The following is a 57,671-nucleotide window of genomic DNA, read 5'->3' on the forward strand; positions in this document are numbered from 1 at the left end:
CCTACTTGACCCGAAACCCGCCGACCGACAGGAATTCGACCCCCCGTTTCCGGGGCAACCCCTCTAACTTACCCGAACCCCCAGCCCGGCGCAAAACCACCAGACCCAGAAGATCGAAAAGCACGAGGAGCCGCCGGCAACCAGCCCGCACACACAAGACAACCACCGAAGTGATCGAAGAGGAGTGCGCCGAACCGCGCCGACACCACAAGATTACCAGGGTCCGGCACCGCCATGACCCGGTTCGAGAACAACGCCCCCACGACGCGGGCTATTCCCCGCCGGGACCGGCCCGGCCTCCACGCGTCCGGTTGTCCAGCACACCAGCCGCGGCGGCTGTTCCCGCAGGTCGTGGCCGGGAGCGTGTCCCTCCTCCCGGACGCGGCAAAACGGGCGAGCAAGCGGGGACAACCAGATCCGGTTCTCAGGCATCTACTTAGCGCCGCGGCGGACAGCCGGCATGGCACGGATGATCGGGGAGGCACGACGTGAGGGACGAGCGCCGCAAGTGGCCGTCGTCCCCGCGCTCCGCGACGGCTCCACGTGGCCGTCGTCTTCCCACGCAACCGAACGTCAAGCCGCTCGCAACCGCCCCGCGCTACGAAGACGATGCGGAAGTCCCCTGTACGGCGCCAACCCGGCCGCCCGGACTTCCGTCGCTGGAGGTGGCCATCATCATGCGGTCGGAGTTCGACGACATCCGTGCCCACATCACCGCCGAGCCGCCGCGCCCGAGCGAGTTGCTCGAGCTCGCGCACTCCCTGCTTGACGACCTGGAGCAGTTGCGAACGCGCGAGGCGATCCTGCGCTCGCACTATCTCGCCCTGCTGACGGCGGCTCGTGCCACCGTGGCCGCGGACGCCGCCGGCCACCCGGAGGCGCTCACCTTCCTCCAGCACGAGCTGGCCGAGCACGGGCAGCTTCCCGACGGAGAGCAGGCACAGCGGATCTTGTCGGACGCCGTGGCGGCGCAGTCCATGCTCGCCCACCTCGACGAGCCCGTGGTTCCCCGGCGGTCCCGCACTCCCCGCAGCCCCCGCTGCGGCGGAGTCAGCCGCAGCCTGCGGGGCTGAGTGGTCAGCCGCCGGGGATGAGGTCGTGCACGAAGACGACGTTGGGGTAGGCCGGGTTGTCGGTGTACCCCTGAACGTTGCCCAGGTAGGCCCGCTGGTAGTTGGACACCCAGGGCACCGCCACCACGGCCTGCTCCTCGATGAGGTTCCTCTGGAGTTCGGCGTACGCCCTCTCCGCGGCGGGACGGTCGTTCGTCACCAGTGACGGCAGACGGTCGATCTTCGCGTCGACGTCCCTGTCCTTGAGGTAGGTGAGGTTGAAGGACACCGGCTCGGCGCTGTGGAAGACGTTGAGGAACCACGAGTACGCGTCGGCGTAGTCGGGCCACCAGTACATGACGAGGATGTCCTGGCGCTTGGCCGGGTCGGCCGACTTGCTCTGGTTCCATTGGTCGTTCCACTGCATCGCCTTCGCGTCGAGCTGGACGTTCAGCTCGGCGAGCGCGCTCTTGAGCCTGCGTACGAGCAGTTCCTCGTCGTCGTCCCCCTCCGCGTAGGTCAGCGTCAGGCGCAGGGGGTTGCCGTCCGGGCCGTACCCCGCCTCGTTCAGCAGCGCGGTGGCCCCGGTCAGGTCCTGCTTCTGGGTGAGGCCGGGCGTGTGCCCGAGCAGGCCCTCGGGCACCAGACCGGAGGCGGGCGCCCCAGCCCCCTTGAGCCCGGTGATCAGGCCGTCGTAGTCGATCGCCTTCTGCACCGCCTTGCGCAGCCGTACGTCCGCCAGCGGGCCGGAGGCGGTGTTGAACAGCACGAGCATGTTCTGGAACGACGGCACCTGGAGGGTGCGCACGCCCGCGGTCGCGCGGGCCCGCCGGAACAGTTCGGGGTTCAGCCGCTGCACGTAGCTCGCCTCGCCGCGCAGCAGCAGCCGGTACGCCCGGTCCGGGTTGGGGGTGACGCGGAACTCGATGTTCCGGTAGTGCGGGCCCTCCCAGCCGCCCCAGTAGCGGTCGAAGGCCCGCAGCACCAGCTCCTTCTCGCGGCCCTTCTTCCAGCTCGCCACGGTGTACGGCCCGGAGCCGGCGTCCCGGCCGGCCTGGAACCACTTCTTGAGGTCGCCCGATCCGGCCGCCTGCGTGTCGTAGATGTACGCCGCGTAGTCGGCGGAGGCGACCAAGTCGAGCGGGGCGGCGTACTTGAGCCGGAACTCCACCGTCAGCGAGTCCTTGACCGTGATCTGCTGGACGGGGTCCCAGATGTAGGCCGCGCCGGCGCCCATCCGCTTGGTGCGCTCGATGGACGCCTTCACCGCGGCGGCGTCCAGCGGTCGTCCGGTGTGGAAGACCACGCCGGACCGCAGCGTGAACGTCCAGACCTTGCCGTCGGAGGTCGTCTGCCAGCGCTCGGCCAGGCGCGGCGCCGCCCGCCGCGTCCTGGGGTTGTACATCGTCAGCGAGTCGTAGATGTTCTCCATCGCGACGACCTCGTTGGAGTACGAGCTCGCCGGGTCCCAGTCGGTGACGATGTCGAGATGATGCAGGTAGACGAAGGTCGAGTCCTTCGTCGAGGGAAGGTTCGCGGCGGAGATCCCCTGGACCTCACCCCCGCCGCATCCCGCGAGGGCCAGCACGGCCATCACTCCCAGCACGAGTAAACGGCGCATGCGTGCGGGTCCTTTCCGTGTCTACCATGATCGACGCTACTGCAAGATCACGATTGGACATGATATTTCCCGCTAATCGATCACAGGTCCCCTCATCCCACCCGCCTCACTGCTAGTCTCTATCCCTGTCGCAAAAAGGTTTATGTGAGGCTTGTCCCTCACTGGGCGAGGTGCCATGAGTCCGCGCAGGCGTGACCGGCCGATCAGGTCCCGGCTCATCGGCCTGCTGCTCGTACCGCTCTTCTCGCTGGTCGCCCTGTGGGCGGTCACCGCCGGTGTCACGATCGGCGAGAGCCTGAGCCTTCGTACGTACAACACGCTGTGGTCCACGCTGCGGCGGCCCGCCGACTCCCTGATCGTCGACTTGCAGAGCGAGCGCCTGACCACGGCCCGATACCTCGGTTCGCACCGGAAGGCCGACCGCGACGCCATGGTCCTGCAGCGCCAGCACACCGACAAGACCAGGGAGAAGGTCCGCACGCTGGCCCTGTCCAGCGCCTCCCGCTCGGCCACCACTCCGGCCATGCGCACCCAGGTCGACGAGATGCTGGCGGGGCTCAGCCGGATCGACGAGATCCGGGCGGAGATCGACGAGGGGCTGTCGGAGCGGCTGTACGCCATCGAGACCTACAACCTGGTCAGCGACTCGATCTACCGCATGCACTACAGCCTTGCACTGATCGACGACATCCCGATCTACCAGCAGTCGCGCGTGGTGATCTCGCTCGGGTACGCCAAGGAGCTGCTCACCCGGGAGCAGGCGCTGGAGGCGGCCGCCGGGGCGTCCGGCGGCCTCACCGACGAGGAACGCAAGCTGTTCACCCAGCTCGTGGGCAACCGCCGGTTCCTCATCGACCAGGCGCTGCCCGAGCTGGACGCCGGCCTGCGGCAGCTGCACGTCAACCTGATCACCACCCCGCTCTACCAGCGGCTGCGGCTGCAGGAAGAGCAGATCATCGCCGCGCCCAAGCTCTCGGCGCGTACGCAGCGGGTGTGGCAGTCGACCTCCGACGACCTGGCCGAGTCGTTCCAGAAGGCGCAGACCGAGGCGGCTGCCCTGCTCGCCGAACGCGCCGCGCCGATCGCCGACTCGATCCTGCGGCGGGCCGTGCTGGCCGGGGGCTTCGGTCTCCTCGCGGTCATCGCCTCGATCCTGATCTCGCTGCGGGTCGGCGGACGCCTCGCCCGCGAGCTGGCCGACCTGCGGCAGGCCGCGCTCGACCTCGCGAACAAGCGGCTGCCGGGCGTGCTGGTCAAGCTCAAGCGAGGCGACGACGTCGACGTGGCCACCGAGGCGCCTCCGCTCCAGACCTCGGGCGGGACCGCCGAGATCCAGGACGTGGGGCGGGCCTTCTCCACCGTCCAGGAGACCGCGGTGGAGGCCGCCATCGGGCAGGCCCGCCTGCAGCGGGGTGTCAGCCAGGTCTTCCTCAACCTGGCGCGGCGCAGCCAGACGCTGCTGCACCGGCAGCGGACCCAGTTGCACGGCATGCAGCGCCACACGACCGATCCGGACATGCTGGAGGAGCTGTTCCGGCTCGACCACCTGACGACCCGCATGCGCCGCCACGCCGAGGGCCTGATCATCCTGTCGGGCAACGCCCCCGGCCGTGCCTGGCGCAAGCCCGTCCCGATGTACGACGTCGTACGCGGGGCCGCGGCCGAGGTGGAGGACTACGCCCGGGTGAACGTGCTGCCGATGGAGGACCACGGGCTCGACGGCGCCGCGGTGGCCGACGTCATCCACCTCATCGCCGAACTGGTCGAGAACGCCACGATCTTCTCGCCGCCGCACACCTCCGTGTCGGTGCGCGGCGAACTCGTCGGCATGGGCTTCGCGGTCGAGATCGAGGACCGCGGGCTCGGCATGACCAAGGAGCGGCTCGCCGAGCTGAACGAGCGTCTGGCCAACCCGCCGGAGTTCGACATCGCGGACACCGACCGCATGGGGCTGTTCGTCGTCGCGCGCCTGGCCGCGCGGCGGGACATCCGCGTGACCCTACGGCCCTCGCCCTACGGAGGAACGACCGCCATCGTGCTGATCCCATCCGCGCTCATGGTTGGCCCCAAGGATCCCGATCTCGCCCGTCTCGCCGCGGGAGAGGTCACCCCGGAGGACATCATCCTCGCCTCGCTGCAACGGGGGCCGCAGGAGAACGAGAACACCGGCGAGGAGGACCGAAAGTGACGGAACGCATGCAGGACCAGTGGCTGGACGAGGAGGCCGGGCCGATCGTCCCGGCCTACGCCCTGACCCGCGGACGCGTGCGGCCCTCCAGCCAGGAGATCGACCTCGTCGCCATCGTCACCGCCACCGGCGGGCCCACGCCGGTGAGCCTCGGTCCCGAGCAGTGGATGATCCTCAGCCTGTGCGCCCGCCCGGCGTCGCTGGCGGACATCGCCGCGGCGATCGACCTGCCGCTCGGCGTCGTACGGGTGCTGGTGGGCGACCTCCACGAGCAGGGTCTCGTGCAGGTGCGCCCACCCGCCAACGTCGCGCGCTTCCCCACTCCCGGCATCCTGACCGAGGTGATCAGCGGCCTGCGCGCGCTGTGACCTTCTCGGTCAGAGCGCGTGCGGGTAGTGCCGTGCGGCGTGCTCGGAGGTGATGTACCCCTCCCGCAGGTCGGCGCGCACGGCCTCGGGGTCGCGCTCTTCGGGCGGGCCGTACCCGCCTCCCGAGCCGGTGCGCAGGTGCACGACCGCGCCCTTGGGCAGGAAGACCCGCGTCTTCAGCGAGAAGTCCTCGGCGTGCCCGTCGGGATACTCCACCGTGAGCCGGTTGGGCCGGCCCGGCAGGCCGCCTTCCAGGCCCCAGGGCTCCAGCGCGGTCCTGGCCAGGCCCGCGGTGAGGTACTGGTCCTCCAGGATGCGGAAGGACAGGTCGAGTCCCAGGCCGCCGCGGTGACGGCCGGGTCCGCCGGAGTCCTCGGCCAGGGCGAGCCGCTCGATCCGCCAGGGGTTGCGCGCCTCCCACACCTCGGCCGGGGTGAAGCGGGTGGCCGACTCCGAGATGTACATGAGCGCGCTCGCGCCGTCCGCCGACGGTGAGGCGCCCTGGCCCACGGGGTGCGGCGCGCCGTCGGCCCACGGCTCGCCGGTCGCCTCGCGGTTGCCCCACCACACCAGGGCGTTGATGTCCCCGCCGCTGGCGGCCGGCACCGATTCCGGCACGGCCTCGGCCAGCGCCCTGATGATCAGCTCGATGGCGTGGTCGGAGGGAATGCCGTACATGAAGCAGGGCGCCGGACGTACGGGGTGGAACAGCGAGCCGAGCCGGGTGACCAGCTCCAGCGGGCGGAAGTGGCCCTCGTTGGGCTGCTCGCCCGCACCCGCGAGGAAGGCCACCGCGATCCGGACGGCCGCCACGGTGGACGGCAGCGGGCAGTTGACCGGCCCGCCGACCTGGTCGGGGCAGTCGGTCAGGTCGACGGTCACCGACGAGCCGTCCACGGCCACCCGGACGCCGAACGGGATCGGCCTGCCGTTCACGCCGTCGGAGTCGATGACGCTGGACGCCTGGTAGACGCCGTCGGGCAGGCGCTCGAACCAGCCGCGCACCAGCGCCTCGCCGTGGGCGTACATCCGGGCGACGCAGCGGCGGAAGGTGTCCAGGCCGTGCCGCCGCACCAGCGCGCCGAGGGCCTCCGCCCCGGTCCGTGCCCCGGCCACCATCGCGTTGATGTCCCCGATGACCATCTCCGGCATGCGGCTGTTGGCCAGGATCATCCGGTAGACGTCGCTGACCAGCCGCCCGGCGTCGTACAGCTTGACGCCGGGGAAGATCGTGCCCTCCTGGTGGACGTCGACCGTGTCCGTGCAGTACGGATCCTTGCCGCCGATGTCGAGCCAGTGGGCCTTGATGGCGGAGTACGCGACCAGCGTGTCCTCGTGGAAGATCGGCACCACCATCGCCGCGTCCTGCGGGTGGGAGCCGGTGCCGTACGGGTCGTTGTAGAGGATCACGTCGCCGGGGCTGAGCGCGGCGGGACCGCCGACGCCCTCGACGGCCTCCCTGACGCAGAAGCCGAGGGTGCCCATGAACGCCGGCAGCGTCGGGGCCTGCGCCAGCATGCACGCGTCGGCGTCGTAGAAGGCGACGGCGAAGTCCAGCGCCTCGTAGATGATCGGCGAGAACGCGGTGCGGATCAGCGACTGCTTCATCTGGTCGGCGGCCGCGTTGAGGCCCTGCCGGATGATCTCGGTGGTGATCGGGTCGGCTCCGTCGCCCAGCCCCGGGTGCACCTCCGCGTATCGGGTGCGGACGATGGTCATGGGCGGTCCTTCCGTGTGATCATGAGGCAGCCGCTCTCGTGCGCCTCCACCGCGAAGCCGGCGTCCACGTAGGTGGTCGCGGTCGGCTCCACCACCAGCAGCGGGCCCTCGGCCACGCCCTCCAGGTCCTCCCGCCGTACGATCGGGGCCTCGGTCCAGGCACCCCGGCGGAACGACCACAGCCGCGTCGTCCCCCGCCCGCCCTCGCCCGACGGCGGGGCCGGCACCATCGGGCGGTCCGCGTCGAGGACCACCCTGCCGGTCGCCCGTACGGTGACGATCTCCAGCGGGTCGGGCAGCGTGTGGCCGAAGGCCCGGTGGTATGCCTCGGAGAAGCGGGCGGACACGGCCTCAAGGTCGTCCTCGCCGAGCCGCACCGGGATCGTCAGCGTGTGCTCCTGGCCCCGGTGGCGCAGGTCGAGGTCCACCTCGCGTACGGCTCCGGGCTGCGCGAGCCGTTCGAACAGCGTCTCCGCCACCCGTTCGACCAGCGGCAGCGCCTCGTCGTCCAGGGGACGCACCATCGTGCGGGCGGCCGACCGCACGATGTCGGCCTGCACCAGGCCGACGGCGGAGAAGTTGCCCGCGTTGGGCGGCACGACCACGGTGTCCACGTCGAGCTCGTCGGCGAGCAGGCAGCCGAACACCGGCCCGGCGCCGCCGAAGGCGACGACGGCCGCGCCGCGCGGGTCCACGCCCCGCTCCACCGTCACGCCGCGCACGGCCTGCGCCATGTGCGCGGCGGCGATCCTGACCACGCCCACCGCGACCGCGTCCACGCCGTCGATGCCGGTAGGGCCCGCCAGCGGCGCCAGCGCACCGGCCGCCGCGTCCTCGGACAGTTCGATGCCGCCCGAGATGTGCCCACGGGGGATCATGCCGAGGTGCAGGGCGGCGTCGGTCACCGTGGGCTCGGTCCCGCCGCGCTGGTAGCAGGCGGGCCCGGGGTCGGCGCCCGCGCTGCGCGGGCCGACCCGCAGCAGGCCGCCCGCGTCCGCGTACGCCACCGAGCCGCCGCCGGCGCCCACCGACCGCACGTCCACCCAGGGGCTCTGCAGCGGCAGGCCGACGACCTCGCCCTGGTAGAGCAGCGGGAGCCGTCCGTCCTCGATGAGCGCGGTGTCGAAGCTGGTGCCGCCCACGTCGGCGGCGACGGCCGTGCCGAAACCGAGCGAGGCGGCCAGGCGGGCGGTGGCGGCGGCCCCGGCCACCGGGCCGGACAGGATCGTCTCGAACGGCCGGGCCGCGGCCTCGGCCAGCGCCAGCGCGCCGCCGCCGGACCGGGTCACGAGCAGCTCGCCCGCGAAACCCCTCGCCCGCAGCTCGCGGTCGAGGTTGTGCAGGTAGGGCCCCATGCGGTGGCGGACGAAGGCGTCCACGACCGTGGTGCACGTGCGCTCGTACTCCCGGTATTCCCCCGAGACCTCGTGCGACAGCGAGACCGGCCCGGCGAACCCGGCCTGCCTGAGCAGCTCGGCCGCCCGCGCCTCGTGCGCGGGGTTTGCGTAGGAGTTCACCAGCACGATCGCGACGGCGTCCACGCCCTCTGCGGCGAACACCTCGGCGGCCCGCCGCACGTCCTCCGGCTCCAGGTCGCGTACGACCGAGCCGTCGGCGGCCACCCGTTCGGTCACCTCCAGGCGCAGCCGCCGGGGCACGAGCGGCGGCGGCGGGGTCCAGAACAGGTCGTAGGGATCGTCGCGGTCGCCCCGGCGGATCTCCAGCACGTCGCGGAACCCGGCCGTGGTGATCAGGCCGACGGTCGCGCCCCGTCTTTCGAGCAGCGCGTTCAGGCCCACGGTGGTGCCGTGCACGAAGTGGCGGCAGCGGGCGAGCAGATCCTGTGGCACGGCCGCGTCGACCGCGGCGAGGACCCCGCGTTCCGGCGCGGACGGCGTGGTGGGCTGTTTGGCGACCCTGATCTCGCCGGTCGCGGCGTCGTGCAGGACGAGGTCGGTGAAGGTGCCGCCGACGTCCACTCCGATGACCGTTGTCATGCCTGGCAACGTAGATCCGACCGCGCACCGCGTCGATGTGCCCTCACGACGACGAGATCGGCGTTGTTGTCCCCGGGAGACAGTCGTGGTCGAGCACCACGTGGCAGGCGAGCTGGAGCGCGAAGCGGGTCTGCGGGTCGGACAGGTCGGCGTCGAGCGCCTCGGCGATGCGCCTGATCCGGTGGGCCACCGCGTTGGGATGCAGGCTGAGCAGCTCGGCCGCCCTGGTGCGGGAGCCCCAGCTGTCCAGGTAGGCCTTCAGCGTGGGCACCGCGTGGGCGCTGAGCGCTCCGAGGCGTTCCAGTGGGGCGAGCATGTCCCTGGCGGCGACCAGCGCGCTCTCGCTGCCACTCAACTCCGCGAGGAGCGCGTGGACCCCGAGGCGATCGAACCGCACGACCTCCCCGGCCGCGGCACGTGCGGCGGCCGCGCGCGCCTGCGACGCCGTACGGCGCAGCCCGTCCGGCCCCGCCTGGCACGTGCCGACCCCTGCTCCCACGACCCCTGCTCGCACGGCCGGCGGCCACGGTGTCGGAGGCGGGTACGGCAGGCCGGCGCCGAGAGTCATCCGCTCGTCGGCGGTGAGGAGCACGAGCACGCCGTCCTGCCACCGGGTGACCAGCGGCGGCGCCGACAGCTCGGCCGCCCCGCCGCCCGTGTCGCCGAGGCCCGTGTCGCTGATGCCCGCATCGCTGAGACCCAGTGCGCCGGGCAGCGCCGCGGCGGTCCCGCGCGCCTCGCGGAGCACCGGATCCGCCGCCCCGGGGGTCGCGCCGCCGGGGTCCCGCAGGAAGACCGCGACGTGCCAGCCGTCCACGGGCACGCCCTCGTGCCGGGCGCGGCGGGCGGCGATCCGGGTGTCCTTGGCGCCGAGCAGGGCCAGCAGCGCGCGCTCGCGGGCCGCCTCCGCCTCCCGCGCGGCCGCCCGCACCCGGCCGAGCGTGGTCGCGACGACCTGGGCGACGATGGCCGCCGCCGGGTCCTCGCCCTCCCAGCACACGTAGCCGTCCGGCCGGCCGCCGACCCGGATCACGGTCGCGTTGGCCGCCGGGTCGGCCAGGTCGGCGACCACGTACGCGACCCCGACGGAGGCGGACGCCGCGCGCAGGATGTCGTCCTCGCCCGCGCCCTCCATCGCGCCGAGGCCGTCGATCGCCTCGCGCGTACGGCGCAGCAGCAGCCCGGGGTCGGCGCGTACGGCCGCGCTGAGGCCGAGCACGGTGTCCGACAGCGAGTGGTCGGAGGCGCCGGCGAGCAGCGCGACCCCCTCCCGCCTGGCCAGCTCCACCATCTCCGGCGAGGTGCCCGAGGGGCCGGGCAGCACGATCCCGGCCAGGCCGCCGCGCCCGGCCAGACGCAGCGCGTCGAGCACGTCGCACGACCGCATGGCGTGGCGGGACAGGATCGCCAGCGCGCCGGGGGCCGCCGAGGCCAGTTCGCGCATCTCGTCGACGAGGACGACGCTGCCGACCTCCCGGGCGTCCCAGGGCCCGGCGACGAGCGTCAGCCTGCGGCCCGCGGGCGTCCTGAGCAGGTCACTGACGCGGCGCATCGGGGGTCTCACCTCCGTGGGGGACGCGCGGAGCCGAGGAGCCCGGGGTGTGCAGCACCTCCTCCGCACGATGACATGCCACCTTACGCCCCTCGACCTCACGCGGCTCCGGCGTCTCGTCCTGGCAGCGGTCCACCGCGAGGGGGCAGCGCAACCGGAACGGGCACCCCGTCGCCGCCGCGGCCGCCTCGGTCCGTCCGGCCGCGCGCGGCGGCTCGCCGCCCAGGCGCGGCACCGCGTCGCGCAGCGCCCGGGTGTACGGGTGGGCCGGGCGGGTGAGCAGTTCCCCGGTCGGGCCCGACTCGACGACCCGCCCGGCGAACAGCACCGACGACGTACGGCACAGCCGCTCCACGACGCCGAGGTTGTGCGTGATGAGCAGGTAGCCGAGCCCGTGTTCGGCGGCCAGCCTCTCCAGCAGGTCGAGGATTTTGGCCTGCACCGTGACGTCGAGCGCGCTCGTGGGCTCGTCGAGCACCAGCAGGCGCGGCTCCACGGCCAGTGCGCGGGCGATCGCCACCCGCTGCCGCTGGCCGCCGGACATCTCGTGCGGCCTGCGGGCGGCGAGTGCGGGGTCGAGCCCCACGTCGGCGAGGAGCGCGGCGACCCGGTCCCGCCGCTCGGTCCTGGACATGCGGTGGTGAGTGGTCAAGGCCTCGGTGATCGACGCCCCGGCCGTCATGCGGGGGTCGAGCGCCTCGCTGCCGTCCTGGAAGACCGGCTGCACGGCCCGGCGGAACTCGGCCCGGCCCGCCCTGCCGAGCCCGGCCAGGTCGCCGGTGCCGTACCGGACGACGCCGGATCGCGGGCGCATGAGGCCGAGCAGGGCGCGGGCGAGCGTGGTCTTGCCCGAGCCGCTCTCTCCGATCAGGCCCACCCCGCCCTCGTCCACAGTGAGGCTCACGTCGTGGACCACCGCCGTCGTGCCGTAGGCGAGGGTGACCCCTTCGGCGGCGAGCAGAGTCATGACCCCTCCGCGAGTTCTGGCAGTGCGGGACCAGCGTCAGGTAGTGCGGGCACCGCGGCGATCAGCTCACGGGTGTAGGGGTCGCTCGGCCGGGCGAACACCTCGGCGGCGGGCCCGCTCTCCACCACCGCGCCGTCGCGCATGACCACGACCCGGTCGGCGATCGTGGAGACCAGGGCGAGGTCGTGGGAGACCAGCAGCACGGCGAGACCGCGCTCGTCGCGCAGCCGGCGCAGCACCGCGACCACCTCGGCCTGCACGGTCACGTCGAGCGCGCTGGTCGGTTCGTCGGCCAGCACGACCTGTGCGCCGAGCGCCAGGGCGAGCGCGATGGCGAACCGCTGGGCCTGGCCGCCGGACACCTGGTGGGGGTAGCGGCGCAGGATCTCCGGGTCGAGCAGCACCGCGCGGACGCCCTCCTCGGCCCGCTCCCGCGCGTCCGCGCCCTTGACGCCGTGGCGGGCGAGCGCGCGGCGCATGAGCGTGCCCAGGCGCATGGTGGGGTTGAGCGCGGCCTGCGGGCTCTGCATCACCAGGGCGGCCCGCGAGCCGCGGATCTCCCGCAGCCGCGCCGGGCTCGCCGTGAGCACGTCCACGTCGCCGACGGTGATCCGGCCGGAGACGTCCGCGCCGTGGACGAGGCCGAGCGTGCTGAGCAGGGTGGTCGTCTTACCCGACCCGCTCTCGCCGACGATCGCCACGCACTCCCCGGCGGCCACGTCGAGTTCGGGGACCGACGCGATCACCCGGTCGCCGATCCTCACGACGAGGTCCTTCACGCTGATCAAGCTCATCGTGACAACCTCGCCCTCAGCCCCTCGCCCAGCACGTTGAACGAGAACGCGGTGATCAGGATGGCGAGGCCGGGGAAGGTCACCACCCACCAGTCGGTGGTGAACAGCGACTGGCCCTGCTGGACCATCAGCCCCCACTCCGAGGTCGGCTCGTGGGCGCCCAGCCCGAGGTACGACAGCGCGGCGGCGGTGAGGATGACCCCGCCGCCGTCCAGCGACAACTGCACCAGCACCGGCGTGAGCGAGTTCGGCAGCACGTGCCGCAGCACGATGAGCGGGGCGGGCACGCCCAGGCAGCGCGCGGAGTCGACGAAGCCCCGGGTGGCCACGGACGCGGCGACCGACGCCGTGAGCCGGGCGTACCACGGCCACCAGGTGACCGCGATCGCCACGATCACGGTGGTCACGCTCGGCTGGAGCACCACGGCGAGCGCCAGCGACAGCAGCAGCGCGGGGAAGGCGAGGAAGATGTCGGTCACCCGCATGATCACGTCGCGGGCCCAGCCGCCGGCGTACCCGGCGACCACGCCCAGGATGACGCCGGCCACGCCGCTGACGGCCAGCACCGCGACGGCGATCAGCAGCGAGGTGCGGGCGCCGAACAGGACCCGGCTGAGCACGTCGCGGCCGACCTGGTCGGTGCCGAACCAGTGGGCGCCGCTCGGCGGCAGCAGCGCCTCCAGGGGATGCGTGGCCGAGCCGCCGTCGTCCGGGTAGGGGGCGATCCACGGCGCGAGCAGCGCCGCAAGCACGACGATGCCCAGCAGCACGGCCCCCGCCACCGCGAGGCGGTCCACTCCGGCCAGGCGCCGCAGCGGTGTACGGCGGAACGCAGGCAGGGCGGGGGCCGTCACCGGGCCCTCACCCTCGGGTCGACCACGCCCTGGAGGAGGTCCACGGCGAGGTTGGCGACGACGTACAGCACGGCGACCAGCAGCGTGACCCCGGCGATGGCGGGGGTGTCGAGCGAGCGGATCGAGTCGGCGGCGTACCGTCCGAGCCCCGGCCAGTTGAACACGGCCTCCACGAGGAAGCCGTTCACGATCGAGTACGCGAAGACGAGCGCGATCAGCGACAGCACCGGGTTCAGCGCGGGCCGCAGGGCGAACCGGGTGAGCACCGCTGTCTCCCCGAAGCCGAGCGCGCGCTCCAGCCGGGCGTGGTCGCGTGACGACTCCTCGATGAGGGCGGCCCTCGTCATCTGGGCCACCACCCCGGCCGGGTACGCCGCGATCACCAGGGCGGGCAGCACCAGGTGCGACAGCGTGCTCGTGAGGATCGGCCAGTTGCCGGTGATCAGCGCGTCCACGGCCGTGATGTTGGTGTAGAGGTGCAGGGGGCTGGTCCGGTCGAGCGAGGCGTCGTACTCTCCCGCGACGGGGAACCAGCCGAGCCCGCTGGCGAAGACCGTCTGCAGGGCCAGCGCCAGCCAGAACACCGGCACCGACACGGCCAGCATCGACGACAGTCGCACCGACAGGTCGGGCAGGCGGCCCTTGTAGCGGGCGGCGGCGATCCCCAGCGGGATGCCCGCGACCAGCGCGATGATCAGCGCCGCGCCCACGAGTTCCAGGGAGGCGGGAAACGCCTGGAAGAGGTCGTCGCGCACGGGCTGCCGGGTGTGCAGGCTGGTCCCCCAGTCGCCGCCCAGCAGGTCGCGCACGTAGTTCCACAACTGCACCGGCAGCGGGTCGTCCAGGCCGAACCGCCGCCGGGCATCGGCGAGCTCGGCCGCCGTCGCCTTCGGCCCGGCGTACGCCACGGCCGGGTCGCCGGGCACCAGGCGCATGACGGCGAACGTGAGGACGATCACGCCGGCCACGACCAGGACGGCCTGGCCGAGCCGGCGGATCAGGTACCTCGGCATGATCAGGCGCCGGGCTTCAGGTCGTAGACGAACACCACGTTGGGGTAGGCCGGGTTGTCCGTGTACCCCTGGACCGACTTGGCGTAGGCCCGCTGGTAGTTCTGCACGTACGGCACGGCCACCGCCGCCTGCTCATTGATGATCTTGTTCTGGAGGTCGGCGTACGCCTTCTCCGCCGCGGCCTTGTCGGTCGCGGTGAGCGCGGGCAGCTCGTCGATCTCCTTGTCGATCGCCGCGTCCTTCAGGTAGGAGAGGTTGAACTGCACGTTCTTCTCACCGTGGAAGACGTTGACGAACCACGAGTAGGCGTCGGCGTAGTCGGGGAACCAGTACATGATGAAGATGTCCTGGCGCTTCGACGGGTCCTTCGCCTTGCCCTGGTCCCACTGCGTGGTCCACTGCAGCGGCTTGGCCGACAGCTTCACGTTGAGCTTGTCGAGCGCCGAGGAGAGCAGCGTGACCAGCAGTTCCTGGTCGGCGTCGCCCTGGGCGTAGGTCAGCGTCAGGTCGAGCTGCTTGCCGCCGGGGCCGTACCCGGCCTCCTTGAGCAGCGCCTCGGCGCCGACGAGGTCCTGCTTGGGCGTCATGCCGGGGATGTTGCCGAGCAGGCCCTCGGGGACCAGGCCGCTGGCGGCCACGCCCGAGCCCTTCATCGCCGCCACGAGGCCGTCGTAGTCGATCGCCTTCTGCAGGGCCTGGCGCAGCTTCACGTCCTTGAGCGGGCCGCCGGCGGTGTTGAACAGCACGAGCAGGTTCTGGAACGACGGCGTCTGCGAGGTCTGCACCGTGTCCGTGCCCCCCGCCTGGGCGAACAGCTGCGAGTTGAGCCGCTGGATGAACGACACCTCGCCGCGTTGCAGCAGCTGCCAGGCGGTGGTCAGCTCGGGCGTGACCCGGAAGGCGATCTTCTTGTAGTGCTGGCCGTCCCAGCCACCCCAGTAGCCGTCGAACGCCTTGAGCGTGAGCTCGGTCTCCTTGCCCTTCTGCCAGCTCTCGATCGTGTACGGCCCCGAGCCCGCGTCATGGCCCTCGCCGAACCACTTCTTCAGGTCACCGGAGGCGGCCGTGGTGTCGTAGATGTACGACGCGTAGCCGGCCGAGGCGACCAGGTCCAGCGGGGCGGGGTACTTGAGCGTGAACTCCAGCGTCGTGGCGTCCTTGGCCTCGATCTTGTCGACCGCGCCCCAGATGTAGGCCGCCCCCTGCCCCTCCTTGATCGTGCGCTCGATCGCGGCCTTCGCCGCCGCGGCGTCCACCGGCTTGCCCGTGTGGAACGTCGCGCCCTGGCGCAGGGTGAACGTCCACTTCTTGCCGTCCGAGGAGGAGGTCCACGAGGACGCCAGGCGGGGCTCGGCCTTCTTCGTCTGCGGGTTGTAGCGGGTCAGCGACTCGTAGATGTTCTCCATCGCGATGATCTCGTTGGAGTACGAGCTCGCCGGGTCCCAGTCGGTGACGACGTCCAGGTTGGGGACGTACACGAACGTGCTGTCGGCCGTGCCCGCCGAGGAGCCGGGCTGCGGGGTGGAGTCGGCGGCGCCGCGGACCTGCCCGCCCGAGCAGGCCGCGGCGGTGGCGGTCACGGCGGCCACGGCTCCCGCGGCGAGAAGACGCTTGTGCCAGCGCATGTGAGGGAGTTCCTTTCCTATCCGGCCTGCCGGGCGAGGGGGCCGGCGGCCTTGACGTGCAGGCGCACCGCGGGCTCAGGAAGGTAGCTGAGAGGGATCTCGCTGAGCTCGACGATCTGAACGGTTGCGGGGTCGGCCCCGGCGGCGACGGCCCGCGCGGCCGCCTCCTCCTTGGCGTTGTCGATCAATCTAGCCCTGGAGCTCCCGCCTCCAGAAGCGGGCACGATCGTTTCGAGCCTGCCGCTGGCGAGGGCGATGGCCGCGCCCACGGCGTTGGCCACCTCCGCGTGCGCGGGGCGGATCACCTCACGGGCCCCCGGCACCTGATCGGCCAGCAGGAACGCGCCGCCGCCGACCGCCACGAGCGGCCGGTCGGCCCGGCCGAGCGCGACGCGGTCCACCGCGTCCGCGACGGCCTCGTCGGCCGCCCGTACGGCCCCGGCCAGCCTCTCGCGCCACTCCTCGGGGACGGGACGGGTGCCGACCGTGCCCCGCCCGGCCGCCACCGCGGCGTCGGTCATGGTGGGGGTGGAGCCGCCGAAGACCAGCGCCTCCGTGCCGATCCGGTAGCCCACCGAGCGCGGCTCCGCCCCGACAATCGTGCCGCCGCCGAGCGCGATGGACAGGATGTCGGGCATCCGGAAGTTGGTCGCGACCCCGCCGATCTCGACCGCCGCGGCCGACTCCCGGGGGAAGCCGCCTACGAGCACGCCGAGGTCGGTCGAGGTGCCGCCGACGTCGGCCACGATCGCGTCCGTCACGCCCGACAGGTACGCCGCGCCGCGCAACGAGTTGGCCGGCCCCGAGCCGATGGTCAGCACCGGGTAGCGGGCCGCGTAGTCGACGGCCATCAAGGTGCCGTCGTTCTGCGCGAAGTACGTCTCGACTTCCAGGCCCCTCGCCTCAAGGGCCCCGCGCAGCGCGGCGGTGACGTCGCGGGCCACGCCGTACAGGGCGGCGTTGAGCACGGTCGCGTTCTCGCGCTCCAGCAGGCCGAGCGAGCCGATCTCGTGGCTGAGGCTCACCGGCACGTCGCCGATCTCGGCGCGGATGATCTCGGCGACCCGGTTCTCCTGGTCGGCGCTCGCCGGGCTGAACACGCCGGTGACGGCGACCGCGTCGGCGGGCGTGGTCGCCACGAACTTCCTGACCGCGTCCACGTCGAGAGGCGCGATCTCGCGCCCGTCCACGAAGTGCCCGCCCCGCACGATCGCGGTTCCCGCCGCGACGGTGTCGCGCAGGTCGTCCGGCCACTCGCTGAGCGGCGGCACGGACGTGGTCGCCGGGGCGCCGAGACGCAGCACGGCCACCCGGCCGAGCGCGCGCCGCTCCAGGATGGCGTTGGTCGCGTGGGTGGTGCCGAGCATCACCCGCTTCACGCGCTTGTCCAGGCCCGGCTCGGGCAGCTCGGCGAGGACCGCGTCGAGCGCCGCGCGCAGGCCCTCGGTCACGTCGGCGCTGGTGGGCCGCTTGGCGGTGGCGAGGACCCGGTCGTCGTCGTCCAGCACCACCGCGTCGGTGTTGGTGCCGCCCACGTCGATGCCGACCCGCAGCGTACTCATGCGATCTTCTCCACCGGCAGGTAGTCCATGTCGTAGCCGAACGCCCGCGGGCCCGCCGTCTCCAGGCCCTTCCGCGTACGCCACAGGGGGTCGCAGGGCCAGGCCAGCACGGTCACCCGCTGGCCGTATCGCAGCCCCTCGGTCTGGATCGCCGTCGCCGTCTGGCTGTCGACCACCGTGATCAGGTCGGGCACCATGGCCCTGACCCGGCCGTCCTCCACGGCGACGAGGTTCTCGTTCTGAATCTCCAGGGTCAGCGTCCTGCCCCGGTCGTCGCCGGTGCCCTCGATCGTCGCCGTGCCCCGGGCGAACCCGCCGCTGGTCCTGCGCTCCAGGTCGGCCAGCTTGCCGGTGATCAGCCGTACCGCGCCGAGCTCGGCGGTCAGGGCGGCCAGCGGGTCGGCGGCGCCCTCGGTCGCCCGGCCGACCGCGATCGCCCGGCTCACCGTGCCCTCGATCACCGCGCCCGCGCACTCGCGCGCGGTCAGCACGTAGTCGGCCATCAGGGCGCTCGACCCCGCGGCCACGCAGACGGCCCGCGCGATCTGCTCCGACCACAGGCCATCGACCGGCCGGATCGTCACGACGTTGCCGACGACGTCGGACATGACCACGAGGTTGGCCGGGATCCCGGCCACGTACATCGAGACCATCTGGACCTCGGGGAAGGCCCGGCCCATCGCGTCGGCGTCGAGCAGCGGCAACCCGAGCCTGGCCGCCCAGGCCACCGGTGCGACGCCGTTGCCGCCGCCGATCTCCGAGGACATGACCGCGGCGGGCGGCCGGCCGAAGATCCGCTCGATCTCCTCGGCGATCCTGACCGGCTCGTCCGTGCCGTGGACCATCTCGTTGCTGACGGTAGGGGCGCCGATCCCCGACAGCGGCAGCACGAGGGCGTCCTCGGGCAACTCGTCCAGGGTGACCAGCGGCACCTCGCCGCGCTCGCGTATCGCGCGCCGGGCGGCGATGGCGCCGGGACGGACGTCCCCGCCGCCGCCGGTGCCGAGCACGGCGCAGCCGCGGGCCAGCGCGGCGACGTCCTCCAGAGTGATGCGGGCCTGCATGCGGGGAGCCTTCACCACGGGACGGTTCCGCCTCAATGTCGCTATGCGACATCTATCGGGCGATTGTTGTCGCCCCGCGACAAGGCCCGCAAAACGGCGCCCAGCTGAACGGGCCCAGCTGAAGGGCTCAGCGCAGCGGGTCGAACTCGCGCAGGGCGGCGGGCTGCTTGCCGGTGGTGATCTGCTCGGCGAGAAGCCGTCCGGTGGCCGGGCCATGGGCCAGGCCCCACATGCCGTGCCCGCCGGCGACGTAGATCCCCGGGGCGTCGGTCGCGCCGATCAGGGGCCGCCCGTCCGGCGTGACCGGCCGGGGGCCGACCCAGACGTCCGTGCGTTCCTCCCAGCGCACGCCCCGCAGCAGGGGGCGGGCCGAGGCGATGATCGCCCGCAGCCGGGCCTCGACGGCCGGGGCGTCGGGGTCGCGGAACTCCATCGTGCCCGCGACGCGCAGCCCGCCCTGGTAGGGCGTGCACGCCACCCGCACATCGGGCAGGTAGATCGGGCCGGGGACGGGGTGATCGACCGGCACGGTGAACGAGTAGCCGCGCCCGGCCTGCACGGGGACGCGTACGCCCCAGCGGCCGGCCAGCCGGGACAGCCAGGCGCCGGTGGCCAGCACCGCGGCGTCGGCGGACAGGACGGCGCCGTCCCTGGTCACCACGACGACCTTCTTGGCGTCGGTGCGCACGTCGGCGACCTCGTGCTTCTCGACCGTGGCGCCCCGGGCGACGACGGCCTCGCCCAGGGCGTGGACGAAGCGGCCGGGGTCGATGTAGCGCTGCCCGTCGATCCGCACGCCCGCGGTCAGAGCCTCCGAGGCGAGCGGCACGGCCTCGGCCAGCCGCCGCGCGTCCAGCGCGGTGTGGTCGACCGGCTGCCCGGCCTCGGCCATCCGGCGCAGTTCGTGGAGGAGCCCTTCGGCCTGGCGCGGCGTCCGGAACCCCGCGGTGATCGGCGCGTCCTCGACGGGGGCGGCCACGCCGTTGCCGGCGAGCACCTCGTACGCCTCGATGCACTCGTCGTTGAGCGGCAGGTTGGCCCGCACGGCCCGGGTCCACGACGACCACCGGCAGTTGGCGGCGAAGCGGGTCAGGAACGCCCACAGTCGCGGATCGACGGTCGCCGGGATGTGCAGCGGCGCGGCGGGATTCACCAGCGAGCGCAGGCCGTAACGCAGCACGGAGGGCTCGTTCAGCGGGATGGCCAGGCCGGGCGCGATCCAGCCCGCGTTGCCCCAGGACGCGCCGGCCGCCACGCCCCGGCGGTCGACCACGGTGACCTCCACACCGCGTTCCTGCAGGAACCACGCGGTGGACAGGCCCACAATCCCCGCGCCCACCACGATGACCGACCGCGGCCAGTCGTCAACGCGCTCGGACATGCCCCACCTCCACACCAGGCGACTGCTTACCCGGTCAGCATCACCCGCTCGGCGCCCCGCACCGTTGTAGCGGTCACACAATCGCGGAGTCCGTGTTGTGGGTTTCGGACAACCGCCTATTCGTCCTCTGCTGCCAGAGTGATGACCATGGCGAGGCGCTTGCGCGGGTCGTCCAGGTTCAGTGAGGTCACCTCGCTCATCCTGCGCAGGCGGTTGCGGACGGTATTGGCGTGCACGCCGAGCCGTTCGGCGGCGACCGCGAGATCGCCCTGGGCCTCCAGCCACGCCCGTAACGTCGCCACGTAGTGGGTGTCGTGGAGCGCGTCGTGCCGGCGGAGCGCGCTCACCGGTCCGCGTGCGGGAACGCGGCCCGCGCGCGCCGCGGCGCGCAACCGGTGCAGCAGGATGTCGTCCCAGGACTCGTCGTACGCGGGCGGCCCGTCGGCGGGCGCGGCGTGGGAGGTGTCGCTCTCGTGCAGCGCCAGGCACTCCTCCGCCTCCCGGCGGCTCGCCGGCAGCTCCGCCGCCTGGGCCGCCGCGCCGATCCCGGCCGTGACGCGCACCCGCGGCGGCAGCCCCGCCCCCAGCGCGGCCACCCATTCCCGCGCCGCCGCCGCCCCCGCGTCCGGCAGGATCGTGTAGAGCGTGTCGCCGAGCAGCGTGCTCCTCCCGGGCCTGGACCAGCCGAAACCGGTGGTGGCCCGCTCGAAGGCCAGCAGGAGCATGGCGTGCGGCTCCTCGGAGGTGTGCGTGCGCACCGCGACGACCCGCATCTCCCGCGCGGCCAGTCCCAGACGGCTGACCACGGTCGCGGCGTCGGCGGTGCCCTCCAGCAGCCGGACGACCAGGTCGGACTCCACCTGCCGTTCCAGGTCGGCGCTCGCCCGGGAGCGCAGCAGGTGCAACGCCACGGTGCGCGCGCCGTTCGCCAGCGCGGTGTGCCGCGTCCCGGTCAGGGGGCTGCCGCACGTCACCCATACCGACCCGAGCAGTTCCCGCCCGGCACGCACCGCCACTACCATCCGGCCGGTCATGCCGTGCGACGGGTCCGGCTCGACGAAGATCGGTTCGTCCGTCGCGGCCAGGCGGGCGAGCACCCCCCGCGCCCGGAACATCTCCCGCAGCCGCTCCGGCACCTGCCGCACCAGGATCGTCTCCAGCCGGGCCGGGTCGCCCGCCTGCTGCGAACGGGAGTACGCGAGCACCCGCGAGAGCGGGTCCTCGATGGTCACGGCGCCGCCGACGGCGTCCGCCAGGCTGTCGGCCAGCGCGAACAGGTCCGTGGGCCCCCGCCCCGACTCGGTCTCCCGCCCTTCCAGCACCAGTCCGTAGACCACGCCGACGAGCTGGCTCCACGAGACCGCGGGGTCGACGAGCATCACCGCCACGTCGTTGCTCTCGCCGGCCACGGTCGCCTCGCGCGCCGTCTCGGCGCCCGCCCGCACCAGGACCACCGTGGCCTGGGCCGCGACCGCCCACCGCACCGCCTCGGTCACCGACCCGGCTCCCACGGCCACGAGCACGTCACCGGTGACCCGGCCGTCGGTGGCGTCCGGCATCGCCACGCTGCGCAGCCGCGCCGAGCGTCTCTCGGGCCGCCCGCACAGCCGCACGCCGTACGCGCCCAGCACGTTGACCAGGCGATCCAACGTGATCATGCGTTACTCCCGTCCGAGGCCGACGGCTGTGCCGGACCGGACTGCACTGGACTCAACTGGACTGGATTGGGCCCGTGGAAGACCGAAGGCCCGGTCTCCGTTTCCGGAGGCCGGGCCTTCGACTCTTGGTAGCGGGGACAGGATTTGAACCTGCGACCTCTGGGTTATGAGCCCAGCGAGCTACCGAACTGCTCCACCCCGCGTCGTTGTGTTTGAAGCTTACCCGGCGCCGGGGACGAGTGCCAAATCGTTTCCCAGGGTCCCGCCAGGCAACCGAAGCGACCAGCAAGTTCTGACGTGGCGACGAGGAGCGGGCACCCGTTGCCACACTCGTCGGCTTCCGCCGCCGGCCCGGCCGAGCCGGCCGCCCTGGAGGCGCCCGTGGCGGGCGAGTCCGCAGGGTGACCACCGCCTGGGTTCGATCGCGGAGGCCGAGCTTGTTCAGGACGCGGCTGACGTGGGTCTTCACGGTCTCCTCGGTGACAGTGAGGCGGGCCGCGATCTCGGGGTTGGACAGGCCCTCTGCGACCAGGCGCAGGACCTCGGTCTCACGGGGCGTCAGGTCGGCGAGCACGGCGGTCTCCCTCTGAGGGCGCTGCTGGGCGAACTCGCTGATCAACCGGCGCGGGTGACCGTCGGTGCCAGCAGGGCCTCCCCTGCGGCGATCACACGTACGGCGTCGAACAGGCGCTCGGCCGTGACGTCCTTCAGTAGGAACCCGCTGGCCCCGGCGCGCAGGGCGTCGTAGACGTACTCGTCGAGGTCGAAGGTCGTGAGGATCAGAACCCGGGGGCCGCCCTCCAGCCGCCGGATGGCCTCGATGCCGTCCATGACCGGCATGGGCGGATGTCCATCAGCACGACGTCCGGCTTGAGCTCGGCGCACATCCGGACCGCCTCGGCTCCGTCCTGGGCCGCCCCCGCGACCTCGAAGTCGGGTTGGGTACCGAGTAGCTCGGCGAAGCCCGTACGGACGACGAGGTGGTCGTCGGCCACGACGATGCGGATCATTCGGACATCTTTCCAGGAAGCCGGGCCTGGATGCGGAAGCCCCCGCCGGGCGTACGGCACGCGGTGAGCCCGCCGCCGACAGCCAGGGCGCGCTCGCGCATACCGGTCAGGCCGTGGCCCTCCGCGCCGGATGGGCCGGGCCCGTTGTCGCTGATCATCAGCTCGAGCGCCTCGGGGGTATAGCGCAGCTCGACGTCCACGGCCGCGCCCGGCGCGCTCTTGCCTCAGTCTTGTGGAGCGTGGCGGCGAGGCGCCTGTCGACGGGTGAACGTCGCCGCCGCCCACAGGGCCAGCGCGGCATAGGCGCACAGCACCCCGAAGCCGGCCCAAGGCGACAGCGGGAAGTAGCCCGTGATCGGGAGGTAGAAACCCTGCACGTGCGGGTACTCTCGCATGCTCTGCTGAACCGCGAAACCCGCTGCGGGCGTGAACACCAGCAACCACTCCGCCACCCCCGTCAACGCACCGTCTCGATCGGGATGATGCTTACCCGCCGGTGCGTCGCGATCGTGAAGGCCGCCCGGGACGCGGCCTTCCAGGCGGCCGTGCGCGGTTTGCCTGCAAACGACCAGAGGCCCGGTCTCCGTTTCCGGAGACCGGGCCTCTGACTCTTGGTAGCGGGGACAGGATTTGAACCTGCGACCTCTGGGTTATGAGCCCAGCGAGCTACCGAGCTGCTCCACCCCGCGTCGGCTCTTCGAGGTTATCCCGGCATCGGCCTGGAGGCAAACCGGAGCCCCGCGCCCGTGGGGACGCGGGGCTCCGGAAGGGCTCAGCCGCTCGGTGTGGGGCTGGGAGTCGCGCCCGCCGGTGGACTCCCGCTCGCACTCGGACTTGCGCTCGCACCCGGACTTGCGCCGGCGCTCGGGGCGGGCGACGCCGTCGAGGCGGGCGTCCCGCCCTTGAGCTTGGCCAGGTCGTCCAGCGCCTTCTTCAGCGAGGTCTGGGCGTCGCCGTACGCCTTCCAGTCGGGCGGGTTCGCCGACAGCGCCTTCTGCGAGTCGTCGTACGCCCGCTGAGCCCGGTTGAGCGCCGACGTCAGCGCCGAGGAGTTCTCCGGCGGGGTGACCTGCCCGGGTGGCTGGTTCGGCGTCTGCTCGGGCGGTGTGGCCACGGTGCCGCCGAACACCTGCTCCAGCGCGTTGCTGAGCGTGGGGCCGAAGCCGACCTTCTCGCCGTACAGGACGAGCACCCGGCGGAGGGTCGGATACTTGCCCGAGGTCTCGGCGCGCGGCTGGATGTAGACCGGCTCGACGTACAGCAGGCCGCCGCCGAAGGGCAGCGTGAGCAGGTTGCCGTACAGCACGTCGGTGCCGCCGCCACGCAGCAGGTTGAGCTCGGTCGACACCGTGGTGTTCGACTCGAACAGGTTCTGCGCCTGTGGCGGACCCTGGATCGCGGTCGTGCTCGGCAACTGGAGGATCTCCAGTGGCGGGTTCGGCGTGGCGGCCGTCGCGTCGACCGCCATGAACGCCGCCATGTTCTGCCGCTGGTTGGGCACGAACGTGGACGTCAGCGAGAAGCGCTCGGTCTCGCTGCCCGGCATCTTCATCGTCACGTAGTACGGCGGCTGCTTGCTCTTGCCGGTCGCCGGGTCCTCGGGGACCTTCCAGAAGTCCTGGCCGCTGAAGAACGCGTTGGCGTCGGTGACGTGGTAGGAGGTGAGGATCTCCCGCTGCGCCTTGAACAGGTCGGCCGGGTAGCGCAGGTGGGCGCGCAGCCCCTGGCTGATCTGCGAGGCCGGCTTGACGACCCCGCCGAAGGCCTTCTCCCAGGTCTTGAGCACCGGGTCGGACTCGTCCCAGGCGTACAGGGTCACCGTGCCGTCGTAGGCGTCCACGGTCGCCTTGACCGAGTTGCGGATGTAGTTGATCTCATCCCTGGGCACCTGCGGCACGCCGAGGCGGCTCGACTGCACGTCGGTGGTCAGCGACTCCAGGCTCTTGCGCTCGGAGTAGGGGTAGGAGTCGGAGGTCGTGTACGCGTCCACGATCCAGACGATCCGCCCGTCCACCACGGCCGGGTACGGGTCGCGGTCCAGCGTGAGGAACGGCGCGACCTGCTGGATGCGCTCCACCGGCTCGCGGTTGTACAGGATGCGGGACTCGGAGTTGATGTTCGAGTTCAGCAGCAGGTTGGTCTCGCCGTACTTCACCGCGTAGAGCAGCCGGCGGAAGAAGTTCCCGATCGAGACGCCGCCCTTGCCCTCGTAGGTGTTGTTCACCTGGCCGGTGTTGTTCTGCTGGTCGGCGCCCGCCTGTCCCTGCTGGGGGTAGTCCAGCTCGATCGGTTTGGCCGACTGCGGGCCTCCGACGATCGAGTAGTCGGGCGAGTTCTCGCCGAAGTAGACGCGGGGCTCGTAGTCGCCGAGGTCGCCGACCGGCGGGATGTCGCGCTCGCTGAACTCCGGCAGGCCGCTGCTGTCCACCTTGTTGCCGGGCGCGGCGACGAAGCCGAAGCCGTGCGTGTAGACCAGGTGGTCGTTGATCCAGTTGCGCTGCCCGTCCGGCGGGCGGCCGATCTCGCGGACCGCCACCACCGTGTCACGCGGCTTGCCGTCGACGGGGTACCTGTCGATGTCGAGCTGCTCCGGGAACTGGTAGTAGCCGCGGATCTGCTGTTTCTGCTGGAAGGTCGGCGACAGCAGGCTCGGGTCGAGCAGGCGCATGCCGGGGATGGCCGACGCCTCGGTCTGCAGCACGGAGGCGTCGGTGTCGGTCTTGGCGCTGTACTCCGTGACCTTCGCCGTGTCGACTCCGTAGGCTTTTCGAGTCGCGTCGATGTTGCGCTGGATGTACGCCTGCTCCTTGCTCTGCTGGTTCGGCTTGACCTGGAACTGCTCGACCAGCGAGGGATAGACGGTGCCGATCAGGACCGCCGAGAGCACCAGCAGCCCGAACGCGACGCCCGGGAACATCCCGCCCGGCCTGATGACGCCGGCGAAGAAGATCAGCGCACAGATGAGGGAGATGACCGCGAGGATCCCCTTGGCCGGGAGCACCGCGTGCACGTCCGTGTACGACGCGCCGAAGGTTTTGCCACGGTCGGAGAAGACCAGGCTGTACCTGTCGAGCCAGTAGGCCGCGGCCTTGAGCAGGACGAACACGCCGAGCAGCACCGACAGGTGCGCCCGGGCGGCCCGGGTGGCGTGCACCCCGCCCGGCGAGGAGATCCGGAACCCGCCGTACAGGTAGTGCACGATCACGGCCGCGATGATCGACAGGACCACTGCGGTGAACAGGAAGTTCAGCAGCATCCGCAGGAACGGAATCGTGAACACGAAGAACGACAGGTCGAGGCCGAACTGCGCGTCCTTCTCGTTGAAGGGCGTGCGGTTCACGAACTGCAGCCAGGTCCTCCACTGTCCGGCCGTGGACGAGCCCGTGAACAGGGCCAGCACGCCCAGGCCGACCAGGAAGACCAGCCGCCGGTGGGGATCGAGGGCCATCCGGTAGCGGTCGGCGCCCTGCGGCGCCCCGAACATCCCCGGCCCGAACATCGGGCGGGTGCGGTGCGCGAGCACCATGTTGCCGCCCACGATGGCGATCATCAGGGCGGCGCCCACGACGAACAGCACCACCTGGGTGAGCAGCATCGTGGAGAACACCGAGGAGAAGTTCACCGAGTCGTACCAGAGGTAGTCGGTGTAGATCCCCGAGAAGACCAGCAGTAACACGACGATCGCCACGACGGCGATCAGCACGGGTATCAGAAGGCGCGGCCGTCGGGGCAAGCGCACCGCCCGTCCGGCTCCGGGGCTCCGGAAGCTCAACGCTCAACCCCTTGTCTCAGATTGGCAGGGCCATGATTGTCAGAGGGCAACGGTCCGTGCTTGGAAACCTACACTGCGACCGGCGTGGTCGTGGTAACAGATTTGATCGTTCTCGTGACGCCCCCCGCCTCAAGACGGGCAGGTCACGACCCCCGTGCCCACGGCGTACGCTCAGCCGGCCGGACAGGCGGGGACCTCGCCCGAGTGGTCGCGCAGGGCGTCGATCGCCTTGATCGCGCCGTCCAGCGTCTCGACGCGTACCAGGCGCAGCCCGGCGGGCGCGGCCTTGACGGCGTCGGCGCAGTTGCCGGCGGGCGTGAGGAAGACCGTCGCGCCGGCCCGGCGCGCGCCGACCATCTTCTGCTCGATGCCGCCGATCGGGCCGACCTGGCCGGCCGGGTCGATCGTGCCGGTGCCCGCGATCGACATGCCTCCGGTGAGCGCCCCCGGCGTCAGCTTGTCGTAGATGCCCAGTGAGAACATCAGGCCCGCGCTCGGCCCGCCGACCTCGCCGACGCTGATGTCGACCTTGAACGGGAACCGGTAACCCGAACGCATCTGGACGCCGACCTTGGACTTGCCGTCCTTGCCCGCCACGGTGCCGACCTGCACCTGCATCGAGGCGCCGCCGCGCCTGACCGTGAACGTCACCTGCTCCCCCGGCTTGTGGCCCTGCACGGACGACGCCACCGATGTGAGCTCGCCCACCGCCGTGCCGTCCACCGCCGTGATCTCGTCACCCGGCTTCAGCTTCCCGTCGGCCGGCGCCCCCTTGTCGGTCGCCGCGACCGTGACCACCTTCTCGATGGGGACCTTGAGCGCGTTCAGCGCGGCGGCGGTGGCCGACTGCTGCGAGTCGGTCATCTCCTGCGTGTTCTGCTCCGCGACCTGCTTGGCCGAGGTGGACTTCGGGAACAGCGACTCCTCCGGCACCACGGCGACCGTCGGGTCGAGCCAGCCGCGCAGCGCGGTGAGCAGGTCGAGACGGTTGTCGGGCCCGCCCTGGTAGGCGACGGTGACCAGGCTCAGCCTGCCCTGTGTGGGATAGGTCTCGTGGCCCGAGATCGTGATGACCGGTTTGCCCTTGACGTCCCCGATCGTGTTCTCGGTGGGGCCGGGGCTCAGCACGACGTACGGCACCGGCAGCATGGCGCCGATCACGGCCAACGCGAGCGCGAGGAAACCCGCGACCAGCAGGGTCAGAGCGCGTCGGGACATGGACGAACTCTATGCGTTCCGGGCTCCGCGAATTCCAGGGCGCGTTCGCGGGCGGCTATTCACAGGCTCCGACCCACTCGGCGTCCCCGTCGGCGAACACCTGGTGCTTCCAGATGGGCACCTCGTGCTTGAGGTCGTCGATCAGCCTGCGGCAGGCCTCGAACGCCTCGCCACGGTGGGGGCAGGCGGCCGCCACGACGACGGCGATCTCCCCCAGGCGCAGGTCGCCCACCCTGTGAACGGCCGCCAGCGCCGTCACCTGGTGGTCGGCCGCCACCTTCTCCGCGACCCTGCGCAGATGCTCCTCCGCGGACGGGTGCGCCGAATACGACAGGAGCGTCACCGGCCTGCCCCCGTCCTGCTCGCGTACGGTGCCGACGAAGACCGCCGTGCCCCCGGCCGCATGGTCCTCCACCGCGCCCAGCACCTCGTCCACGGACAGCGGGGTGTCGCGAATGCCCAGCAATCGGATGACGTCCACGTTCCCGAGGTTAGTGCCTGAGCCCGCTCAGGTGCGGCGCTTGCGGCGGGCGGCGCGGACGATCGCGGCCGTGCCGATGACCGCGACGGTCGCGCCCGCGGCGGTGATCGTGGCCTCCTTGCCCGACAGGCGGCGGCCGACGACCGCGTGCCTGCCCTCGCACAGTTCGAGCAGTTCCCGCAGGGCCGCCTCGTTGGTCCAGGCCGGCTTCCAGCCCGCCTCCCGCAGCGCCACGCCGTCGACCACCCAGGGATAGACCACGTAGTGCAGGTCGGTCGCGGCGGTCGGCGTGATGCCGAGCCGGTGCAGCCGCTGTGCGGTGCCGAACGTCACACCCGCCGGCAACTCGAACCGCTTCAGGCCGGAGATCTCCTCCACCTGCTCCATCTCCAGCCAGCCCTCGGAGCCGACCGCCACGACCCCGCCGACCCTGCCCAGGGCGGCGGCCTCCAGCGCGGACACCAGGTCGTCGACGTGGCAGAACTGCCAGCGCGGCAGGCAGCCCTTCACCACCAGCAGCCGGGGCGCCTCGAAATGGCGGGTGATGACGGTGTCGACGCCCGGCCCGACCAGGGCGGCGGGCCGCAGCACGGTCACCTCCAGGCCGGGATGCGCCCGCAGCGACCGCCGCACCAGGGCCTCGATCTCCAGGTGATCGCCCACCAGGCCGGTGTCGGGCTCGGCCGCGACCGGGGCGTCCTCGGGCAGGGGCACCGGGTTGTCGGCCGCGGCGCCGTACACCATCGCGCTCGTCACGAGCACGACCCGCCGCACCCGGGCCGCGGCGCAGGCCGTGAGCACGGTCTGGGCGGCGCGCAGGTTGTAGCGGCGGCGCTCGGCGGGGTCGGTGTCGAGCGACTCGTCCGTGCCGAGATGCACCAGGACGTCCACGTCGGAGATCCGGTTCGCCAAGAGCGGATCACGAATGTCGAGGACCCGCCAGGTGACGTCCGGGATGTCGCCGCGCTGCTCGTCGATGGCCACCACGCGGCGGAAATCCGCAGACGAGGCCACCTTCGCGAGGAACGCCCGGCCGAGACCGGAGGCGGCGCCGGTGACGGCGACGACGGGGGGACGCAGGCGTTTCGAGGTAGGCACGAGGTCCTCACTTTGCACTGATCCGCCCCACGGCGGATAACGTGGCGGATGTGGACTCCTCCATCCTGCACGAGGTGGCGCGGTGACTGACCTGCCAGGTCGCGAAAACGACCCCAACGACAATCCGTTCGCCATGTTCGGCAGCCCGGAGCAGATCGCCGCGGCCATGCGGCAGTTCGCCGACATGCTGTCCGCCTCACCGGAGGCGGGGCCCGTCAACTGGGACATGGCGAAGAACATCGCACGGCACGCCGTGGTCGCCGAGGGCGATCCGAGCGTCATGGAGGGCGAGCGACGCCAGATCGTCGAGGCCCTCAACCTGGCCGACCTGTGGCTCAACGAGGTGACCACGCTGCCGAGCGGCGTGACCACCCCGCAGGCCTGGAGCCGGTCGGAGTGGATCGAGAAGACGATCCCGGTCTGGAAGCAGCTGTGCGATCCCGTCGCCGCCCAGATGGTGGAGACGATGGGCGGCACGCTCGGCGGGGCGGGCCTGCCGCCCGAGGCGCAGGCCATGGCCGGGCCGCTCATGGGCATGCTCAGGCAGATGGGCAGCATGATGGTCGGCCAGCAGATCGGCCAGGCCCTCGGCTCGCTCGCCCGGGAGGTGGTCGGCTCCTCCGACATCGGCCTGCCCCTGTCGGACACCGCCGCCCTGCTGCCCGGAGGCGTCGCCGCCTTCAGCAGCGGCCTGGAGACGCCCTCGGACGAGATCCGTCTCTACCTCGGGCTGCGCGAGGCGGCGCACCACCGGCTCTTCCAGCACGTCCCGTGGCTGCGGGCGCACCTGCTCGGCGCGGTCGAGGAGTACGCCCAGGGCATCACGGTGGACGTGTCCGCCCTGCAGGACAAGCTCCAGGGGCTCGACCTCAGCGACCCGGAGCGGATCCAGGAGGTCCTGGGCGGCGGCGAGCTGCTCAAGCCCGAGGAGACCGAGCGGCAGAAGGCCGCGCTCACCCGGCTGGAGACCGCGCTCGCGCTGGTCGAGGGCTGGGTGGCCACGGTCGTCGACGCCGCCGCGGAGGGCAAGCTCCCGTCCGCCGCGGCGCTCGCCGAGACCGTACGGCGCCGCCGTGCCACGGGCGGCCCGGCCGAGCGGACCTTCGCCACGCTGGTGGGCCTGGAGCTGCGCCCGCGACGGCTGCGCGAGGCGGCCGCCCTGTGGAAGGCCCTGAGCGACGAGCGCGGGATCGAGGGCAGGGACGCCGTCTGGGGTCACCCCGACCTGATGCCCACCGCGGACGACCTGGACAACCCCGAGTCGTTCGTGAAGGGCGAGGCCGAGTTCGACCTGTCCGCGCTGGAAGAGCCCAAGGAGCCCGGCTCCGGCGGGGAGACCGGCGAGTAGGGTTCGCCGCCTGTCGGTAGGCTGCGCCGGTGAGCCTGCATCGTGACGCGCAAGCCGTACTGGCCGGATGGGTCGCGCCCACCCCCGAGGAGGAGCGGCTCCGCGAGGAGTTCCTGACGCACCTGCGCAGCCACGAGGACGCGATGTGGCGCGAGTGCGCTCCCGGCCATCTCACGGCGACGACGGCCGTCCTGTCGCACGACGGCGAACGGGTGCTGCTGACCCTGCACGCCAAGGCCGGGATGTGGCTGCCCATGGGCGGGCACTGCGAGACGTCCGACGCCACGCTCGCGCAGGTCGCCCTGCGCGAGGCCACGGAGGAGTCGGGCATCCCCGGGCTGGTTCTGCTGGACGGGCCGCTCGCCCTCGACCGGCACAAGGTCTGGTGCCACCCGCCGCACAGCTGGCATCTGGACGTCGAGTACGGCGCGGTCGCGCCGCCGGGGGCCGAGGCGGTGATCAGCGATGAGTCCCTCGACCTGCGCTGGTTCCCCGTGGAGGAGATCCCGGAGCTGAGCGACGAGGCCACCCGGCGGCTCGCCCGCCGCGCCCGGTCGCTGTGCCGCGCCTGACTTCTGCACGGTTTGTGCACGTCACCCTTACACCTGCTTTCGCAGGCGGTGGCTAGGGTCGGATCGTGACCAAGGTTGACGTGGGCGGCGAGATCGTCTCTCCCCCGCGCCGGAGGCTCCGGGTCTCCCCGCTCCTGGCGTGGATCGCGGTGGCGCCGTTCGCGGTCTGGGCGGTGGCCCGGCTCTTCGGTCTCGACAGCGCCGTCCGCGTCCGGGGCCTCGGCATCGCGTTGATGACCGGCACGCCGTACGTCGCGGCCGCGTCGCTCCTGGCGGTGCCGATCGCACTGGCCGCCCGCCGCGCGGCCGTGATCGCGGTGGCGGTGGCGGCGTCGGTCCTCCTGGCGGCCGTGGTCCTGCCCCGCGCGGCCGGCTCGGCCCCCACGGCCACCGGGCCGTCGCTGCGGATCCTCACGGTCAACCTCTTCTTCGGCGCGGGCGACGCCGCGACCGTGGTGGACCTCGTACGCAGGCTCGATCCGGACGTGCTCAACACGCAGGAACTCACCCCCGAGGCCGTCCGGGCGCTGGACGCGGCGGGCGTGGGGAGGCTGCTGCCGTACCGGCACCTGGAGGACGGGCCCGGCCCCTCGGGCAGCGGGATCTACGCCCGCCACCCCCTGAGCGAGGCGCCCGACTTCGTACCGGAGGGCGGCCACAACATGCCGAGGGCCCGGCTCACCCTGCCGTCCGGGCCGCCCGTGGAGATCGTCGACGTGCACACCCTCGCCCCGCTGAACGGCCATGACGTGGCCCAGTGGACCGCTGAGCTGGCGGCGCTCCCGGCCGCCTCCCCCGGCGTCGTACGCGTCCTGGCCGGCGACTTCAACGCGAGCCTCGATCACGCGGCCCTGCGCGCGGTGCTCGGCCGGGGGTACGCGGACGCGGCCGACGCGACCGGCGACGGCCTGACCACCACCTGGCCGGCCAACAGGCGGTACCCGCCGTTGATCACGATCGACCACGTGCTGTACGACCGGAGGGCGTCGGCGGTGGGCACAAGCGTTTACGCGGTCCCCGGCAGCGACCACCGGGCGTTCTTCGCCGAGCTTCGCCTGCCCGGAAGCCTGTGACTCAGGTCAGCAGAGCCCGGGTGTTGTCCCAGCCCTCGAGACCGGGGTCGAGACGGGCCACGTCCTGCGGCTTCCTGAGCCGGTGCCAGCCGGGACCGGTGGCGACCATGCGGGGGCCCGGCGCCCGGCGGCGCATCGCCGCGACGACGTCGGGTTCGTCGAGGTCGGGCGCGGCCCACTCGGGGACCGGCAGGCGCGCCGCCACGGCGACGGCGCCGCCGCCCTCGGCCGGGCAGACCGCGAGGTGCGCCCGCCCGAGTTCCCGGAAGAGCTTTCCGATCAGCAGCGGCGGCAGGTCGGGGGCGTCGGCGCTGACGATCACTCCCTCTTCCTCCGGAGGCAGCGCGGCGAAGGCGTCGGCGGGTGAGGCGATCGACAGGACGGGCGTGCCCGGCCAGGCGATGTCCTCGAGCCCCGGCACACCGGCCGACAGGATCACCGGCCGCACCAGTTCGAGCCCGGCGACCATCTCGTAGGTGTCCTCGGCCATCGCCGTCAGAAACTCGGCCGGATCGACGCCGGGTGGAGCGGCGTCGGCCATGCCCGGCGTGACCAGCACCGCGGCGACCCGGGTCAACACTCCTCCGGGGCGCCGTTGGCCGCCATCGAGAAGCCCTCCAGGAAGCCCCTGGCACGTTCCGCCCGAGGGTAGCGCTCCACGAGGGCCCAGAACCGCGGCCCGTGACTCGGCACGAGCAGGTGGACGAGCTCGTGCATGATGACGTAGTCGACGACCCAGGCCGGCATGCCCCGCAGCCGGGCCGACAGCCTGATCGTGCCGTGGTCGGGAGTGCACGAACCCCACCTGTGGAGCTGGTTCTCCACCCAGCGCACACTGGCCGGCATGGCCTTTCCGTCCAGGTAACGCGCCGACAGCTCCGCCGCTCGTTCGAGCAGGTCGTCGTCGCTCGGGCGTCTTCGCTGCTCCTTGGCCGCAAGGCGGTCGAGCATGCGGCGTACCCACTGCTCCTCGTCGGTCGTGCTCAGACCAGCCGGAAGCAACACGATGGTCTTGTCTCCATCGCGGTACGCGGAAACGGTTCGCCGCCGTCGTGCGCTCCGACGAACCTCGACTGTCTCGGGGGGCACATATGAAAGGTAGCCGACACGCGCCGAATTCCACAGGGGGTGGTACACGTTCTCCCTGGTCAATCGGGCGAACGTGACCTTGCGGGCGTGAAAACTACGGGGTTGCGGATATTCACCAACCACGATCACCCCGGTAATTATCCACAGCCCCGCTGGTTCCGACGCCGGGCCATCCCGGCGTATGGCAAGGTCTGGCGACTATGAGACCTCGCCTCAAGCCCGTCCTGCGCCGGATCGAACGGGACGGCCGCACGCTGCAGTTCGGCGTCCATCCGCTGCGGGCCGTCGTGCTGACGGGCGTCGAACCGCCCGTACGCCGCCTGATCGACGGCCTGGACGGCACCCGCACCCTCCGGCAGGCGGTGGCCGGCAGCGGCCTCGACGAGGCGTCCGCCCAGGAGGTGGTCGCGAGACTCGCCGCGCACGGCCTGATCGAGGACGCCGCGGCCCGGCCGGAACCCCTCGCCGACCTGCCGCTGGCCGAGCGGGACCGCCTCCGCCCCGAGCTGGACAGGCTGTCGCTGACCTCCACCGACGGCGGCATGAGCGCCCTGTCGGCGCGGAGGGCGGCCCGGGTCCGCGTGTACGGCGCCGGCCGGGTCGGCGCCCGGGTCGTCACCCTGCTCGCCGCGGCCGGAGTGGGCCACATCTGCGTGGTCGATCCCGGCACGGCCACCGCGGACGACGTGGTCCCGGGCGGGCTCGGCCGCGCGGAGACGGGGATGACCCGCGAGGAGGCCGCCGTGCTCGCGGCCCGGCGGATCTCCCCCGCCGTCAACGCCTGGCCGGGCCGGGCCGCCTCCCGCCTGTCCGACGGCGGGGTCCGCCCCGACGTCGTGATCCTCGCGCCCGCCGACCCGCTCGACGCCACGCTGGTCCACGAGATCGTCACCGAGGGCGTGGCGCACCTGCTCGTCAGCGCCTTCGAGGGGCACGGCTCCGTGGGGCCCTTCGTCGTCCCCGGGCTCACCCCCTGCCTGCGCTGCCTCGACCTCACCCGCCGCGACCGGGACCCTTCCTGGCCGCTCGTGGGCGCCCGGCTCGGGGGTTACCCGGCGGGCGAGATCGCCTGCGACGTGGTGCTGTCCTGCCTGGTCGCCGCGCAGGCGGCCGGTCAGGCGCTGGCCTATCTCGACGAGGGACGCGTGCCCGACGGCCTGCTGGAGGTGTCGCCCGGATGGCGCTGGCGGCACCGCCGCCTGGACGCGCACGACCGGTGCGGATGCCTGCGCGACGACGTCGCCGGCCGCATCGCGTGACGACGGGCGGCGTAGACCTGACCCGGCCGGCCGGGCACGTCGCCCCGGAACCCAGCGCTTCGGGGACGAGCGGGACCCCCGGACCGCCCGGTTCGGCAGAGCCCGTGCCGATCACTCGCACTCCCGGACACACGGACCGGCCCGGTTCCGCCTGACATGGCTCGCGCGGTCGGCACGGCTGCCGTCACGCCTCTCACCGGCGGAAACTCCCGTCACGGCAGCGATGGTGTGACCAATGTCATAGACCGCCTATTTCCTCGAGAGGCTCGCGACCGCCGGAGCCGGGGCGCCCACCCGATCGGAAATTGTGGTCGAAAGCACCCTTCATCGCCGACAATGGTCGTGTGAGTGACCTCCCCCACCGTGCCGTGACCCGCTCGGCGAAGCTCGCGACACTCCCCCTCGGGTTCGCCGGCCGCACCGCGCTCGGACTGGGCAGGCGGCTCGGTGGCGCCTCCGCGGAGATCGTCGCCCAGGAGATCCAGCAGCGTACGGCCGACCAGATCTTCAAGGTGCTCGGCGAGCTCAAGGGCGGGGCCATGAAGCTCGGCCAGGCTCTGTCGATCTTCGAGGCCGCGCTTCCGCCCGAGATCGCCGGGCCGTACCGGGCGACGCTGACCCGCCTGCAGGACGCCGCGCCGCCGCTTCCGGCCGCCACCGTCCACCGGGTCCTGACCGAGCAACTCGGCGACGACTGGCGGGAGAACTTCCTGGAGTTCGACGACCGGCCGAGCGCCGCGGCGTCCATCGGGCAGGTGCACCGCGCCGTGTGGCACGACGGCCGCCCGGTCGCCGTGAAGATCCAGTATCCGGGGGCGGGCAAGGCCCTGATCTCCGACTTCAACCAGCTCGCGCGGCTCGGCAAGCTCTTCGGCGCGCTGCTGCCCGGCCTGGACATCAAGCCGGTCCTGGCGGAGCTGAAGGAGCGGGTGTCCGAGGAGCTCGACTACCTCAAGGAGGCCGAGGCCCAGCACGCGTTCGCCGAGGAGTTCCGCGACGACCCGGACTTCCACGTGCCCGCCGTGATCGCGGCCAACGAGCAGATCCTCGTCTCCGAGTGGATGACGGGAACCCCGCTCTCCAGGATCATCGCCGACGGCACGCAGGAGGAGCGCAACCACGCCGGCCTGCTGTTCGTCCGCTTCCTGTTCTGCTCTCCGGCCCGGGTCGGGATGCTGCACGCCGACCCCCACCCCGGCAACTTCTGGCTGACCGAGGACGGACGGCTCGGCGTGCTGGACTTCGGGGCGGTCAACCGCATGCCCGACGGCTACCCCGTCGCCTTCGGCAGGCTCACGCGCATCTTCAACCAGGGCGACATGGACACGGTCGTGCGCGGGCTGCGCGCGGAGGGGTTCATCCGCCCGCACATCGAGGTCGACGTCGACGCCCTACGGGCCTTCCTCGCGCCGTACGTCGAGCCGACCCGGGTCGAGGAGTTCGCCTTCAGCAGGCAGTGGCTGCGGGAGCAGGCGGCGACCGTGGCCGACCTGCGGCCGAACAACGTGGTCCGCCAGCTCAACCTGCCCGCGTCGTACGTGCTGATCCACCGCGTGCACGCGGCCGGCGTCGGCGTGCTGTGCCAGCTCGGCGCCACCGCCCGCTTCCGCGACGAGGTGGTGCGCTGGGTCCCCGGCTTCGCCGACGAGACGGGCGAGTCCGAGGACAGCGCGCTCGCCCTGACCTGAGCCGGCACGCTCCGGGCTATCGGCCGACGCCGGCGCTCCGGCTCTCGACGGTCCGCAGGTTCTGGTTGATGACGCAGCGGTTGATCCCTCTCTTGCAGTTGCCGTTGAGGGTGTTGGTGAAGACGCTGACGCTCGACACCTGCTGGATGCCCACGAACGTGACCGCGCTGTTGGCCGCGGGAGCGTTCACGTTGCGCCGGCCCGCCGATATCTGCTTGGGCGGGCTCTTGATGGTGGGCGAGTTCGCGGTGTTGGTGCCATCGGTGACCTGGGTCGCTCCGTCGCCGTGACCGTCGCCGTGACCGTGGCCGCTGCCATGGCGGGCCACCCGGAGTGCTCCGGCGATCGGCGCGGCGCCGGCCTCCGGCATGACCGAACCCCACAGCCCGATGACGAGCGCGGTGACGGCGAGCCGTCGCGCACCCGCCACGAGATCAAGCGCGCCTGACGTCCGGTCGCCCATCCGAGTCCCACCCACCGCTCGCACACCACTTCGCCTGCCGCCCGTGACCATCCGGCCGCCGGGGGCGCTCCGCTCATACCCCGTGATCCCGGCCGGCTCCCACAGCAGGCGATCTTCTGTGCGTCCGGTGATCTCTTCTTTAAGGAGCACGGCCTTCACGGGAACGGCCGAAGGCCCGGGCCGTTCCCCGGGCCCGGGCCTTCGTCATCGGATCACACTGTTCGTGGCGTGCGTCAGGCTCGCGTCAGATGCGCGCCAGCGCGGAACTCAGCCGCCGGGACGCGCGCTCGGCCTGCCGGCGTGCCTTCTGCACGCTCCTGATCCGGCCGGCCAGCCGCTCCTGCGCTGCCTCCTCGTGGAGGGTCCGTATTCGCTCGTGCGCCAGTTCTTGATGCAGATACAGGGTGGTGATCGGGGAGATGCTCATCTGGATCGGTTCCTTCCGGAATTGCTGTGTTTGCTGGTCAGGCGGCGACAGGAGACTTGCGCGGGCGCCCACGGGGACGCTTGCGGGGCACGACGACCCCCCGCAGGATGAGCTCCCCGCCCCAGACGCCCCACGGCTCCTCGCGCTCCAGCGCGCGGGCCAGGCAGGCCTTCTGGATCGGGCAGCCGCCGCAGAGCGCCTTGGCGAACTCCACGTCCTCGGGAGACTCGGCGAACCACAGGTCGGGGTCGGTACGACAGGGGATTTCGGCTTCGATCAGGTCCATGACCGGGGCCGCCATCTGCGTCACCTCTTCGAATGGATTGGTCTGGGTGTCCTCGTTGTGGGGTGTGGATTCGTGGCCGACAAACAAGAAGGCCGCGGATCCTGGTGCGGATCCGCGGCCCGGAGGTGGAGACCGGTCAGGGTATGACTGGTCCTCTCCAGGCATAGTGCGGACCCTGGGCACCGCCGCGAGCGGCGGTGCGGATCTGCTCATCGCTCATCGGCCGGTTGACATAGACCGGCAGGTGGGCGGGGTTGCGGTGGCTGGCCAGGCGGGCGAACACGCCGAAGGCGGCCGAGCCCGCGACTCCGGCGACCGGAGCCAGGGCAGGGGCGGCCTCGCCACGCCGCAGTTTCGTCGGCATGACAATGGCGGCCGGGCATGCGGAGGCGAGCCACAGCGTGCGGGACGTCGTCATGTTCCTCACTGGACTCACCTCCATTTCAGTGCGATCGCGCCGGACGGAAGCGTCCGGCTGACTTGTCCAAGACCCTAAACCGCCGCGGCAGGGCGGGCAACCTATTTTCTACCTGCGATTTTCACGACTTCGTGACATCGGGATGCAGCGCGGGCGACACCCGGATCAAGCATTCCTGAACCACGGAGACGGCCAGCTCCCCGGCGGCGGTGAACATCTGCCCGCGGGCGAGCCCGCGCGCCGCCCCGGACCAGGGCGACTCCTGGGCGTACAGCAGCCATTCGTCGGCCCGGAACGGCCGGTGGAACCACATGGCATGGTCCAGTGACGCGCCGGACACCGCCGAGGACCCCCAGGACAGCCCGTGGGCCAGCAGCACGGTGTCCACCAGGGTGAAGTCGCTGGCGTAGGCCGCGAGCACGACGTGCAGCAGCGGGTCGTCGGGCAGGTCGGCGTCGTACCGGAACCAGACGTTGTTCTCCGGGGTGACCAGGGCGGGGTCGTGGGCGGCCTCCCACGTCAGCGCGTTCACATACCGCGCGTCCACCGGGCGCGGCTTGGCCAGCAGTTCGCGCCAGCCCGGCTCGTCGCCCACGACGTCGAGCATCCGCTCCTGGAAGGTCGGCAGGGTCTCCGGGTCCGGCACCTGCGGCATGCGCGCGGCCTGGTGGCTCATGCCCGGCTCCTCGATGTGGAACGACGCCGACATCGAGAAGATCGCCTTGCCGTGCTGGATGGCCGTGATACGCCGGGTGGTGAACGACCGACCGTCGCGCACCCGCTCCACGTTGTAGACGATCGGGACGGCCGGGTCCCCCGGCCGGATGAAGTAGGCGTGCAGCGAGTGGACCATCCGGTCGGACGGCACCGTACGGCCGGCCGCCACGAGTGCCTGCGCCGCCACCTGGCCACCGAAGACCCGCTGGATGCGCTCCTCCGGGCTGCGCCCCCGGAAGATGTCGAGCTCGATCGGTTCGAGGTCGAGCAGGTCCAGCAGCTCCTTCAGGGCCGAGTTCACAGGGGCCTCCAGCGCACGCGGGTATTACTCGTCGGTAACACTATCGGCGCCGCGACAGAGCTCGAGGACCGCGTCGCCGTACCGCTCAAGTTTGACGCGTCCGATTCCGGCGATCGCGAGCAGGTCCTCCTCCGAGGTGGGCACCCGCTCGGCGATGGCCTGGAGGGTGACGTCGGTGAAGACGACGTAGGCCGGCACCTTGGTCTCCTTCGCCTCCGCCGTGCGCCACGCCTTGAGCCGTTCGAGCAGGGCCTCGTCGTAGTCCGCCGGGCAGGTCGCGCAGCGGCCCAGCTTCTGCTCGGCCGCGGCCGAGAGCGTCTTGCCGCAGATCCGGCAGTGCAGCGGCGCCGCCGACCGTTTCGCCCGTCCGCCCGCGCCTCCCGGCCGCTCGGGCCTGGCCAGGCTCGCCGTACGGGGGGACAGCCCGTCGAGGAAGCGCGACGGCCTGCGGGCGCGGCGGCCTCCCGGCGAGCGAGCGAGCGCCCACGACATGTGCAGGTGCTCACGGGCGCGGGTGATCCCGACGTACAGCAGCCGCCGCTCCTCCTCGACCTGGTCCGGCGTCTCCGCGTAGACGATCGGGAGCATGCCGTCGGTGAGTCCGACGAGGAAGACCGCGTCCCACTCCAGGCCCTTGGCGGCGTGCAGGGAGGCGAGCGTCACGCCCTCGACCGGCGGCGCGTGCTGCTCCATCGCCCTGCGCTCCAGCTCGCCGACGAACCGGGGCAGGTCGGCGCCCTCGGCCCCCATGTCCTCGGCCAGGTCGGCGAGCGCCTTGAGCGACTCCCACTTCTCCCTGGCCTTGCCGCCGCCGGGCGGCTCCGCAGTGAGCCCGATGCCCGAGAGGATCGCGTGCACGGCGGGCGCGAGCGGCTCGTCGGACGACGACCGGGCCGCGCCGCGCAGCAGCACCACGGCCTGGCGCACCTCGGGGCGCTCGAAGAACCGCTCCGCGCCGCGCAGCAGGTAGGGCACGCCGGCGTCGGTGAACGCCTGCTCGTACGCCTCCGACTGGGCGTTGACGCGGAACAGCACCGCGATCTCGCGCGTGGGCACGCCGTCCGCCATCAGCTTCTTGACCGTGAGCGCGACGCCGAGCGCCTCGGCCTGCTCGTCGTCGTACTCGGTGAAGACCGGTTCGGGTCCGTCCGGCCGCTGGGCGACCAGTTCCAGCCGGTGGGGCGAGCGCGCCATGACGCGGTTGGCCAGCGTGACCACCTGCGGGGTCGAGCGGTAGTCGCGCACCAGCCTGATCACGGCCGCCGAGGGGTGTTCGACGGCGAAGTTGGTCAGGTAGTGGGGCGTCGCGCCGGTGAACGAGTAGATGGTCTGGTTGGGGTCGCCCACCACGCACACGTCGTCGCGCCCGCCGAGCCAGGTGTCGAGCAGCAGCTTCTGCAGCGGGTTGACGTCCTGGAACTCGTCGACCACGAAGTAGCGGTACTGCTGGCGGATCTGCGCCGCGACCTCGCGGTGCTCGGTCATCACCGCCGCGGTGAGCTCCAGGATCGTCTCGAAGTCGATCAGATTGCGCTGGCGGCGCAGGCTCTCGTACCCCTCGAACAGCCGCGCCACCTCCTCGGGCGCGATCGGCGGGGTGCGGCGGGCCTTCGCGGCGGCGGCCGGGTAGTCCTCGGGGCCGATCTGGGTGACCTTCGCCCACTCGATCTCGCTCGCGACGTCGCGCAACTCGCCGCGGTCGGGGTTCCTGCGCAGGCGCCTGGCCGCCTCCACGAGCAGCGGCAGCTTCGACTCGACCACCTGCGGCGGGTCGCCGCCGATCACGCGCGGCCAGAAGTAGCTGAGCTGGCGCAGGGCCGCCGCGTGGAACGTGCGGGCCTGCACGCCGGGCGCCCCGAGGCCGCGCAGCCGCTGCTTCAGCTCGGCCGCCGCGCGGGTCGTGAAGGTCACGGCGAGCACACCCTGCGGCTCGACGACCCCGGTGTGCACGGCGTACGCGATGCGGTGCGTGATGGCGCGGGTCTTGCCGGTCCCCGCCCCGGCGAGCACGCAGACCGGTCCGCGCACCGCCTGGGCGACCTCGCGCTGCTCGGGATCCAGACCGTCGAGGACGTCCAAGGAACGGCTCCCAACATGCGTTGCGGACGTTGTTACTGGCATCATCCTTCCAGCAGCCGACCGAGCGTGTCCCGGGGACCGGTCGGCGCACGACGCGACATCGGGGAGGAACACGCCGTGGCTACCGCGGTCCGAACTGCTTTAGGGATGGGCGTCGCCGCCCTCACCGCCCTCATGCTCGCCCCGCCGGACGCCCACGCGGCCACCTCGGCGGGCGACCCCGTCCATCACCCCTCCGCTTCCCCGGCTCCGTCCGCGACTCCCTCCGCCGGGCCCTCCGCCTCGCCCTCCGCGAGCCCGTCCCCCTCGCCGTCCCCGTCGGCCTCGCCCTCACCCGCGCTCACGCCGTCCGACGTGCGCACCCGCACCTACGCGTACGGCTCGCACGCGCGCCAGATCATGGACGTGTGGTGGCACACCGCCGGCCCGCGGCGCCCGGCCGTGTTCGTCATCCACGGCGGCTGGTGGTCCGGGGGCGACAAGAAGTACATGACGTCGATCAGCCGCAGCTACTCCCAGCTCGGCTACACCGTCGTGAACCTCGACTACCGGCTGTCGGGCGACGCGGCCTGGCCGGCGCAGCGCACCGACGTGCTGACCGCCGTCAACGCCGTGCGCAGGCACGCGGCGATGTTCAACACCGACCCCGACCGTTACGTCCTGGTCGGGTTCTCCGCCGGAGGCCACCTCGCCACCGCCGTCGGCGCGTACGGCGACGGCCGTCCGGGCCTGCGCGGCGTCGTCGGGATCTCCCCGCCCGTCTCGCCGCTGTCGGCGTTCGCGGACGGCAGCGTGTTCGGCAGCAAGGAGCAGCAGAAGCTGCGCAAGGCGGCCATCAGGCTGGCCGGCGGCTGCACACCCGCCAAGTGCCCGCGCGTCTGGTCGAGCATGGAGGTGCCGTTCCACGCCTCGGCCGGTGACCCGCCGATGCTCACCATCCACTCCTCGGAGGAGTTCGTCCCGCCCTACCAGAGCGAGATACTCAAGGAGTCGCTGGAGAGCGTCGGGGTCCAGATGACCGTCAAGACGATGGCCGGCACCCAGCACAGCGCCCCGCTGTACCGGGAGCCGGGGGTCGCAGAGACCGTCCAGGCCTGGATCATCGCCCGGCTGGGGCGTGCGGCCGCGTAGCCGGGAACACGCGGCGCGCTCGCGATGTTGCCATGACTGCTCTCGGCAACAGTGATGCGCACGGAAGGGACGACAGATGGCGCTGACCGTTTACACCACGAGCTGGTGCGGCCCCTGTAAGCGGCTGAAGAGCCAGCTCACCCGGGAGGGCATCGTCTTCAGCGAGGTCGACATCGAGCGCCACCCGGACGCCGCCGATTTCGTCGCGAGCGTGAACAACGGCAACCAGGTCGTCCCCACGGTGGTCGCGGACTGCCACACCATGACCAACCCCTCGGTGGCCGAGGTGAAGCGGCACCTCGAAGGCGCCTGCTGATTCACCAGCCGGTGTCGGGGATCGGCGCTCCGTACCAGGTCTCGATCAGCCGCCGGGCGATCGAGACCTGGCCGGGCAGCACCAGGTCGCCCGAACGCACCGCGGCCTCCAGCTCCTCCCGGGACAGCCAGCGGGCCTCGGCGATCTCCTCCAGATCGGGGCGCAGGTCGGTGGTGACGGCGCGGGCGAAGAAGCCGAGCATCAGGCTGCGCGGGAACGGCCAGGGCTGACTGCCGAGATACCGCGGCGAGGTCACGGCGACGCCCACCTCTTCCAGGACCTCGCGGACCACCGCGTGCTCCAGCGACTCCCCCGGCTCGACGAACCCGGCGAGCACCGACATCCGGCCCCGCGGCCACTCCGGGCCCCGCGCGAGCAGGATGCGGCCCTCGTCGTCGTGCACCAGCATGATCACCGCGGGGTCGACGCGCGGGAAGTGCTGGCTGCCGTCGCGCGGGCACACCCGCATGTGGCCCGACGCGGTGACGTCGGTGACGCTGCCGCACCTCGGGCAGTACTCGTGCGTCGCGTGCCAGGCCTCCAGGGCCACCGCGTAGACGAGGAGCCCGGCGTCGCGGTCGTCCAGCAGCACCGCGGCCTCCCTGAGGCCCGCCACGTCGCCGGTGCCCTGGAGGGGCTCGGGCAGCGGCGCGTTGACCGCGAAGTAGGGCACGCCGTCCTCGTCCACGCCCAGCAGGTAACGCGTCCCCTCCGGCGCCTCGGCCGGCGAGGTGAGCACCAGGGCCGCGCCGTCGGTGAAGCGGCGGACCAGCGTGCGGCCGTCGTGGATGAGGAGGACTCTCGTCTTCTCCGCCTCCCACGCGCGCCGCAGCCATTCCTCGTCGCCACGCAGGGCCGCCGATCTGTCGATGGCGCTCCTCGCCAGGAGCAGGGGGCCGAGCAGTCCGTCCGCGATTTCCACGCCGTCATCCTTCCACTGCCGCCGCCCCGGCAATCTTCCCGCCCATGGCCGTTCGCCGGTCAAATGATCGGCGCCCCGACTAGGATGCAGTCGCTTAGGTTAGCCTTACCTATGGAGGGCCGGTGCGGCTGTACCTCACCACGCTCAACCCGACCGACTCCGTGACCGGCGGATTCCTTCCCGCCGCGGCCGCGCTGGGCTGGGACGTGACGATACTCACCGACCAGCCTGATCGGTATTCGGGGTACGACGTCGTGGCGGCCGACGTCCGCGACCCTCGGGCGGTGATCGACGCGGTGGCCTCTCACCACCGGGCCGATGTGATCTTCTCCAACTCCGACCACCTCCAGGCCGCCACCGCGCTCGCCGCCGCGTACTTCGGCCTGCCCGGCAAGGACTGGCGGGCCTGCGTCACCGCCAAGAACAAGGCGCTCACCCGGCGCGCCCTCGCCGCCGTCGAACCGGTCAGGTCCGTACGGCTGCCGCCCGGCGGGCAGGTGCCGGAGGACCTGCCGTTCCCGGTCGTGGTCAAGCCCGCGCTGGGCGTGGCCAGCGAGGACGTCGTGCTGGTGGACGGCCCGGACGCGCTGACCGCCGCCGTCGCGGCGATCAGGGAGCGGCGGCCGGAGGAGGTCCTGGTCGCGGAGGAGTTCCTCGACGGGCCGCTCCGCACGCTGGAGACGCTGGGCGACGGCGACGCGCGGCACGTGCTCGGCGGGTTCGCCACCACGCTCGGCCCGCTGCCGCACTTCGTGGAGGAGCGCCTGGACTGGCGGCCCCCGGACGCCGGCCACCTGCCTCATCTGACCGCGGCGCTCGACGCGGCGGGGGTCGGCTTCGGCGTGTGCCACACCGAGTATGCCGTCACCCGGGACGGCCCCCGCGTCATCGAGATCAACTACCGGCTGATCGGCGACAACTGCGACTTCCTGCTGGCGGACCTGCTCGGTGTCCCCCTGCACCAGTGGATCCTGCGCGTCCACGCGGGCGAACCGGTGCCGGTGTTCGATCCGGACGGCCTTCGCGCGGCGTACGGATCCGTGGTGAGCCTCGTGGCCGAGCGCTCCGGCACGGTCACCGCCGCACCGCCTGACCTCTACCCGGCGGACCTGTCCCCGCCCGGAAGGGAGGACGGCGTGCGGCTGTGGCACCGGGCGCTGCGCGAGATCGGCGATCATGTCGAGGTGACGGGCACGAACCGCGACTACCTCGGCCTGCTCCGCGCCGTCGGCCCGGACCGCGCGAGCGTCGACGCCGCGATCGACACCTTCAGGAAGGAGCACCCTTGGGTGCTCGCATGATCCCCGCGGCCCCCGGTGATCAGGAGATCACGGACCGGGAGCGCTACCTGGCCGCGCGGGTGCTGAACGCCCTGCTGCGGGAGGACTACGCCGGGATCTCCGCCAGGGTCACCCACGACAGGGACGGGGTCGCGATCGTCCTCGCCTCGGGCCGGCGGGTCGGGCTCACGGCGGGCAACCCGTTCCAGGACTTCGCCACGGCCCCGTACGAGCGCCTGCGCCTGGCGGAGGTGCTGGAGACGCTGGAGGCCGTCGCCCACCCCGCCGACAGCGAGGGGGTCGCCGCCTTCGAGCGGGAGTGTCATGAGACGCTCGCGGCCCTGGAGGCCCACCAACGGATGCGCGGCGAGGTGGCCCGGCGGCTGCGCGGGCGGCACGGCCTCATCCGCTACGAGTCGCTGGCGGCCGCGGTGGACCATCCGCTCTACCCGACGGCCAGATGCCGCCTCGGGATCTCCCCCGCCGACCTGGCGGCCCACGCCCCGGAGTTCGCGCCGGAGTTCGCGATGCGGTGGACGGCGGTGCCGCGCGAGCGGGTGGCGCTCTCCCGGCCGGACCTCCCCGGCTGGTGGCCCGCGCCCGAAGACGTCGGGCTGCCGCCCGGCCTGTCCCGCACGCACGTGCTCCTTCCCGTCCACCCGCTGACGGAGCCGCTGGTGGCCGGGCTTCCCGGGCTGGTCGCCGGTCCGCGGCCGTATGTGACCGTGCGGCCGACCCTGTCCACTCGTACGGTCGAGGTCTCCGAGCGCGTCCATCTCAAGGTGCCGCTCCCGGCGAGCACGCTGGGCCTGCGCAACCGCCGCTCGATCAAACCGGGCACGTTGAGAGACGGCGCGCTGGCCGAGTCGCTGCTGCGCGAGATCCTGGCGCGCGAGCCCGGCCTGCGGGTCCGCCTGGCCGACGAGCAGACCTACGGGCACGCGGAGCACGAATATCTGGGCTGGCTCGTCCGCGCCCTGCCCGAAGGGGAGATCGTGCCGGTCGCGGCCCTGCTCGCGCCGCTCGCCGACTCCGGCGGGCGGCTCGTCCTGCACGAGGTGGCCGAGCGCCACCACGGCGGCGACGCGGAGGCGCTGCTGCGCGACTACCTCACGGCGCTGCTCGCGTGGAACGTCACGCTGTTCGTCCGGTACGGCGTCGCGCTGGAGGCCCACCAGCAGAACCTCGCGCTGGTGTTCGGCGACGGGCCCATGCGGCTGCTGGTCAAGGACAACGACGGACTGCTGGCCTCACCCCGGCGGCTGTACGCGGCGGGGATCGAGGCGCCCGGCTTCGGCGACGAGCGCATGCTGACCGACGACCCCTACGCGCTCGCCGACGTCTTCGTGACGATCACCCTGCATCTGGCCGCCATGGCCGTGGCCCACGGCGCGCTGCCCGGCTCCGCCGCCACGCTCGTCGGACGGGCTCTGGCGGCCGCGCTGGAGCCGTACGGGGACGACCCGATGGCCCGGCTGCTGCGGGCCCGCACGCTGGAGGCCGCCCGTCTCACCGGCAAGTCGATGGTCGTCGCCGGGACGCTCGTGGCCAAGGACCGCACCGGGGCCAGGGACGTCAACAAGTTCTACGGCACGACCGGCCCCAACTACCTGAGGGGTGCCTGAGCGATGGACCGCCTCCTGCTTGACCCGCACGCCGCCCCGGCCGAGGAGGCGGCGCTCGGGGCGCTGCTGCGCTGCTGGCTGCGCGAGGTCGGCGGCCCCCGTGGTCACGTGCGCGCAGCCGGGCCCCACCTGACGCTCCGCGTGGCCGGGACGCCGGTGCGCGTCCGGGTCAGCGGCGGCATCGCGCTGCGCTTCGACGGCCCGCCCGAGCATCTGGCTGAGGGACGCTGGCGGCCCCTCGCCCTGCCCTTGCTCGTCGCGCTGGTGGAACGGGAGCTGGATGGCGGCAACGCGGAGTTCGCCGCCCAGGTGCGGGCCGGGCGGGAGGCGGTCGCGGCGATCCTGGCCGCCCGCGCGCGGGCCGTCCCGCCCGCCGACCCGTGGCTCGCCTCCGAGCAGGCCCTCGTGGCCGGGCACCCGTTCCACCCCGCTCCCAAGGCCCGCTCGGGCGACGGCTGGCTGGACTACGCGCCGGAGACGCACGCCCGGTTCGCGCCGCGGCTGCTCGGGGTGCGTGCCGACCTGGTCACCCAGGAGGGCGGCACGGCGGCGCTCGACGCGTTCGGCGACGCGCCGGCGGGATACGTCCCACTGCCCGCCCACCCCTGGCAGCTCGACCTGCTGGCCGCCGACCTGCGCGAACCGCTCGCGGACGGGCGCCTGGTCGACCTCGGGACCGGCCCCCGCGCGGTCGTGCCCACGTCGTCGGTCAGGACCGTGTACGACCCGGGCACCGGCATGTGCCTGAAGTTCAGCCTGGATGTGCGGATCACCAACTGCGTGCGGAAGAACGCGTGGTATGAGCTGTCCGGCGCGGTCGAGCTGACCCGGCGGCTCGCTCCCGTCTTCGAGCGGCTGGTCCGGCGCTTCCCCGGCACACGGTGGCTGCCCGAGCCCGGCTACCGCTCGGCCGCCCTCGGCACCCGGCTGCTCGAAGGGCTCGGGGTGATCGTGCGTACCGGCCCGTGGGCGGTGTGCGGGCCGGGGACCACGCCGGTCCTCGCCGGCGCCCTGGCCGCCGGTGCCGACGGGGTTCCCGCGGCCGTCCTGGCCCGCCGGGCGGCCGACCCGGTCGCGTGGTGGGAGGCGTACGTCGAGCGCGTGGCGTTCCCGGTGCTCGACGCCTTCTTCCGGCACGGCGTCGTGCTCGAAGCCCACGTGCAGAACGTGCTCGTCGGATTCGACGCCGCCGGGTGGCCGGTCGAGGCGATCTTCCGCGACCTGGAGGGCACCAAGCTGGTCGCCGGCCGCCACGACCTGACCGGCGTGCCGGGCGAGGTGGCGGGCCCCCTGTCGTACGACGCCGCGCGCGGCTGGGACCGGGTCGCCTACTGCCTGTTCGTCAACCATCTGGCGGAGGTGGCCGCGACGGTGGCCGGCACGGCCGACGGCGTCCTGCGCGCGTTGTGGGCGGTCGCCCGGGAGTGCCTGGAGCGCTATGTCGCCGGCCACGCGGCCGGTCTCGATCCGCTCGCGCCGCTGACGCGGTTGCTGGCCGGGGCGCCGCTGCCGGCCAAGGCCAACCTGGGCGTGCGCTGGGCGAGGGCGGCCGACCGGACCGCCGGATACGTGCCCGTCCCGAACCCGTTCGGCGTGGCGGAAGGAGAGCACCGATGAGCATCGAGGTTCCGGCGGGCGTGCGGAAGGCCGCCGAGTCGCTGGACGACGTCCCCGCCTACGTCTACGACCTGGCCGGGCTCGCCCGCCACGCGGCCGGCGTACGGGCCGCCCTGGCGGGAACGGAGATCTGCTACGCCGTCAAGGCCAATCCCGACCCCGAGGTGCTGCGGGCGATCGCGCCGCATGTGGACGGCTTCGAGGTCTCCTCGGGCGGCGAGTTCGCACACGTCAGGGCGGCGCTGCCGGAGGTCCCGCTGAGCTTCGGCGGACCGGGGAAGACCGGCGCCGAGCTGGCTCTCGCCCCCTCGGCATATCGGTGGCACGTCGAGAGCCCGGCCGAGTTGCGGCGTCTGCGCGAACCGGCGGACGTGCTGCTGCGGGTCAACCTCGACGTGAACGTCACCGGCGCGGCCCTCGCGATGGGCGGCGGCGCCACGCCGTTCGGCATGGACCCGGACGGGATCGCCGAGTGCCTGGCCCTGCTCGGGTCCTCGCCGGTGCGGCTGCGCGGGGTCCACGCCCACCTCGCGAGCGGCCTGGCCGCCCCCGGCCTGCTCACGCTCGCCGAGGCCGTCCTGGCGTACGGCAGGAGCCTCGGGCTGCGCGAGTTCAACCTGGGCGGCGGCATGGCGGTCTCCTACACCCGCCCGGAGGAGCGGTTCGACTGGGCGGCGTACGGCGCGGGCCTGCGGGCGCTGGCCCGGCCGGGCGAGACGCTGCGCGTGGAGCCGGGACGCGCCCTGACGGCCTACTGCGGGTGGTATCTCACGACGGTGCTCGACGTGAAGCGCGTCCACGGGGAGCGCTTCGCCGTCCTGTCCGGCGGCACGCACCACCTGCGGACCCCGGTGACGAAGGGACACGACCAGCCGTTCGCCGTCCTTGCGAGGAGCGAGGACGGCGAGGACGGTCCGGTGACCCTGGTGGGGCGGCTCTGCACCCCCAAGGACGTCTTCGCGCGCGGGGTGACCGCCGCACTCGCCGTCGGCGACGTCGTGGCCTTCGCCATGGCCGGGGCGTACGCGTGGAACATCTCCCACCACGACTTCCTCATGCATCCGAAGCCCACGTTCCACTACCTGAGGTGAACCTCACCAGGACAGGGTCAGCGTGCCGTCGAGGACCTTGGCGGAGTTGGCGAGGCGGGCCTGGTTGAGCGACCTGATGACGTCGAGCCGGGCCCGGTTCCGGTCGATGACCCGGTTCTGGGCCTCGACGTGGACCGTGCGGCGGACGGCGGAGTAGCCGGTCTCGGCCCGGCATTCCGCGTCCGCGACCGCGGTGTCGATCTCGGCCCGCGTGCCGCGTGGCTTGGGGGTGTGGCCGATCGAGTCGTCGTTGACGGTCGCCGCCCAGCGCCGGTCTCCGGCGGCCTGGCCGGTGCTCGGGTAGTCGAAGCCCTCCGACCGCATGCAGTCGCTCCACTCGCGTTCGGCCGCCGCGATCCGCGGGTCCTTGAGGGCGAGGTCGACCGCGCTGTCGACGTAACGCGGGACCTCGTCCTCGTCGAACCTCTTGTCGGTATCCGCCGGGGCCACGCCCCGCGCTCCCCGGTTCAGCAGGGCGTCGGCCTTGGCCATGCAGCCGCCGGACGGCACCGTCCGCCCGTGGAACCTCCGGACCTTTCCTTCCAGCACATAGAACTCCTTGTCGGTGGCGGAGTACGGCGGGACGCCGGTCATCTCATCCGGATGCCGCTCTTCTTGCAGATATCCGGATTTCTTGGCCTTTTCAGGGTCGAGCCACCCGAGGAGATCGACATTGCGCTGGTCGGTCACCGGTTCGACGGCGGGTAACCGGAAATCGATCCCCATATGGCGCATGCATTCCTCCATCAGCATGAACCGGGCTCGTATCACCTGGGCACGATCCTTCGCGCCGAGACCGTAGGCGTCGAGAGGGAGGGTGAGATCCGGCGGTTCCGGGGAATTCAGCCCCGCCAACGCCGAACACCCGGCCACCGCCGCGACGCAGGCCACCGCCATCGCCATCCGCAAAACCGACATAGGCCATTCATAGCCGATCACGAATAGCCGGCGTCGGCAGAACAAGTAATCGCGCCCGCGGAGAATCCCGATCCCGGCGGGGGACGTTTGCGGCAGGTTCGTCACTCATGACCCGATTCACAGAGCCGGTTTTCCTCCTCTCGGTGCGGCTTTCCTTCACCTCGCCGCCCCCTCCGAAGAATCTCCCTTGCCTCACTCCCCTGTTACTTTCCGTGGCGTTCCGGAACCTTCCGTACCATCACATGGAGGAGCAGGAGAGGACGGCGAGATGGCCCTCACGAAGCCGACCAAGCACGGCAGGCACGACCACCCCGTCCCACAGAAGCAGGACGCTCCCGTCCCCGACACTCCCGTCTCCGACGAGCACGAGCCCCCAGAGGCCGGGGAGCCCGAAGAGCCCCAAGAGCTCCCTGACGAGGTGCTGCACCTGTGCATGCAACTCCACGACGCCGGTTATCGGGCCGAAATTCGTCTCGGGCAGGTCGTCGTGACGCCGCCCATGGGAAGGGAGAGCACATACATCGTCGACAGGCTCTCCAATCTGCTGATCCCTCTGAAGCTGGCGAACGGCTGGCGGTTCCACCACAACTGGGGGGTGTACATCCCGCCGTACCAGGACCTTCGGCTGCCCGATCTGATGGTCGCCCCGGACGAAGTCGAGCAGCTCGATACCATGCGCATGCTCGGGTACTGCGCTCTTCTGGTGGTGGAGGTGTGCTCGCCCGGAACGTACAAGGTCGACTGGCGGGAGAAGCCGCTCGACTACGCGCGAGCGGGCGTACCGCTCTACCTGATCGTGGACCCCGTGACGTCTCCGCGCAGAGTGACGCTAATGAGCGATCCTCTCTCCGATCTGAAGCCCCTCGACTACCACCGGCAGGCGTACCGGCAGATCGTCACCGCCGAGGAGGGCGAGGTCCTGGAACTGCCGGAACCGTTCGCGATCAAGATCGAGACGAGCGCGCTCTTCGACTAGACATGGGATCACAGCGCGACCAGGCGTCCGCCGCGCCCCTGCAGACGGACAGCGGCCAGGGCGCCGGAGGCCGACGCGACCACGAGCAGCACGCCGCAGGCCGTCGCCACGGTGTGCGTATCCCCGGCGACGGCGGCGCGCAGGCCCTGGACGGCCCAGTACCCGGGAGAGACCGGCGCCACGGCGGCGGCCCACCTCGGCAGGGCGTCGAGCGGGACGAGCGCGCCGCCCAGGCTGCTGAGCAGCATGCCGCCGATGTCGTACGCCGCCGACAGTTCGCCCGTGCTCCGTACAAGCACGCCGAGCAGCGCGCCGATGCCGAGCAGGGTGCAACTCCAGCACAGCAGGACGCCCAGCAGCGGGAGCGGGTGGGGAACGCTCAGGTCCAGGGCGCACACGCCGAGGCCGACGATCAGCAACTGCTGGGCGAGCAGAGCGGCGAAGACGGGCACGGCCTTGCCGGCGAGCATCTCCGCCGGGTGGAGAGCCGTGCCGCGCATGCGGTCCCAGGTCCGGCCGAGCCGTTCGGTGAGGATAGAGCTGCCCGAGATGCTGAGCGCGAGCAGTGAGAAGGTGACCAGGGTGCCGACGACGGCCTGTTCCGTGCCCGCGGCCCGCCCCTGTGCGGCCACGTAGAGCGGGCGCAACAGGGTGAGGAAGGCGAGCGGCAGGATCATCCTGCTCAGCAGCGGACCGGGCTCGCGCAGCATCAGCAGCAGGTTGTGACGGACCAGGACACCCGTACGGAACACGGACTCACGCGGCCACATCACGAGCCTTCCCGGCTTCCAGTGCACGGTAGAGGTCGTCCAGACTGGGACGGCGTACGTCGACGGAGGTGGGCGTACGGCCCGCGGCGAGCAACGCGGCGAGGTCGGCGCCGGGATCGACGGTCGGCAGACGCAGTTCGGGCTCGGCGGGGTCGGCGAAGGTGACCCTGAGCTCGCCGGGCAGCCCTCGTGTGAGCTCCTGCTGGGTGCCGCGCGCGACGACCCGACCGGCTCGGGCGAGCGCCATCGTCGCGTCGAGATCCACGAGTTCCGGAAGGTAGTGGGTCGTGTAGAGGACCGCGGCCCCCGCCTCGGCGCGGGCCTTGACCGCTGCCAGCAGGGCCGAGCGGGTCTCCGGATCGGCGCCCGCGGTCGGCTCGTCCAGCAGCAGCAACGGCGGCGAGCCCACCATGGCGGTGGCCGCCTGGACGCGGCGGCGCTGGCCGCCGGACAGGACGCCGGCGGGCCGGTCCGCGAGCGGGGCGAGGTGAAGCTCGTCCAGGACGCGGGCGATCTCCGTGTCCCGGCGCCGCCCGCGCAGCCCGGCCAGTCCGGCGAACAGCCGCAGGTTGTCGCGCACGCTGACGCTGTTGTACAGCGCGAACTCCTGCGGAGCCACGCCGAGCAGCCGGCGTACGGCACGACCGGAACGACCTGCTATGCGTACGTGGCCGGCATCGGGGCGTACGAGGCCGGTGACGACCTCGACGAAGGTCGTCTTGCCCGCTCCGTTGTGCCCGATCAGGCCGACGATCTCGCCGGACGCGACCGCGAGGTCGAAGCCGTCGAGCGCGGTACGCCGGCCGTAGCGCTTCACCAACCCTTCCGCGACGAGCATCCCGCCTCCATCAGGTCTACGCCGTATACGTCTACACTGTATACACGTGAGTGGCAGGAGGGAAGAGATCCTGGACGCCGCGCTGGCGATCGCCGACGAGCACGGCATCGGCAAGGTCTCCATGCGTGCGCTGGCCGAGCGTGTCGGAGTGACGCCGATGGCGCTCTATCGGCACGTCAGCGACAAGGCCGAACTCCTGGACGGCATGGTCGGCCGGCTTCTCGCCGGGCTCCTGCCGCCGGACGCGGGGAAGGGTCAGGCATGGGACGAACGGCTCGCCGCCCTCGGGCACGCCGTCCGTACGATGACCCGGCGACATCCCTGGGCGGCGCAATTGCTCTTCTCCCGTCCGGCGGTCACACCGGACGCCGTGCGGGTTGTGGACCTCATCTACACCGCGCTTATCGAGGCCGGGGTTCCGGACCGCGAGGTGCCCCGGCTGGAGCGCCTGATCGCCACCTTCGTGATCGGTTTCGCCGCCTCCGAGGCCTCCGGCCGCTTCGGCGCCGGCTCCCTCGACCCGCGCGGCCGCCGCGGCCGGCTGCCCGAGGGCGAGCTTCCCGGCCACACCAGGCTCGCGCCGTGGCTTGACCTGCCGTCCGACCTCGACACGGAGTTCGAGGCCGACCTGGACGACCTGCTGCGTCTGATCAAGACGGTCGCGGGCGGGCAGGACTGACCGCAGGCTCCCGCAGCGTGCACGCCTCGTGATCCGGCGACGCCGGCGGCTCCCCTGGATCAGTCCTCGGGAACCCGCTGGATGAACGCGGTGAGGCCGTCCCCGTCGAGGAGGTCCACGGGGCGGACGGTCTCGTTCGAGCGGACGTAGTGGAAGGCCGCCCCGACCTTCTCCAGCGGCACCCCGGCCAGCGCGGCCCAGGCCACCCGGTAGGCCGCGAGCTGCACCGACGCGGTCTCTGCTGCCCTGCCCTGCGGCCGTTCTCCGGTCTTCCAGTCGACCACCACATAGCCGTCGCCCTCGCGGAAGACCGCGTCCATCCGCCCGCGCACCAGGCGGTCGCCGATCATGGTCTCGAACGGGATCTCCAGGTCGACCGGCTCACGCGCGGCCCACTCGCTCTCCTCGAACCGCTCCTGCAGCTCGGCGAGCTGGACGTCGGTCTCCGACATCTCGTCGGCGGCGCCCGGCAGCTCCAGGTCGTCGATCAGGCGCTGCTGTCCCCAGCGCGACTCCAGCCACCGGTGGAAGGTGGTGCCCCTGCGGGCCAGCGGGGCGGGCCTGCGCGGCACCGGCCGGCGCACCTGCCGGGCGAACGCCGCCGGGTCCTGGGCCAGCGTGACCAGCGACGACACCGACAGCCGCGACGGCAGCTCCACGACCGCCCCGGCCCGCTGGCGGTTCGTCTCCCGCTCGCGCAGCAGCAGGTCGGTGTCGCGCGCCCAGGCCCGCATCCGCTCCCGGTCCCGGTCCCTGAGGAGCACGTGACCGTCGGCCGCCGTGGGCGGGCCGTCGCCCATCATCGCCTCCTCCACGAGGCGGGCGCCGTCGAGGATCGCGTCGCGCACCGTGACGGACGGCCACTCGGCCACGGGCGGCTCGGCGAGCAGCGGGTTGTCCGAACTCTCCGGATCCTCGGCCCAGCGGACGGCCCGGGCCCCCGCCTCGCGGATCTCCCGCAGGAAGTCCGACGGCTCCAGCGGCCGCGACGAGGTCCCCCAGCGGTAGCCGGAGGCGATCAGCAGGTAGTGCGCCCTGGTGACGGCGACGTACGCCAGCCGCCGCTCCTCCATCAGGTCACGGTCGCGGCAGCGCTCGTCGAAGGCGCCCAGCGCCTCCCGGTCCAGCCCGGCCAGCTCGGGCAGGTCCGCGCTGTCCCCCCGCAGCGGGTACGGCAGCTTGCGCGGGTTCTCCGTCCACCGTGAGTTGGTGACCGGGGTCGCGGGGAAAATGCTGCCCTTGATCAGCCCGCCCTTCTGGGAGGTGAGCTGCGACAGGCCCGGCACCACCACGACCGGCCACTCCAGTCCCTTGGAGGCGTGGACCGTCATCAGCTTGACCGTGTTGCTGTCGCCGACACGCCCGGCCTCCAGGCCGAACTCCTCGCTCTCCGCCGCCTTCAGGTACGCCAGGAACGCGCCGAGCGTCGGGTCCTCCGAGTCTCCGGCGAACCGCGAGGCGGAGTCGAGGAAGGCGTCGAGGTCGGCGCGGGCGGCCAGCGGGCTGCCTCCCCTGGCGGCGACCTCGACGTCGAGCCCGAGCCGGCGTTCGATCTCGCTGATCAGGTCGGGCAGCGGCTGCCCGGCATGGGCGCGCAACTGGCGCAGCTCACGGGCGGCGGCGGGCAGCCGCATCCGCGCGAGCGGGGAGAACCGTTCCAGCCAGTCGGGCCGGTCGGGCAGCTCGTCGAGCGCGTCGATCAGGCTGCCGCGCTCCTCGGCGAGGTCGGCGACGACCTGGTCGAGCGGGTCCTCCGGGCGCGGCCCTCCCCTGGCCGCCCTGATCTCCTTGTTGAGCTCGCGGGCCAGGTCGCCGAGCACCTTGAGGTCGGCCGGGCCGATCCGCCAGCGCGGCCCGGCGAGCAGCCGGACCAGCGCGTCCCCGGCGGTCGGGTCGTACAGCGCACGCAGGGTCGCCACGATGTCGGCCACCTCGGGCACGGTGAGCAGTCCGCCGAGGCCCACGACCTCCACGGGGATCCCCCGGGCCTCCAGAGCCCGGCGCAGGGCCGGGAACTGCGACCGCTTGCGGGCGAGGATCGCGACGTCCTGCGGCTGCAGGGCGGGGCCGCGCTTGGCCCGCTCGCCCTCACCCCAGGGCAGGCCGTCCGGGGCGCCCTCGCCGTGCAGGATCCCGGCCAGGCCCTCGGCGATCCACTCCGCCTCGTCCTCGGCCGTCTCGTGGAAGGCGCACAGCACCCGCCCCCGGCCCGCCCGGTTGCCGCCCGGCACCAGCACCGGCACCTCACGGGCCTCCCGCCGCAGGGGCGCCTGGATCCGGGCCGCGACGCCGAGCACGTGCTCGCCGTTGCGGAAGCTGACCGACAGCCGCCGCACCTGCGCCGGGTCTCCGGACGCCGCCGGGAAGTCCCGGGGAAAGCGGGACAGGTTGCCCGCCGACGCGCCACGCCAGCCGTAGATCGACTGGCAGGGGTCGCCGACCGCCGTGACCGGGTGGCCGCCGCCGTACAGCGAACGCAGCAGCACGAGCTGGGCGTGACTGGTGTCCTGGTATTCGTCGAGCAGCACGACCGAGAACCGGGACCGCTCGGACGCGCCGACCTCCGGGTGCCGCGAGGCGATCCGCGCGGCCAGCGCCATCTGGTCGCCGTAGTCGATGACCTCCCGGCCGCGCTTGAGCCGTTCGTACGCCTCCACCATCGGCAGCAGTTGCTCGCGGATGGCCTGGATTTCCACCGGCTTGCGCTGGTCCTTGACGATGCGCCCGGTCAGCGAGGCCAGGCGCTCGCGCAGCCAGTCGCCGATCTCGCGTACGTCCGCCGGGTCGCGCAGGTGCTCGGCCAGTTCCCCGGCCAGTTCGAGCACGGCCGCGGTGACGCTGGGCGGGGACAGGTCCACCCGGTCCATCGGCCCGTCGTACTGGCCGACCACCCGGGCCGCCATCTGCCAGGCGACGGCGGGCGTGACGAGCCGCATGGTGGGCTCGAGCCCCTCCCGCAGCGCGTGGTCGGTCACCAGCCGGGCGGCGTACGCGTGGTAGGTGGAGACCGTCGGCTCGGAGTCGAGCAGCTCGGGCTCGACCAGCCCGGCCGCCGCCAGCCCGGCCAGCCGCTGGCGCACCCGCTCGGCCAGCTCGGCGGCGGCCTTGCGGGTGAAGGTGAGGCCGAGGATCTGCTCGGGCCTGGCCAGGCCGTTGGCGACCAGCCAGACCACCCGCCCGGCCATGGTCTCGCTCTTGCCGGATCCCGCCCCCGCCACGACCACCATCGGCTCCAGAGGCGCCTCGATGACGGCCGCCTGCTCGGGAGTGGGCGGGAGGATCCCGAGCCGGCCGGCCAGCTCACCGGGCGTCAGCACACCTGTCCTCCGTTGTCGTTCACAGGGCAGGCGATTTTAGCGGCACAGGTGCGGCAGCCGTCGTTGACCGTGGCGACGAACACGTTGGCGGACATGCCGGTCGCCACCGTCTTGACCAGGCTCTCCGCCCAGTCGGGCTCGGGGTCGTCGGCGAGCGCCCGCTGCGCCTGCTCTCTGGCATCCGCCGACTGGCCGGCCGCCTTGCCCAGGTGCAGCAGGGACGCGCCGCCGGGCTGGACGAGGCCGTGCCGCTCGAACGCCCCGAGCGTCGTGGCGAGCTGATACACCCCGAGCTGCGGATGCCGGTCGATCTCGGTGTCCTTGGGCTTGCCGCTGCCGGTCTTGATGTCGATGATCACGGCGCGGCCGGCCTCGTCCCGCTCGACCCGGTCCACCCGGCCGGTGATCTGGATGTCGTGACCCGGCACCCGTACGGTGAACGCCTCCTCCACCGCGACCAGGTCGCGCGGCTTGTCCTTCTGCCATCGGACGAACCTGTCGACCATCTGCTCGGCGACGCGGCGCTGCTTGCGGTTGAACCACAGCCCGCCGAAGTCGAACTGGTCCCAGATGTCGTCGAGCCGCTTGACGTAGTCGGTGCCGTCCTCGGTGGCCATCGCGGCGATCGCGTGGACGACCGTGCCGAGGCTCTGGGTGACGTTCGACGATCCGGCCCCGACCGCGGTCTCCAGCATCCAGCGCAGCCCGCACTTGGTGAAGCTCTCCACCGACGACGGCGAGATCTGGACGACGTCGTCGGGCCAGCCGAGCGGCCGGTCGTCGGAGATCGGGGTCAGCGCGTACCACTCGCCGGGATTGGCGCCGGGCACTCCGGCCTGGGCGAGCCTGGCGAGGTGCGCGGCGGCCTCGCGGCGCAGCGCCTCGGACTTGCTCGTGTCGCACACGGCCGCGCGCAGGTCCGCGACCAGCGCGGGCATGCTGAGCCACCGCGCCCGGTCGTCCACGGTCGCCGCCTCCACGCCGCCGGGCAGCAGCTCGGTGAGGAACCGGGAAGGCCGTTCGTCGGTGTCCTCACCGCCGACGGCGGTGACGACGAGCTTCCTGCGGGCGCGGGTGGCCGCGACGTAGAACAGCCGCCGTTCCTCGGCGAGCAGCTTGGACGCCAGCGCGGCCGTCGCGGCCTGTGTGGTGTCGAGCGCCGAGCCGCCCGCGAACTCCACCAGCGCCTCGGTGCCGAGCAGCGAGCCGCGCAGGCGCAGGTCGGGCCACAGGCCCTCCTGGACGCCCGCGACCACCACCACGTCCCACTCCAGGCCCTTCGACCGGTGCGCGGTCAGGATCCGTACGGCGTCGCCCTCGGGGGCGGACTCGGCCAGCGAGTCGCCGGCGATCTCCTGGGAGGTCAGGTCGTCGAGGAAGACCGCGACCCCGGCCTTGGGCAGCCGGTCGGTGAAGCGGGCCACGTGGTCGAACAGGGCGACGACGGCGTCAAGGTCGCGGTCGGCCTGGGCGCCCC

Annotated in this window: 49 protein-coding genes, 2 tRNA genes and 1 pseudogene (1 of these 52 running past the window's edge); 16 read left to right on the forward strand and 36 right to left on the reverse strand. The window is 72.3% G+C overall.

The window, feature by feature from the left end; genetic code table 11:
* Nucleotides 1–677: 677 nt before the first annotated feature.
* Nucleotides 678–1,073: a hypothetical protein gene (locus tag IL992_RS19270; protein WP_226873400.1), complete on the forward strand. Its 396-nt coding sequence runs from the start codon at nucleotides 678–680 to the stop codon at nucleotides 1,071–1,073.
* 4 nt (nucleotides 1,074–1,077) lie between these two features.
* Here the strand turns inward: IL992_RS19270 and IL992_RS19275 are convergent, their stop codons facing one another.
* Nucleotides 1,078–2,673 (reverse strand): ABC transporter substrate-binding protein, encoded by a 1,596-nt coding sequence (locus IL992_RS19275; protein WP_193204767.1) that lies wholly within the window; start codon nucleotides 2,671–2,673, stop codon nucleotides 1,078–1,080.
* 175 nt (nucleotides 2,674–2,848) lie between these two features.
* Here IL992_RS19275 and IL992_RS19280 point away from each other — a divergent pair, with 175 nt between their 5' ends.
* Entirely contained in the window at nucleotides 2,849–4,861 is a 2,013-nt protein-coding gene (locus tag IL992_RS19280; RefSeq protein WP_193204768.1) for a sensor histidine kinase, read from the forward strand.
* Nucleotides 4,858–5,229 carry a DUF742 domain-containing protein gene (locus IL992_RS19285; RefSeq protein ID WP_239109313.1) on the forward strand — a complete coding sequence of 124 codons (372 nt, stop codon included), beginning with the start codon at nucleotides 4,858–4,860 and terminating at the stop codon, nucleotides 5,227–5,229. The genes IL992_RS19280 and IL992_RS19285 overlap by 4 nt, the downstream gene beginning before the upstream one ends.
* A gap of 9 nt (nucleotides 5,230–5,238) precedes the next feature.
* Here IL992_RS19285 and IL992_RS19290 read toward each other — a convergent pair whose 3' ends face one another.
* The 21 genes and pseudogenes from IL992_RS19290 to IL992_RS19390 form a co-directional block, all read right to left on the reverse strand.
* Nucleotides 5,239–6,948, reverse strand: a complete 1,710-nt coding sequence (locus tag IL992_RS19290; RefSeq protein WP_193204769.1) for a hydantoinase B/oxoprolinase family protein — start codon at nucleotides 6,946–6,948, stop codon at nucleotides 5,239–5,241.
* Nucleotides 6,945–8,945 carry a hydantoinase/oxoprolinase family protein gene (locus tag IL992_RS19295; protein WP_193204770.1) on the reverse strand — a complete coding sequence of 667 codons (2,001 nt, stop codon included), beginning with the start codon at nucleotides 8,943–8,945 and terminating at the stop codon, nucleotides 6,945–6,947. The genes IL992_RS19290 and IL992_RS19295 overlap by 4 nt, the downstream gene beginning before the upstream one ends.
* Nucleotides 8,946–8,988: 43 nt before the next feature.
* Complete coding sequence (locus tag IL992_RS19300) at nucleotides 8,989–10,497, reverse strand: helix-turn-helix domain-containing protein (protein WP_193204771.1); 1,509 nt, start codon at nucleotides 10,495–10,497, stop codon at nucleotides 8,989–8,991.
* Nucleotides 10,481–11,464, reverse strand: coding sequence for an ABC transporter ATP-binding protein (locus IL992_RS19305; RefSeq protein ID WP_193204772.1), 984 nt, complete (start codon nucleotides 11,462–11,464; stop codon nucleotides 10,481–10,483). The genes IL992_RS19300 and IL992_RS19305 overlap by 17 nt, the downstream gene beginning before the upstream one ends.
* Nucleotides 11,461–12,258 (reverse strand): ATP-binding cassette domain-containing protein, encoded by a 798-nt coding sequence (locus IL992_RS19310; RefSeq protein WP_193204773.1) that lies wholly within the window; start codon nucleotides 12,256–12,258, stop codon nucleotides 11,461–11,463. The genes IL992_RS19305 and IL992_RS19310 overlap by 4 nt, the downstream gene beginning before the upstream one ends.
* Nucleotides 12,255–13,112 carry an ABC transporter permease gene (locus tag IL992_RS19315; protein WP_193204774.1) on the reverse strand — a complete coding sequence of 286 codons (858 nt, stop codon included), beginning with the start codon at nucleotides 13,110–13,112 and terminating at the stop codon, nucleotides 12,255–12,257. Before IL992_RS19315 ends, IL992_RS19310 begins: the two co-directional genes overlap by 4 nt.
* Nucleotides 13,109–14,125, reverse strand: a complete 1,017-nt coding sequence (locus IL992_RS19320) for an ABC transporter permease (protein ID WP_193204775.1) — start codon at nucleotides 14,123–14,125, stop codon at nucleotides 13,109–13,111. Before IL992_RS19320 ends, IL992_RS19315 begins: the two co-directional genes overlap by 4 nt.
* Nucleotides 14,126–14,127: 2 nt before the next feature.
* Complete coding sequence (locus IL992_RS19325; protein WP_193204776.1) at nucleotides 14,128–15,750, reverse strand: ABC transporter substrate-binding protein; 1,623 nt, start codon at nucleotides 15,748–15,750, stop codon at nucleotides 14,128–14,130.
* A gap of 17 nt (nucleotides 15,751–15,767) precedes the next feature.
* Entirely contained in the window at nucleotides 15,768–17,312 is a 1,545-nt protein-coding gene (locus IL992_RS19330; RefSeq protein ID WP_193204777.1) for a hydantoinase/oxoprolinase N-terminal domain-containing protein, read from the reverse strand.
* Entirely contained in the window at nucleotides 17,309–18,391 is a 1,083-nt protein-coding gene (locus IL992_RS19335) for a DUF917 domain-containing protein (RefSeq protein WP_319018670.1), read from the reverse strand. The genes IL992_RS19330 and IL992_RS19335 overlap by 4 nt, the downstream gene beginning before the upstream one ends.
* Before the next feature lie 112 nt (nucleotides 18,392–18,503).
* Nucleotides 18,504–19,757 (reverse strand): NAD(P)/FAD-dependent oxidoreductase, encoded by a 1,254-nt coding sequence (locus IL992_RS19340; RefSeq protein WP_193204778.1) that lies wholly within the window; start codon nucleotides 19,755–19,757, stop codon nucleotides 18,504–18,506.
* A gap of 116 nt (nucleotides 19,758–19,873) precedes the next feature.
* Complete coding sequence (locus IL992_RS19345) at nucleotides 19,874–21,415, reverse strand: PucR family transcriptional regulator (RefSeq protein ID WP_193204779.1); 1,542 nt, start codon at nucleotides 21,413–21,415, stop codon at nucleotides 19,874–19,876.
* A 126-nt stretch (nucleotides 21,416–21,541) separates the two neighbouring features.
* Nucleotides 21,542–21,618, reverse strand: a tRNA-Met gene (locus IL992_RS19350).
* Between the two features lie 200 nt (nucleotides 21,619–21,818).
* A pseudogene (locus tag IL992_RS19355) lies at nucleotides 21,819–22,425 on the reverse strand (response regulator); the annotation flags it as partial.
* Nucleotides 22,422–22,625, reverse strand: coding sequence for an ATP-binding protein (locus tag IL992_RS19360; protein WP_193204780.1), 204 nt, complete (start codon nucleotides 22,623–22,625; stop codon nucleotides 22,422–22,424). The pseudogene IL992_RS19355 and the gene IL992_RS19360, both read right to left, overlap by 4 nt.
* 24 nt (nucleotides 22,626–22,649) lie before the next feature.
* On the reverse strand, nucleotides 22,650–22,820 hold the full coding sequence (locus IL992_RS19365) for a hypothetical protein (protein ID WP_193204781.1): 171 nt from the start codon (nucleotides 22,818–22,820) through the stop codon (nucleotides 22,650–22,652).
* 217 nt (nucleotides 22,821–23,037) lie between these two features.
* Nucleotides 23,038–23,114: transfer RNA gene (locus IL992_RS19370), tRNA-Met, on the reverse strand.
* Nucleotides 23,115–23,197: 83 nt separating this feature from the next.
* Nucleotides 23,198–26,164: a UPF0182 family membrane protein gene (locus IL992_RS19375; RefSeq protein WP_319018671.1), complete on the reverse strand. Its 2,967-nt coding sequence runs from the start codon at nucleotides 26,162–26,164 to the stop codon at nucleotides 23,198–23,200.
* A gap of 204 nt (nucleotides 26,165–26,368) precedes the next feature.
* Nucleotides 26,369–27,415, reverse strand: a complete 1,047-nt coding sequence (locus IL992_RS19380) for a YlbL family protein (RefSeq protein WP_193204783.1) — start codon at nucleotides 27,413–27,415, stop codon at nucleotides 26,369–26,371.
* A gap of 55 nt (nucleotides 27,416–27,470) precedes the next feature.
* The gene (locus tag IL992_RS19385; protein WP_193204784.1) at nucleotides 27,471–27,896 is read right to left on the reverse strand and encodes a molybdenum cofactor biosynthesis protein MoaE; all 426 of its coding nucleotides are present in this window, start codon (nucleotides 27,894–27,896) and stop codon (nucleotides 27,471–27,473) included.
* A 27-nt stretch (nucleotides 27,897–27,923) separates the two neighbouring features.
* Complete coding sequence (locus IL992_RS19390) at nucleotides 27,924–28,994, reverse strand: NAD-dependent epimerase/dehydratase family protein (RefSeq protein WP_319018672.1); 1,071 nt, start codon at nucleotides 28,992–28,994, stop codon at nucleotides 27,924–27,926.
* 82 nt (nucleotides 28,995–29,076) lie between these two features.
* On the opposite strand from IL992_RS19390, the gene IL992_RS19395 reads away from it, so the two are divergent.
* The 3 genes from IL992_RS19395 to IL992_RS19405 all read left to right on the forward strand — a co-directional run bounded on the left by IL992_RS19395 (nucleotide 29,077) and on the right by IL992_RS19405 (nucleotide 31,987).
* Nucleotides 29,077–30,342: a zinc-dependent metalloprotease gene (locus IL992_RS19395; protein ID WP_404804768.1), complete on the forward strand. Its 1,266-nt coding sequence runs from the start codon at nucleotides 29,077–29,079 to the stop codon at nucleotides 30,340–30,342.
* A gap of 29 nt (nucleotides 30,343–30,371) precedes the next feature.
* Nucleotides 30,372–30,914, forward strand: a complete 543-nt coding sequence (locus tag IL992_RS19400; protein WP_193204786.1) for an NUDIX hydrolase — start codon at nucleotides 30,372–30,374, stop codon at nucleotides 30,912–30,914.
* Between the two features lie 65 nt (nucleotides 30,915–30,979).
* Nucleotides 30,980–31,987 (forward strand): endonuclease/exonuclease/phosphatase family protein, encoded by a 1,008-nt coding sequence (locus tag IL992_RS19405; RefSeq protein WP_319018673.1) that lies wholly within the window; start codon nucleotides 30,980–30,982, stop codon nucleotides 31,985–31,987.
* A 1-nt stretch (nucleotide 31,988) separates the two neighbouring features.
* Here the strand turns inward: IL992_RS19405 and IL992_RS19410 are convergent, their stop codons facing one another.
* Nucleotides 31,989–32,564, reverse strand: coding sequence for a glycosyltransferase family protein (locus IL992_RS19410; protein ID WP_193204787.1), 576 nt, complete (start codon nucleotides 32,562–32,564; stop codon nucleotides 31,989–31,991).
* A complete protein-coding gene (locus IL992_RS19415) occupies nucleotides 32,561–33,076 on the reverse strand; it encodes a M48 metallopeptidase family protein (protein WP_193204788.1) in 516 nt (171 codons plus the stop codon). The genes IL992_RS19410 and IL992_RS19415 overlap by 4 nt, the downstream gene beginning before the upstream one ends.
* Nucleotides 33,077–33,276: 200 nt before the next feature.
* Between IL992_RS19415 and IL992_RS19420 the strand changes: the two genes are divergently transcribed.
* A complete protein-coding gene (locus IL992_RS19420) occupies nucleotides 33,277–34,335 on the forward strand; it encodes a ThiF family adenylyltransferase (RefSeq protein ID WP_193204789.1) in 1,059 nt (352 codons plus the stop codon).
* Nucleotides 34,336–34,679: 344 nt separating this feature from the next.
* Nucleotides 34,680–36,023, forward strand: coding sequence for an ABC1 kinase family protein (locus IL992_RS19425; RefSeq protein WP_193204790.1), 1,344 nt, complete (start codon nucleotides 34,680–34,682; stop codon nucleotides 36,021–36,023).
* Between the two features lie 16 nt (nucleotides 36,024–36,039).
* Here the strand turns inward: IL992_RS19425 and IL992_RS19430 are convergent, their stop codons facing one another.
* From IL992_RS19430 to IL992_RS19455, 6 genes are all read right to left on the reverse strand, one after another.
* Nucleotides 36,040–36,501 (reverse strand): hypothetical protein, encoded by a 462-nt coding sequence (locus tag IL992_RS19430; protein WP_193204791.1) that lies wholly within the window; start codon nucleotides 36,499–36,501, stop codon nucleotides 36,040–36,042.
* 229 nt (nucleotides 36,502–36,730) lie between these two features.
* Nucleotides 36,731–36,913: a hypothetical protein gene (locus tag IL992_RS19435; protein WP_079315453.1), complete on the reverse strand. Its 183-nt coding sequence runs from the start codon at nucleotides 36,911–36,913 to the stop codon at nucleotides 36,731–36,733.
* A 37-nt stretch (nucleotides 36,914–36,950) separates the two neighbouring features.
* Complete coding sequence (locus IL992_RS19440) at nucleotides 36,951–37,214, reverse strand: WhiB family transcriptional regulator (protein ID WP_079315495.1); 264 nt, start codon at nucleotides 37,212–37,214, stop codon at nucleotides 36,951–36,953.
* 121 nt (nucleotides 37,215–37,335) lie between these two features.
* A complete protein-coding gene (locus IL992_RS19445) occupies nucleotides 37,336–37,617 on the reverse strand; it encodes a hypothetical protein (protein ID WP_193204792.1) in 282 nt (93 codons plus the stop codon).
* A gap of 121 nt (nucleotides 37,618–37,738) precedes the next feature.
* The gene (locus IL992_RS19450; protein ID WP_193204793.1) at nucleotides 37,739–38,635 is read right to left on the reverse strand and encodes an acyl-CoA thioesterase; all 897 of its coding nucleotides are present in this window, start codon (nucleotides 38,633–38,635) and stop codon (nucleotides 37,739–37,741) included.
* A gap of 24 nt (nucleotides 38,636–38,659) precedes the next feature.
* Entirely contained in the window at nucleotides 38,660–40,714 is a 2,055-nt protein-coding gene (locus tag IL992_RS19455) for an ATP-dependent DNA helicase UvrD2 (RefSeq protein WP_226873402.1), read from the reverse strand.
* 117 nt (nucleotides 40,715–40,831) lie between these two features.
* On the opposite strand from IL992_RS19455, the gene IL992_RS19460 reads away from it, so the two are divergent.
* The gene (locus tag IL992_RS19460) at nucleotides 40,832–41,845 is read left to right on the forward strand and encodes an alpha/beta hydrolase (protein WP_319018675.1); all 1,014 of its coding nucleotides are present in this window, start codon (nucleotides 40,832–40,834) and stop codon (nucleotides 41,843–41,845) included.
* A 76-nt stretch (nucleotides 41,846–41,921) separates the two neighbouring features.
* Nucleotides 41,922–42,161, forward strand: a complete 240-nt coding sequence (locus IL992_RS19465; RefSeq protein WP_030507399.1) for a mycoredoxin — start codon at nucleotides 41,922–41,924, stop codon at nucleotides 42,159–42,161.
* Between the two features lies 1 nt (nucleotide 42,162).
* On the opposite strand, the gene nudC is transcribed toward IL992_RS19465, so the two are convergent.
* The gene (gene nudC / locus IL992_RS19470) at nucleotides 42,163–43,077 is read right to left on the reverse strand and encodes an NAD(+) diphosphatase (protein WP_404804774.1); all 915 of its coding nucleotides are present in this window, start codon (nucleotides 43,075–43,077) and stop codon (nucleotides 42,163–42,165) included.
* Between the two features lie 128 nt (nucleotides 43,078–43,205).
* On the opposite strand from nudC, the gene IL992_RS19475 reads away from it, so the two are divergent.
* From IL992_RS19475 to IL992_RS19490, 4 genes are read left to right on the forward strand one after another with little or no spacing between them, the layout of a single operon-like run.
* Complete coding sequence (locus IL992_RS19475; protein ID WP_193204795.1) at nucleotides 43,206–44,384, forward strand: ATP-grasp domain-containing protein; 1,179 nt, start codon at nucleotides 43,206–43,208, stop codon at nucleotides 44,382–44,384.
* The gene (locus IL992_RS19480; RefSeq protein ID WP_226873403.1) at nucleotides 44,369–45,988 is read left to right on the forward strand and encodes an IucA/IucC family protein; all 1,620 of its coding nucleotides are present in this window, start codon (nucleotides 44,369–44,371) and stop codon (nucleotides 45,986–45,988) included. The genes IL992_RS19475 and IL992_RS19480 overlap by 16 nt, the downstream gene beginning before the upstream one ends.
* A 3-nt stretch (nucleotides 45,989–45,991) precedes the next feature.
* Nucleotides 45,992–47,605 (forward strand): IucA/IucC family protein, encoded by a 1,614-nt coding sequence (locus IL992_RS19485; protein WP_193204796.1) that lies wholly within the window; start codon nucleotides 45,992–45,994, stop codon nucleotides 47,603–47,605.
* Complete coding sequence (locus IL992_RS19490; RefSeq protein ID WP_193204797.1) at nucleotides 47,602–48,696, forward strand: alanine racemase; 1,095 nt, start codon at nucleotides 47,602–47,604, stop codon at nucleotides 48,694–48,696. Before IL992_RS19485 ends, IL992_RS19490 begins: the two co-directional genes overlap by 4 nt.
* Before the next feature lie 3 nt (nucleotides 48,697–48,699).
* On the opposite strand, the gene IL992_RS19495 is transcribed toward IL992_RS19490, so the two are convergent.
* Nucleotides 48,700–49,614, reverse strand: a complete 915-nt coding sequence (locus tag IL992_RS19495; RefSeq protein ID WP_193204798.1) for a hypothetical protein — start codon at nucleotides 49,612–49,614, stop codon at nucleotides 48,700–48,702.
* Between the two features lie 268 nt (nucleotides 49,615–49,882).
* On the opposite strand from IL992_RS19495, the gene IL992_RS19500 reads away from it, so the two are divergent.
* Nucleotides 49,883–50,590 carry a Uma2 family endonuclease gene (locus tag IL992_RS19500; RefSeq protein WP_193204799.1) on the forward strand — a complete coding sequence of 236 codons (708 nt, stop codon included), beginning with the start codon at nucleotides 49,883–49,885 and terminating at the stop codon, nucleotides 50,588–50,590.
* 8 nt (nucleotides 50,591–50,598) lie between these two features.
* Here IL992_RS19500 and IL992_RS19505 read toward each other — a convergent pair whose 3' ends face one another.
* Nucleotides 50,599–51,342 carry an ABC transporter permease gene (locus tag IL992_RS19505; RefSeq protein WP_319018676.1) on the reverse strand — a complete coding sequence of 248 codons (744 nt, stop codon included), beginning with the start codon at nucleotides 51,340–51,342 and terminating at the stop codon, nucleotides 50,599–50,601.
* A 4-nt stretch (nucleotides 51,343–51,346) separates the two neighbouring features.
* Nucleotides 51,347–52,198 (reverse strand): ABC transporter ATP-binding protein, encoded by an 852-nt coding sequence (locus tag IL992_RS19510; RefSeq protein ID WP_193204800.1) that lies wholly within the window; start codon nucleotides 52,196–52,198, stop codon nucleotides 51,347–51,349.
* A gap of 46 nt (nucleotides 52,199–52,244) precedes the next feature.
* On the opposite strand from IL992_RS19510, the gene IL992_RS19515 reads away from it, so the two are divergent.
* The gene (locus IL992_RS19515) at nucleotides 52,245–52,877 is read left to right on the forward strand and encodes a TetR/AcrR family transcriptional regulator (protein WP_193204801.1); all 633 of its coding nucleotides are present in this window, start codon (nucleotides 52,245–52,247) and stop codon (nucleotides 52,875–52,877) included.
* Between the two features lie 59 nt (nucleotides 52,878–52,936).
* Here IL992_RS19515 and IL992_RS19520 read toward each other — a convergent pair whose 3' ends face one another.
* Both IL992_RS19520 and IL992_RS19525 read right to left on the reverse strand, forming a co-directional pair.
* The gene (locus tag IL992_RS19520; protein WP_193204802.1) at nucleotides 52,937–56,194 is read right to left on the reverse strand and encodes an ATP-dependent helicase; all 3,258 of its coding nucleotides are present in this window, start codon (nucleotides 56,192–56,194) and stop codon (nucleotides 52,937–52,939) included.
* Nucleotides 56,188–57,671: the 3' end of an ATP-dependent helicase gene (locus IL992_RS19525; RefSeq protein ID WP_193204803.1), read on the reverse strand. 1,738 nt of this gene lie beyond the right edge of the window; 1,484 of the gene's 3,222 nt are visible here — the last part of the coding sequence; the start codon falls outside the window, past its right edge; the stop codon is at nucleotides 56,188–56,190. Before IL992_RS19525 ends, IL992_RS19520 begins: the two co-directional genes overlap by 7 nt.

It is taken from the genome of Microbispora sitophila (assembly GCF_014892245.1).
Taxonomy (GTDB): Bacteria; Actinomycetota; Actinomycetes; order Streptosporangiales; family Streptosporangiaceae; genus Microbispora; species Microbispora siamensis.

Bases quoted from the DNA above. Each gene is read 5' to 3' on its own strand.
- IL992_RS19500 (WP_193204799.1), top strand. From the start codon at position 49,883: ATGGCCCTCACGAAGCCGACCAAGCACGGCAGGCACGACCACCCCGTC.
- IL992_RS19510 (WP_193204800.1), bottom strand. From the start codon at position 52,198: ATGCTCGTCGCGGAAGGGTTGGTGAAGCGCTACGGCCGGCGTACCGCG.
- IL992_RS19485 (WP_193204796.1), top strand. From the start codon at position 45,992: ATGGACCGCCTCCTGCTTGACCCGCACGCCGCCCCGGCCGAGGAGGCG.
- IL992_RS19320 (WP_193204775.1), bottom strand. From the start codon at position 14,125: ATGCCGAGGTACCTGATCCGCCGGCTCGGCCAGGCCGTCCTGGTCGTG.
- IL992_RS19310 (WP_193204773.1), bottom strand. From the start codon at position 12,258: ATGAGCTTGATCAGCGTGAAGGACCTCGTCGTGAGGATCGGCGACCGG.
- IL992_RS19440 (WP_079315495.1), bottom strand. From the start codon at position 37,214: ATGGCGGCCCCGGTCATGGACCTGATCGAAGCCGAAATCCCCTGTCGT.
- IL992_RS19465 (WP_030507399.1), top strand. From the start codon at position 41,922: ATGGCGCTGACCGTTTACACCACGAGCTGGTGCGGCCCCTGTAAGCGG.
- IL992_RS19275 (WP_193204767.1), bottom strand. From the start codon at position 2,673: ATGCGCCGTTTACTCGTGCTGGGAGTGATGGCCGTGCTGGCCCTCGCG.
- IL992_RS19380 (WP_193204783.1), bottom strand. From the start codon at position 27,415: ATGTCCCGACGCGCTCTGACCCTGCTGGTCGCGGGTTTCCTCGCGCTC.
- IL992_RS19420 (WP_193204789.1), top strand. From the start codon at position 33,277: ATGAGACCTCGCCTCAAGCCCGTCCTGCGCCGGATCGAACGGGACGGC.
- IL992_RS19435 (WP_079315453.1), bottom strand. From the start codon at position 36,913: ATGAGCATCTCCCCGATCACCACCCTGTATCTGCATCAAGAACTGGCG.
- IL992_RS19345 (WP_193204779.1), bottom strand. From the start codon at position 21,415: ATGATCACGTTGGATCGCCTGGTCAACGTGCTGGGCGCGTACGGCGTG.
- IL992_RS19330 (WP_193204777.1), bottom strand. From the start codon at position 17,312: ATGAGTACGCTGCGGGTCGGCATCGACGTGGGCGGCACCAACACCGAC.
- IL992_RS19295 (WP_193204770.1), bottom strand. From the start codon at position 8,945: ATGACAACGGTCATCGGAGTGGACGTCGGCGGCACCTTCACCGACCTC.
- IL992_RS19325 (WP_193204776.1), bottom strand. From the start codon at position 15,750: ATGCGCTGGCACAAGCGTCTTCTCGCCGCGGGAGCCGTGGCCGCCGTG.
- IL992_RS19280 (WP_193204768.1), top strand. From the start codon at position 2,849: ATGAGTCCGCGCAGGCGTGACCGGCCGATCAGGTCCCGGCTCATCGGC.
- IL992_RS19290 (WP_193204769.1), bottom strand. From the start codon at position 6,948: ATGACCATCGTCCGCACCCGATACGCGGAGGTGCACCCGGGGCTGGGC.
- IL992_RS19365 (WP_193204781.1), bottom strand. From the start codon at position 22,820: ATGCGAGAGTACCCGCACGTGCAGGGTTTCTACCTCCCGATCACGGGC.
- IL992_RS19300 (WP_193204771.1), bottom strand. From the start codon at position 10,497: ATGCGCCGCGTCAGTGACCTGCTCAGGACGCCCGCGGGCCGCAGGCTG.
- IL992_RS19270 (WP_226873400.1), top strand. From the start codon at position 678: ATGCGGTCGGAGTTCGACGACATCCGTGCCCACATCACCGCCGAGCCG.
- IL992_RS19445 (WP_193204792.1), bottom strand. From the start codon at position 37,617: ATGACGACGTCCCGCACGCTGTGGCTCGCCTCCGCATGCCCGGCCGCC.
- IL992_RS19495 (WP_193204798.1), bottom strand. From the start codon at position 49,614: ATGTCGGTTTTGCGGATGGCGATGGCGGTGGCCTGCGTCGCGGCGGTG.
- IL992_RS19490 (WP_193204797.1), top strand. From the start codon at position 47,602: ATGAGCATCGAGGTTCCGGCGGGCGTGCGGAAGGCCGCCGAGTCGCTG.
- IL992_RS19340 (WP_193204778.1), bottom strand. From the start codon at position 19,757: ATGTCCGAGCGCGTTGACGACTGGCCGCGGTCGGTCATCGTGGTGGGC.
- IL992_RS19305 (WP_193204772.1), bottom strand. From the start codon at position 11,464: ATGACTCTGCTCGCCGCCGAAGGGGTCACCCTCGCCTACGGCACGACG.